The sequence below is a fragment of the Streptomyces mabaensis genome (assembly GCF_053763515.1).
Genome location: NZ_JBSOPZ010000006.1, coordinates 1 through 57,465 on the forward strand (window position 1 = coordinate 1; position 57,465 = coordinate 57,465).

Annotated in this window: 48 protein-coding genes (1 of these 48 only partly in view); 18 read left to right on the forward strand and 30 right to left on the reverse strand. The window is 71.6% G+C overall.

Features of this window, described 5'->3' with window-relative positions:
* Positions 1–663 precede the first annotated feature (663 nt).
* Positions 664–1,671, reverse strand: a complete 1,008-nt coding sequence (locus ACWV17_RS06945) for a stage II sporulation protein M (RefSeq protein ID WP_455359070.1) — start codon at positions 1,669–1,671, stop codon at positions 664–666.
* Between the two features lie 79 nt (positions 1,672–1,750).
* On the opposite strand from ACWV17_RS06945, the gene ACWV17_RS06950 reads away from it, so the two are divergent.
* The gene (locus ACWV17_RS06950) at positions 1,751–2,728 is read left to right on the forward strand and encodes an RDD family protein (RefSeq protein WP_455359071.1); all 978 of its coding nucleotides are present in this window, start codon (positions 1,751–1,753) and stop codon (positions 2,726–2,728) included.
* 6 nt (positions 2,729–2,734) lie between these two features.
* On the opposite strand, the gene ACWV17_RS06955 is transcribed toward ACWV17_RS06950, so the two are convergent.
* The 8 genes from ACWV17_RS06955 to ACWV17_RS06990 form a co-directional block, all read right to left on the reverse strand.
* A complete protein-coding gene (locus tag ACWV17_RS06955; RefSeq protein ID WP_455358918.1) occupies positions 2,735–3,355 on the reverse strand; it encodes a hypothetical protein in 621 nt (206 codons plus the stop codon).
* Positions 3,356–3,461: 106 nt separating this feature from the next.
* A complete protein-coding gene (ahcY, locus tag ACWV17_RS06960; protein WP_455351466.1) occupies positions 3,462–4,919 on the reverse strand; it encodes an adenosylhomocysteinase in 1,458 nt (485 codons plus the stop codon).
* 304 nt (positions 4,920–5,223) lie between these two features.
* Positions 5,224–6,180 (reverse strand): cation diffusion facilitator family transporter, encoded by a 957-nt coding sequence (locus ACWV17_RS06965; protein WP_455358919.1) that lies wholly within the window; start codon positions 6,178–6,180, stop codon positions 5,224–5,226.
* Positions 6,181–6,267: 87 nt separating this feature from the next.
* Positions 6,268–7,464: a mannose-6-phosphate isomerase, class I gene (manA, locus tag ACWV17_RS06970; protein WP_455358920.1), complete on the reverse strand. Its 1,197-nt coding sequence runs from the start codon at positions 7,462–7,464 to the stop codon at positions 6,268–6,270.
* Between the two features lie 54 nt (positions 7,465–7,518).
* On the reverse strand, positions 7,519–8,655 hold the full coding sequence (locus ACWV17_RS06975; protein ID WP_455351463.1) for an SIS domain-containing protein: 1,137 nt from the start codon (positions 8,653–8,655) through the stop codon (positions 7,519–7,521).
* A 72-nt stretch (positions 8,656–8,727) separates the two neighbouring features.
* A complete protein-coding gene (locus ACWV17_RS06980) occupies positions 8,728–8,910 on the reverse strand; it encodes a Trm112 family protein (RefSeq protein WP_455351462.1) in 183 nt (60 codons plus the stop codon).
* Between the two features lie 196 nt (positions 8,911–9,106).
* Positions 9,107–10,468: a phosphomannomutase/phosphoglucomutase gene (locus ACWV17_RS06985; protein WP_455358921.1), complete on the reverse strand. Its 1,362-nt coding sequence runs from the start codon at positions 10,466–10,468 to the stop codon at positions 9,107–9,109.
* Positions 10,469–10,561: 93 nt separating this feature from the next.
* The gene (locus tag ACWV17_RS06990; RefSeq protein WP_455351502.1) at positions 10,562–11,002 is read right to left on the reverse strand and encodes a DUF3499 domain-containing protein; all 441 of its coding nucleotides are present in this window, start codon (positions 11,000–11,002) and stop codon (positions 10,562–10,564) included.
* A gap of 272 nt (positions 11,003–11,274) precedes the next feature.
* Between ACWV17_RS06990 and ACWV17_RS06995 the strand changes: the two genes are divergently transcribed.
* The gene (locus ACWV17_RS06995; RefSeq protein WP_455351501.1) at positions 11,275–11,724 is read left to right on the forward strand and encodes a metallopeptidase family protein; all 450 of its coding nucleotides are present in this window, start codon (positions 11,275–11,277) and stop codon (positions 11,722–11,724) included.
* Between the two features lie 53 nt (positions 11,725–11,777).
* On the opposite strand, the gene ACWV17_RS07000 is transcribed toward ACWV17_RS06995, so the two are convergent.
* From ACWV17_RS07000 to ACWV17_RS07010, 3 genes are all read right to left on the reverse strand, one after another.
* A complete protein-coding gene (locus tag ACWV17_RS07000; RefSeq protein WP_455358922.1) occupies positions 11,778–13,346 on the reverse strand; it encodes a DUF5719 family protein in 1,569 nt (522 codons plus the stop codon).
* Positions 13,343–17,023, reverse strand: a complete 3,681-nt coding sequence (locus ACWV17_RS07005) for a glycosyltransferase (protein ID WP_455358923.1) — start codon at positions 17,021–17,023, stop codon at positions 13,343–13,345. The genes ACWV17_RS07000 and ACWV17_RS07005 overlap by 4 nt, the downstream gene beginning before the upstream one ends.
* A 237-nt stretch (positions 17,024–17,260) precedes the next feature.
* The gene (locus tag ACWV17_RS07010; protein WP_119102212.1) at positions 17,261–17,524 is read right to left on the reverse strand and encodes a WhiB family transcriptional regulator; all 264 of its coding nucleotides are present in this window, start codon (positions 17,522–17,524) and stop codon (positions 17,261–17,263) included.
* 550 nt (positions 17,525–18,074) lie between these two features.
* On the opposite strand from ACWV17_RS07010, the gene ACWV17_RS07015 reads away from it, so the two are divergent.
* The 3 genes from ACWV17_RS07015 to ACWV17_RS07025 are packed head-to-tail and all read left to right on the forward strand — an operon-like array spanning position 18,075 to position 20,885.
* Positions 18,075–18,575: a cysteine dioxygenase gene (locus tag ACWV17_RS07015; protein WP_455358924.1), complete on the forward strand. Its 501-nt coding sequence runs from the start codon at positions 18,075–18,077 to the stop codon at positions 18,573–18,575.
* A gap of 13 nt (positions 18,576–18,588) precedes the next feature.
* Positions 18,589–19,569, forward strand: a complete 981-nt coding sequence (cofD, locus tag ACWV17_RS07020; protein WP_455358925.1) for a 2-phospho-L-lactate transferase — start codon at positions 18,589–18,591, stop codon at positions 19,567–19,569.
* Entirely contained in the window at positions 19,566–20,885 is a 1,320-nt protein-coding gene (locus tag ACWV17_RS07025; protein ID WP_455358926.1) for a coenzyme F420-0:L-glutamate ligase, read from the forward strand. The genes cofD and ACWV17_RS07025 overlap by 4 nt, the downstream gene beginning before the upstream one ends.
* 114 nt (positions 20,886–20,999) lie before the next feature.
* Here the strand turns inward: ACWV17_RS07025 and ACWV17_RS07030 are convergent, their stop codons facing one another.
* From ACWV17_RS07030 to ACWV17_RS07040, 3 genes are all read right to left on the reverse strand, one after another.
* Positions 21,000–22,010 carry a DNA-3-methyladenine glycosylase family protein gene (locus ACWV17_RS07030; RefSeq protein WP_455358927.1) on the reverse strand — a complete coding sequence of 337 codons (1,011 nt, stop codon included), beginning with the start codon at positions 22,008–22,010 and terminating at the stop codon, positions 21,000–21,002.
* 10 nt (positions 22,011–22,020) lie between these two features.
* Positions 22,021–23,112, reverse strand: coding sequence for a sugar phosphate nucleotidyltransferase (locus ACWV17_RS07035; RefSeq protein WP_455358928.1), 1,092 nt, complete (start codon positions 23,110–23,112; stop codon positions 22,021–22,023).
* Positions 23,113–23,178: 66 nt separating this feature from the next.
* Entirely contained in the window at positions 23,179–24,540 is a 1,362-nt protein-coding gene (locus ACWV17_RS07040) for an N-acetylmuramoyl-L-alanine amidase (protein WP_455358929.1), read from the reverse strand.
* A gap of 127 nt (positions 24,541–24,667) precedes the next feature.
* Between ACWV17_RS07040 and ACWV17_RS07045 the strand changes: the two genes are divergently transcribed.
* From ACWV17_RS07045 to ACWV17_RS07060, 4 genes are all read left to right on the forward strand, one after another.
* A complete protein-coding gene (locus ACWV17_RS07045) occupies positions 24,668–25,420 on the forward strand; it encodes a TIGR03089 family protein (RefSeq protein ID WP_455358930.1) in 753 nt (250 codons plus the stop codon).
* Between the two features lie 157 nt (positions 25,421–25,577).
* Positions 25,578–26,813 (forward strand): LCP family glycopolymer transferase, encoded by a 1,236-nt coding sequence (locus ACWV17_RS07050; protein WP_455351451.1) that lies wholly within the window; start codon positions 25,578–25,580, stop codon positions 26,811–26,813.
* Between the two features lie 187 nt (positions 26,814–27,000).
* Entirely contained in the window at positions 27,001–28,746 is a 1,746-nt protein-coding gene (locus ACWV17_RS07055) for an LCP family protein (RefSeq protein WP_455358931.1), read from the forward strand.
* A 57-nt stretch (positions 28,747–28,803) separates the two neighbouring features.
* Entirely contained in the window at positions 28,804–30,459 is a 1,656-nt protein-coding gene (locus ACWV17_RS07060) for an LCP family protein (protein ID WP_455358932.1), read from the forward strand.
* 325 nt (positions 30,460–30,784) lie between these two features.
* Here the strand turns inward: ACWV17_RS07060 and ACWV17_RS07065 are convergent, their stop codons facing one another.
* The gene (locus ACWV17_RS07065) at positions 30,785–31,831 is read right to left on the reverse strand and encodes a glycosyltransferase family 2 protein (protein ID WP_455358933.1); all 1,047 of its coding nucleotides are present in this window, start codon (positions 31,829–31,831) and stop codon (positions 30,785–30,787) included.
* A gap of 193 nt (positions 31,832–32,024) precedes the next feature.
* Between ACWV17_RS07065 and ACWV17_RS07070 the strand changes: the two genes are divergently transcribed.
* Positions 32,025–33,491, forward strand: a complete 1,467-nt coding sequence (locus ACWV17_RS07070; protein WP_455358934.1) for an LCP family protein — start codon at positions 32,025–32,027, stop codon at positions 33,489–33,491.
* Positions 33,492–33,558: 67 nt separating this feature from the next.
* On the opposite strand, the gene ACWV17_RS07075 is transcribed toward ACWV17_RS07070, so the two are convergent.
* A complete protein-coding gene (locus tag ACWV17_RS07075; protein ID WP_455351446.1) occupies positions 33,559–34,083 on the reverse strand; it encodes an acyl-CoA thioesterase in 525 nt (174 codons plus the stop codon).
* A gap of 107 nt (positions 34,084–34,190) precedes the next feature.
* On the opposite strand from ACWV17_RS07075, the gene ACWV17_RS07080 reads away from it, so the two are divergent.
* Positions 34,191–35,450, forward strand: coding sequence for an LCP family protein (locus ACWV17_RS07080; protein WP_455358935.1), 1,260 nt, complete (start codon positions 34,191–34,193; stop codon positions 35,448–35,450).
* 139 nt (positions 35,451–35,589) lie between these two features.
* Positions 35,590–38,304 carry a SpoIIE family protein phosphatase gene (locus tag ACWV17_RS07085; protein WP_455358936.1) on the forward strand — a complete coding sequence of 905 codons (2,715 nt, stop codon included), beginning with the start codon at positions 35,590–35,592 and terminating at the stop codon, positions 38,302–38,304.
* Positions 38,305–38,377: 73 nt separating this feature from the next.
* Here the strand turns inward: ACWV17_RS07085 and ACWV17_RS07090 are convergent, their stop codons facing one another.
* Positions 38,378–39,535 (reverse strand): acyl-CoA dehydrogenase, encoded by a 1,158-nt coding sequence (locus ACWV17_RS07090; RefSeq protein WP_455358937.1) that lies wholly within the window; start codon positions 39,533–39,535, stop codon positions 38,378–38,380.
* A gap of 175 nt (positions 39,536–39,710) precedes the next feature.
* Between ACWV17_RS07090 and ACWV17_RS07095 the strand changes: the two genes are divergently transcribed.
* Positions 39,711–41,054 (forward strand): UDP-glucose dehydrogenase family protein, encoded by a 1,344-nt coding sequence (locus ACWV17_RS07095; RefSeq protein ID WP_455358938.1) that lies wholly within the window; start codon positions 39,711–39,713, stop codon positions 41,052–41,054.
* A gap of 638 nt (positions 41,055–41,692) precedes the next feature.
* Here ACWV17_RS07095 and ACWV17_RS07100 read toward each other — a convergent pair.
* The gene (locus ACWV17_RS07100; protein ID WP_455358939.1) at positions 41,693–42,196 is read right to left on the reverse strand and encodes a CGNR zinc finger domain-containing protein; all 504 of its coding nucleotides are present in this window, start codon (positions 42,194–42,196) and stop codon (positions 41,693–41,695) included.
* An 87-nt stretch (positions 42,197–42,283) separates the two neighbouring features.
* Between ACWV17_RS07100 and ACWV17_RS07105 the strand changes: the two genes are divergently transcribed.
* Positions 42,284–42,646 (forward strand): VOC family protein, encoded by a 363-nt coding sequence (locus ACWV17_RS07105; protein ID WP_455358940.1) that lies wholly within the window; start codon positions 42,284–42,286, stop codon positions 42,644–42,646.
* 34 nt (positions 42,647–42,680) lie between these two features.
* On the opposite strand, the gene ACWV17_RS07110 is transcribed toward ACWV17_RS07105, so the two are convergent.
* From ACWV17_RS07110 to ACWV17_RS07120, 3 genes are read right to left on the reverse strand one after another with little or no spacing between them, the layout of a single operon-like run.
* Complete coding sequence (locus ACWV17_RS07110) at positions 42,681–43,916, reverse strand: dipeptidase (RefSeq protein WP_455358941.1); 1,236 nt, start codon at positions 43,914–43,916, stop codon at positions 42,681–42,683.
* 8 nt (positions 43,917–43,924) lie between these two features.
* On the reverse strand, positions 43,925–44,470 hold the full coding sequence (gene purE / locus ACWV17_RS07115; RefSeq protein WP_455358942.1) for a 5-(carboxyamino)imidazole ribonucleotide mutase: 546 nt from the start codon (positions 44,468–44,470) through the stop codon (positions 43,925–43,927).
* Complete coding sequence (locus tag ACWV17_RS07120; RefSeq protein ID WP_455358943.1) at positions 44,467–45,681, reverse strand: 5-(carboxyamino)imidazole ribonucleotide synthase; 1,215 nt, start codon at positions 45,679–45,681, stop codon at positions 44,467–44,469. The genes purE and ACWV17_RS07120 overlap by 4 nt, the downstream gene beginning before the upstream one ends.
* Positions 45,682–45,791: 110 nt before the next feature.
* On the opposite strand from ACWV17_RS07120, the gene ACWV17_RS07125 reads away from it, so the two are divergent.
* Positions 45,792–46,316 (forward strand): GtrA family protein, encoded by a 525-nt coding sequence (locus ACWV17_RS07125; RefSeq protein ID WP_455358944.1) that lies wholly within the window; start codon positions 45,792–45,794, stop codon positions 46,314–46,316.
* 41 nt (positions 46,317–46,357) lie between these two features.
* On the opposite strand, the gene ACWV17_RS07130 is transcribed toward ACWV17_RS07125, so the two are convergent.
* Both ACWV17_RS07130 and ACWV17_RS07135 read right to left on the reverse strand, forming a co-directional pair.
* Positions 46,358–47,623, reverse strand: coding sequence for an ATP-binding protein (locus ACWV17_RS07130; protein ID WP_455358945.1), 1,266 nt, complete (start codon positions 47,621–47,623; stop codon positions 46,358–46,360).
* A 12-nt stretch (positions 47,624–47,635) separates the two neighbouring features.
* Positions 47,636–48,313, reverse strand: a complete 678-nt coding sequence (locus ACWV17_RS07135) for a response regulator transcription factor (protein ID WP_455351432.1) — start codon at positions 48,311–48,313, stop codon at positions 47,636–47,638.
* Between the two features lie 326 nt (positions 48,314–48,639).
* Between ACWV17_RS07135 and ACWV17_RS07140 the strand changes: the two genes are divergently transcribed.
* Positions 48,640–50,145, forward strand: a complete 1,506-nt coding sequence (locus ACWV17_RS07140) for a peptide MFS transporter (protein ID WP_455358946.1) — start codon at positions 48,640–48,642, stop codon at positions 50,143–50,145.
* Positions 50,146–50,370: 225 nt separating this feature from the next.
* Here the strand turns inward: ACWV17_RS07140 and ACWV17_RS07145 are convergent, their stop codons facing one another.
* The 6 genes from ACWV17_RS07145 to ACWV17_RS07170 form a co-directional block, all read right to left on the reverse strand.
* On the reverse strand, positions 50,371–51,711 hold the full coding sequence (locus tag ACWV17_RS07145; RefSeq protein ID WP_455359072.1) for a hypothetical protein: 1,341 nt from the start codon (positions 51,709–51,711) through the stop codon (positions 50,371–50,373).
* 14 nt (positions 51,712–51,725) lie between these two features.
* Positions 51,726–52,832, reverse strand: coding sequence for a hypothetical protein (locus ACWV17_RS07150; RefSeq protein ID WP_455358947.1), 1,107 nt, complete (start codon positions 52,830–52,832; stop codon positions 51,726–51,728).
* On the reverse strand, positions 52,829–53,746 hold the full coding sequence (locus tag ACWV17_RS07155; RefSeq protein WP_455358948.1) for a COG1470 family protein: 918 nt from the start codon (positions 53,744–53,746) through the stop codon (positions 52,829–52,831). The genes ACWV17_RS07150 and ACWV17_RS07155 overlap by 4 nt, the downstream gene beginning before the upstream one ends.
* A 6-nt stretch (positions 53,747–53,752) precedes the next feature.
* Positions 53,753–54,439, reverse strand: a complete 687-nt coding sequence (locus tag ACWV17_RS07160) for an LPXTG cell wall anchor domain-containing protein (RefSeq protein WP_455358949.1) — start codon at positions 54,437–54,439, stop codon at positions 53,753–53,755.
* 347 nt (positions 54,440–54,786) lie between these two features.
* A complete protein-coding gene (locus ACWV17_RS07165) occupies positions 54,787–55,272 on the reverse strand; it encodes an ATP-binding protein (RefSeq protein ID WP_455358950.1) in 486 nt (161 codons plus the stop codon).
* A gap of 91 nt (positions 55,273–55,363) precedes the next feature.
* Positions 55,364–55,732 carry an STAS domain-containing protein gene (locus ACWV17_RS07170; RefSeq protein WP_455358951.1) on the reverse strand — a complete coding sequence of 123 codons (369 nt, stop codon included), beginning with the start codon at positions 55,730–55,732 and terminating at the stop codon, positions 55,364–55,366.
* A gap of 264 nt (positions 55,733–55,996) precedes the next feature.
* Between ACWV17_RS07170 and ACWV17_RS07175 the strand changes: the two genes are divergently transcribed.
* Together ACWV17_RS07175 and ACWV17_RS07180 are read left to right on the forward strand one after the other, a co-directional pair.
* Positions 55,997–56,875, forward strand: coding sequence for an RNA polymerase sigma factor SigF (locus tag ACWV17_RS07175; protein ID WP_455358952.1), 879 nt, complete (start codon positions 55,997–55,999; stop codon positions 56,873–56,875).
* A gap of 152 nt (positions 56,876–57,027) precedes the next feature.
* On the forward strand, positions 57,028–57,465 hold the 5' end (the start) of the coding sequence (locus ACWV17_RS07180) for a DegT/DnrJ/EryC1/StrS family aminotransferase (RefSeq protein ID WP_455358953.1). It continues 762 nt past the right edge of the window; 438 of the gene's 1,200 nt are visible here — the first part of the coding sequence; the start codon lies at positions 57,028–57,030; the stop codon falls past the right edge of the window.

Sequence of the window (57,465 nt, forward strand, 5' to 3'; positions counted from 1 at the left end):
CATGTGTTAAGCACGCCGCCAGCGTTCGTCCTGAGCCAGGATCAAACTCTCCGTGAATGTTTACCCGTAATCGGGTGTCCACTCGCGTTGAGCGGAACAGTCGGTCGGAATAGGACCGACTGTCCACAGCGTCCTCGCTGTGTGGTTGCCTTCCGCAAGCGGAAGGACTTTCAAAGGAACCTCATCCACCGAGGTGGACGGGGTATCAACATATCTGGCGTTGACTTTTGGCACGCTGTTGAGTTCTCAAGGAACGGACGCTTCCTTTGTACTCACCCGCAGAACATTCTCTGGGGCTTTCCTCCGGGCGCTTCCCTTCGGTCTTGCGTTTCCGACTCTATCAGACTCTTTCGCGTCCGATTCCCAGTCGAAGTGGGATTCCGCTCGCCTTCCAGATATCCGCTTTCGCGTTTCCCTTTCCGGCGGTTCCGACATTATCAGATGCATTTCAGCCGAGCTAATCGGCTTCGAGATCCGGATAAGAAGTCGGAGCGCTCCCCGGGAAATTCGTTTCCGAGGGGGAGGCGTCATAGATTCTAGCACCGTCGCGGTCGAATGTGTCCATCCGAGGCAACCGTTCAAATCTACCTCCACGCACCACCCGTGTCAACAGGTCTTGCGAGGCGAGGAGGAGACTAACAGCTCAGATGCGCTCGACGCACATCAGGCCGCCGTGGGCAGCACCGCGCTGCGGTCCGGGGCCTCCACGTCGCCCGTCTCGCCGGCTCGCGCCGCCCTGCCGCCGACCACGTACACGTACGCAAGGAACGCCAGTTCAGCGACGACGCCGATGGCGATGCGCCCCCAGGTGGGCAGGCCCGACGGGGTGACGAAGCCTTCGATCACACCCGACACGAACAGAACCAGGGCCAGCCCGATCGCCATACCGATGGCCGCTCGGCCCTGCTCCGCCAGGGCTACGCGGCGCGAGCGCGGGCCCGGGTCGATGACCGTCCAGCCGAGGCGCAGACCCGTACCCGCCGCGACGAAGACGGCCGTCAGTTCCAGCAGGCCGTGCGGGAGGACCAGGCCGAGGAAGGTGTCGAGGCGGCCGGCGGACGACATCAGGCCGATGCCGATGCCGAGGTTGAGCATGTTCTGGAAGAGGATCCAGATCACCGGCAGGCAGAGGAAGGCGCCGAAGACGAGGCACATGGCGGCGGCCTGGGCGTTGTTCGTCCAGACCTGGGCCGCGAAGGAGGCGGCCGGGTGGCTCGAGTAGTACGTCTCGTACTGGCCGCCGGGGCGGGTGAGCTCGCGCAGTTCGGCCGGGGCCGCGATGGCGCCCTGGACTTCCGGGTGGGTGGCGATCCACCAGCCGATCAGGGCGGCGACCGCCGTGGAGAGGAGGGCGGTGGGCACCCACCAGTGCCGGCTGCGGTAGACCGCGGCCGGGAAGCCGTGGGTGAAGAAGTGGGCGGCGTCGCGCCAGGTCGAGCGGCGGGTGCCGGTGACGGTGGAGCGGGCTCGCGCGACGAGCTGGGTGAGGCGGCCCGTGAGCATGGGGTCGGGGGCGCTGGACTGGATCAGGGAGAGGTGGGTCGCCGTGCGCTGGTAGAGGGCGACGAGTTCGTCGGCCTCGGCTCCGGTGAGCCGGCGGCCCCGGCGCAGGAGATGGTCCAGGCGGTCCCACTCCGCGCGGTGGGCGGTCACGAAGACGTCGAGATCCATCCGGCTGCTGCTCCGCTCCAGGGTGCTGGTGACGTACCAACCGTACTGAGGCACGATTCCGGTCAGCTTGGCAGACTGGATGTTCCAGGGGCAGGGCAGGGAAGGGTGGGCTTCGGTGAATGAGCTGGTAACGGGGGACGCGGTCGTTCTGGGGCTGCGGCCGGCGAAGTTGCCGAGCCGGGCGCTGGCGCTCGTGATCGACCTCGCGCTCGTGTGGGCGGTCTACCTGATCGTGTCGGTCGGGCTGCTGGCTGCGACCGCGTCGTTGGACGAGGCGGCGGCAATGGCGGTGTCGATCGCGAGCTTCCTGCTGGTGCTGGTCGGCGCGCCGATCGCCGTCGAGACGCTCACGCACGGGCGGTCGCTGGGGAAGCTGGCCTGCGGACTGCGGGTGGTCCGGGACGACGGGGGACCGATCCGGTTCCGGCACGCTCTGGTGCGTGGGGCGATCGGCTTCGTCGAGATTCTGCTGACGTTCGGCGTGATCGCCTGTATCGCCTCCCTGGTGTCGGCGCGGGGGCGGCGGATCGGCGACGTGTTCGCGGGGACTCTGGTGGTACGGGAACGGGTGCCGGCCGCGCGGTCGGCGACGGTACCGCCTCCGCCGCCGTGGCTCGTGGGGCGGTTCTCGGCGCTGGACCTTTCCGGCGTGCCGGAGGGGCTCTGGCTTGCGATACGTCAGTACCTGACGCGGATGGGTCAGCTCGACGCACAGGTGAGCTGGTCGATGGCAGAACGGCTGGCCGGAGATCTTGCGGCCGCCACGGGGGCGCCGGCTCCGGAGGGGGTGCCGCCGGCGGCGTACCTGGCCGCGGTGGTGAACGAGCGGCAGGCGCGGGACGCGCGGCGGGCGTTCGGGGCGCCGGGTGGTCGTCCCGTACGCATGAGTCCCGGGAGCCTCGTGAGCCCTGCGGGCCATGCGGGTGCGGCTCCTGCCCATGTGCCGGCTCCTGCCCATGTGCCGGCGCCGGCACATGGTGCGGCTCCGGATCCTGCTCCGGTTCCGGCTGCCGGCCCCGCCGGACCGCCGGCCACCGGATTCGCGCCGCCCGCGTAACTCAGCTCACCCGGCGGGGAAGGCCGACGGCGGGCTTTCTAGGTCTTCGAGCTCGATCCCGGGCGCGGACAGGACCACGTCCCCCGCAATGTGGATCATGCTCTGCTCCCCGGTGTCCAGGGCGTTGACCTGGTATTCGTCCACCATCAGCACCCCACTGTCAGTGCCATGCGGTTCACTCCTCATCAACGCCCACGACTGATCCACCGTCCGCGGCGCCAGGACCGGATCAGTGAAGGCCACGAGACGGACTCGGGTCGCGGGGGAAGCGGGGGTGAGGCGCAACAGACGCGAGGTCGCGACGAGGAACGCGGGGGAGGTACCGGTGAAGGCATGGGCGGGGGCGTTGCCTTCGGTGGCATGGGCGCCGGTCGGGTCGGTGCGTACCCAGGTGACGCCGTCCAGGGCGGCGCCGCGCACCTGCCAGCTCGCGGCATGCAGTTCGAGACGGATGGGACGGCCGAGTTCGTCGATGGCCAGATCGATGGAACCCGCGTGATCACCGGAGGGGGTGGTGGTCTGGGCGACGTAACGCCAGCCGGACGGGCCGGGGGCGCAGTGGAAGTGCTCTTCACCGAGGGGGGTGTGATCGTGCGGGTCATGGAGCGAATAGCGACCGCGGGGCATCGTGCTGTGGGTCCTTCACGATCCGGAAACGGGGCAGGCCCCCGGCACGGGGGTGCGGGGGCCTGCCTTTACCTGGTTTCAGCGTGTCAGCGGTGACCGGCGACCGTCAGTAGCGGTAGTGGTCCGGCTTGTACGGGCCTTCGACCTCGACGCCGATGTACGCGGCCTGCTCCGGGCGGAGCGTGGTGAGCTTGACGCCCAGCGCGTCGAGGTGGAGCCGGGCGACCTTCTCGTCCAGGTGCTTGGGGAGCACGTAGACGTCGGTCGGGTACTCCTCGGGCTTGGTGAACAGCTCGATCTGGGCCAGCGTCTGGTCCGCGAAGGAGTTGGACATCACGAACGAGGGGTGACCGGTGGCGTTGCCCAGGTTGAGCAGGCGGCCCTCGGACAGCACGATGAGCACCTTGCCGTCGGGGAAGGTCCAGGTGTGGACCTGCGGCTTGACCTCGTCCTTGACGATGCCCGGGACCTGGGCCAGGCCGGCCATGTCGATCTCGTTGTCGAAGTGGCCGATGTTCCCGACGATCGCCTGGTGCTTCATCTTGGCCATGTCCGCGGCCATGATGATGTCCTTGTTGCCCGTGGTGGTGATGAAGATGTCCGCGCTCTCGACCACGTCGTCGAGGGTGGCCACCTGGTAGCCGTCCATCGCCGCCTGCAGGGCGCAGATCGGGTCGATCTCGGTGATGATCACGCGGGCGCCCTGGCCGCGCAGTGACTCCGCGCAGCCCTTGCCGACGTCGCCGTAGCCGAAGACGACCGCGACCTTGCCGCCGATCAGTACGTCCGTGGCGCGGTTGATGCCGTCGATCAGCGAGTGGCGGCAGCCGTACTTGTTGTCGAACTTCGACTTGGTCACCGCGTCGTTCACGTTGATCGCGGGGAAGAGGAGGACGCCGTCCCGCTGCATTTCGTACAGGCGGTGGACACCGGTGGTGGTCTCCTCCGTGACGCCGCGGATCTCGGACGACAACTGCGTCCACTTCTGCGGGGACTCGGTGAGCGTGCGGTTCAGCAGGCGCAGGATGTGGCCGTACTCCTCGCTGTCCGCGGTGGACGGGTCCGGGGCGGCACCGGCCTTCTCGAACTCGACGCCCTTGTGGACCAGGAGGGTGGCGTCACCGCCGTCGTCCAGGATCATGTTCGGGCCGCCGGTGGACGCGTTGGGCCAGGTCAGCGCCTGCTCCGTGCACCACCAGTACTCCTCCAGCGTCTCGCCCTTCCAGGCGAAGACGGGAACACCCTGGGGGTTGTCCGGCGTGCCGTTCGGGCCGACGGCGATGGCGGCGGCCGCGTGGTCCTGGGTGGAGAAGATGTTGCAGGAGGCCCAGCGGACCTCCGCGCCGAGAGCGACCAGGGTCTCGATCAGGACGGCGGTCTGCACGGTCATGTGCAGCGAGCCGGTGATCCGGGCGCCGGCCAGCGGCTGCGTGGCCGCGTATTCCTTACGGATCGACATCAGGCCGGGCATCTCGTGCTCGGCGAGAGTGATCTCCTTGCGGCCGAAGGCGGCGAGGGAAAGGTCGGCGACCTTGAAGTCCTGGCCGGTGGCGACAGTCGACATGCGAGCTGCTCCTCGTGGGTGGGTCGAGGGTGGGTACGGCTGGCTCTGCGGGCGACACTCGGGCACACGAATGCCCGGGACGACTCGCGGCGCAGTCCGTCGGAGGCCCTCTCTCCCTCGGCCGGCCCGCGCTGCGGACCGCCCGACCGCCATCAGCAGCGACGTCTGACACTGGTGACGAATCTACACCGATCGGCAGAGCGGGCCCCAGGCCGCCCGGGAATTGGCCCGTCTTCTTCGACGAAGGCCCCCGGCCGAGCGGCTGGGGGCCTTCGTTGTACGGAGATGCGTACGCGCGTACGGGTCAGTGCGCGGCGTCGGGGGCCGAGGAGCGGCCGGCCGCCGCCACCTTCTCGTCGTAGATGTCCGGCTCCAGGTAGATGACGCGGGCGATCGGGACGGCGGCCCGGATGCGCTCCTCCGCCGCGTTGATCGCGCGGGCGACCTCCGCCGCCGTCTCGTCGCTGCGCACGGCGATCTTCGCCGCGACCAGCAGTTCCTCGGGGCCGAGGTGGAGCGTGCGCATGTGGATGATGCGCGTGACCGAGGTGCCGTCCACCAGGGCCGTCTGGATCTTCTCGACGTCCTCGGTGCCCGCCGCCTCACCGAGCAGCAGCGACTTGGTCTCGGCCGCGAGCACGATCGCGATCACGATGAGCAGCACACCGATGCAGAGGGTGCCGATGCCGTCCCAGACGCCGTCGCCCGTGACCAGGGCGAGGCTGACGCCGGCGAGCGCGAGGATCAGACCCACCAGTGCGCCGAGGTCTTCGAGGAGGACGACCGGCAGCTCGGGGGCCTTGGCGCGGCGGACGAACTGCGTCCAGGACAGCGTGCCCCGGACCTCGTTCGACTCCTTGATCGCCGTACGGAAGGAGAAGCACTCCGCGATGATCGCGAAGACGAGGACTCCGACCGGCCAGTACCAGGCCTCGATCTCGTGCGGGTGCTTGATCTTCTCGTAGCCCTCGTAGATCGCGAACATGCCGCCGACCGAGAAGAGCACGATGGAGACGAGGAAGGCGTAGATGTAGCGCTCGCGCCCGTAGCCGAAGGGGTGCTGCGGTGTCGCCTCGCGCTTGGCCTTCTTTCCGCCGAGCAGCAGCAGCCCCTGGTTGCCGGAGTCGGCGACCGAGTGCACGCTCTCGGCGAGCATCGACGACGATCCGCTGAAGAGGAATGCCACGAACTTGGCTACAGCGATGGCGAGATTGGCGACGAGCGCCGCCACGATCGCCTTGGTTCCACCTGACGCGCTCATGGGTGCAGGGTGTCCCTTCCTTGGTGCTGCGGCCCTGGCGCCGCGCTACGGCGGCACATTGTTGCAGGAGCCGGCGCGGACCCCGCGTCAGGCCACCACAGTCGCCCGGAAGACCGTGCCCGCGCCGGACAGGGTGACGGACTCGCCCGCTGGGACGAACACCGACTGGCCCGGGGTCAGGGTGACGGGGGGTCCGGGGGTCCTCCCCCGGGACGACACCGTGCCGGCCAGGGGCGCGCCGGCCGTGCAGAGCAGGATCTGCGGGGTGGCGCCGGGGAGTTGGCGCGGTGCGGCGCCTTCGGCCAGTACGTGACGGGACAGCCGGAACTCGTCGACGGGCGTCTCGTAGAGCTCCTCGCCGTCCGGTGTGGCCTCGGGGCGCAGGATGCCCGGCTCGGCCGGCTCGAAGCGCACGACGCGCAGCAGCTCGGGGATGTCGACGTGCTTGGGTGTCAGGCCGCAGCGCAGCACGTTGTCCGAGTTGGCCATGATCTCGACGCCGAGACCGCTCAGGTACGCGTGCGGGATGCCGGAGCCGAGGAACAGCGCTTCGCCGGGCTGGAGTTGGATGTGGTTCAGCAGCATGGCGGCGATGACGCCCGGGTCGCCAGGGTGGTGGTGCGCGAGGGAGGCGTACGGCTTGTACGGGCCGCCGAGGCGTTCGGCGGCGGCCGTGGCCTCGGCGACGGTGTGCGCCATCTCCTCGGGATCCGCGCCCAGTACGGCGGTCAGGACCTCGCGGAGGGCGGCCTCCTCGGGGTGCGCGCGCAGCAGGTCCGCGTACGGCTTGAGGGAGTCGACGTCGAGGCCGGAGAGGAGTCCGGCGGCCTCGGCCGGCGGCCGGAAACCGCACAGTCCGTCGAACGGGGTGAGCGCGCAGAGCAGTTCGGGCTTGTGGTTGGGGTCCTTGTAGTTGCGGTGCGGCGCGTCGAGCGGGATGCCGCGCCGCTCCTCGTCCGCGTATCCCTCCCGGGCCTGCGCGAGGTCCGGGTGCACCTGGAGGGAGAGGGGCGCGCCGGCCGCGAGGATCTTGAACAGGAAGGGCAGCCGCGGCCCGAACTTCGCCACCGCCGCCGTGCCCAGCTCGCCCTCGGGGTCGGCGTCGATGAGGGCGGACAGCGTGGTCCCGCCCGCCCCCCGGTCGACCCGGGACGGCGCACCGGGATGGGCGCCCATCCACAGCTCGGCCTGGGGCTCGCCGGTCGGTTCGACGCCGAGGAGTTCCGGGATGGCGGTCGTCGAGCCCCAGGCGTAGGGGCGGACGGTGTTGGAGAGGCGGTCCATTGCGTCTCTTCCTGGCTGCGTGCTGGCTTCGTGCGGGATACGTCGACCCCTGGGTCAAGCGTGCCCCGCAGAGGCGAGCGACAGGTAGACAGCAGCGAAATCCGTGACGGCGAGGAGTTCGGCGAGGGTTTCGAGTTCGCTGCCCTCCTCCGGTTCGAGCTCGCTGATGGAGGTGTCATGGCTCAGGGCGAGCTCGCGGGCGGCCGGGGCGGCGGTGAGTCCGCTCGTCGGCCGGTCGCGGAGCAGGACGACGCGGGCATGCAGCGCCTGCGACTCCTCCACCCGGTCGCGGAAGAAGTCGTCGGGGTCGGCGCCGGCGGCGTACGGGCCCGCGAGCAGTACCCCGTGCGCGGGCAGGGCCTGGGGCAGTTCGGCAGCGAGCGCGGGCCGCCCGGCGAGTTCGGCGAGTACGGCGGCGAACCGGCGTCCGGCGGGGCCCGCGCCCGCGCCCTCCGTCCAGATGAGCGGCAGCGAGTCGGCCAGCTCGGCGGCGAGGGTCTTGGCCGGGTTCCCGTACGTGGCGATGGCCGGGCCGCAGCGCTCGGCGGTGCGGTCGAGACGGTCGGCGACCCGCTGGAGGGCCTCGGGGGGTGCGGTGAGCAGGCCCACGCGGTCCAGGAGCAGCAGCAGGGGGGTGAGCAGGGCCCAGAGCGCGCCGGGGCCGGCGGACGCGGCGGTCTCGTCGTACTCCTCGAACGGCGCGGTCGCCATCGGTACGACCAGGCCGTGTACGCCGCCCACGGCCTCGCTCAGCGGTGAGCGCTGCGGGGCGACGGCGACGACGGTGCAGCCGCGCCGGTACGCCTGCTCGGCGAGCACGGCGAGGCCCGGCTCCGAACCGTCCGTCGTGGCGATGAGCAGCAGGTCCACCGAGCCCGCCCAGCCGGGCAGCGCCCAGCGCAGGGCGCCGGCGGCGGCCGCGACTCCGGTGGGGTGCAGGCGGCTGACCGGGCAGGAGGCGCCGGCCAGCGCGGCGATCAGGTCGGCGACACCGTTGGCCGCGGTCCCGGGTCCGGCGATCAGCACCGCTCGGGGCCGTCCGTCCGGCGTGATGTTGCCGAGGCCGGCCTCGGTGGCGTGCCGGGCGGCGGTGCGTACCCGTGCCCCGGCCTCCGCGGCCCCGCGCAGCAGACCGCGGCGGTCGGCGCGGGCCAGGGCCTCGGGGGCATCGAGCAGCGACTCGTCGAGCATGGTGGTGGAGCCTCCGATCGCCGTTTTTCTCCGTCGTGCGGGGTCGTACCGGTGCTGCTGCTCCGTACGGGTCTACGCGGGGCGGCGGGCCTCGTCGACGAGGAGCACGGGGATGCCGTCGCGGACGGGGTAGGCCAGGCCGCAGTCCTTGCCGGTGCAGATCAGCTCGGGGCTGTCGGAGGCCGACCGGTCGCTGAGCGGCGCGTGGCAGGCGGGGCAGGCGAGGATCTCCAGAAGGCCGGCTTCGAGCGGCATGGGGCGGGTCCCTTCGAGCATGCGGTTGGGGCCACGTCAGCCTACCGCCGGGCAGGCGCCCGCGCGGCCCGGCACACGCCACCCGCTCGCCCGCGCGGCCCGGCACATGCCGCCGCTCCCCCGGCGGGGGCCGGGGCGGGGCGGCCACCTGCGCCGCCCCGGCCCCGGCCCGTCCGGCAACGGATCAGGACCTGGGTCAGGCCCGGATCAGGGACAGGACCTCGTCCCGGATCCTGGCGGTCGTCGCCTCGTCCCTCGCCTCCACGTTCAGGCGCAGCAGCGGTTCCGTGTTGGAGGCGCGGAGGTTGAACCACCAGTCCCCGGTGGTCACCGTCAGGCCGTCGAGTTCGTCGATGGTGACGTCCTCCCGGTCCGCGTACGCGGCCTTCACCGCGGCCGTGCGGCCCGCCTGGTCGGCCACGGTCGAGTTGATCTCGCCGGAGCCGCGGTAGCGGTCGTACTGGGCCACCAGCTCGGACAGCGTGCCCTGCTGGCCGCCGAGGGCCGCCAGTACGTGCAGCGCGGCGAGCATGCCCGTGTCGGCGTTCCAGAAGTCCTTGAAGTAGTAGTGCGCCGAGTGCTCGCCGCCGAAGATCGCGCCGGTGCGGGCCATCTCCTCCTTGATGAAGGAGTGCCCCACCCGGGTGCGGACCGGGGTGCCGCCGTGCTCGCGGACGACCTCGGGCACCGACCACGACGTGATCAGGTTGTGGATCACCGTGCCGCCGCCGTGCTTGGCCAGCTCCCGGGCCGCGACCAGCGCGGTAATCGCGGACGGCGAGATGCCCTCGCCCCGCTCGTCCACGACGAAGCAGCGGTCGGCGTCCCCGTCGAAGGCCAGGCCGATGTCCGCGCTTTCGGCGAGGACCCGCGCCTGGAGGTCGGTGATGTTCTTCGGGTCGAGGGGGTTGGCCTCGTGGTTGGGGAAAGTTCCGTCCAGCTCGAAGTACATCGGGACCAGGTCGAGGGGCAGGCCCTCGAAGACGGTGGGCACGGTGTGGCCGCCCATGCCGTTGCCCGCGTCCACCACGACCTTCAGCGGGCGGATCGAGGTCAGGTCCACGAGGGAGCGCAGATGGGCGGCGTAGTCGCTCAGGGTGTCCTGCTGAGCGAGGGTGCCGGTCCGCGAGGCCGGCGCCGGCGCACCGGTGGCCGACCACTCCTCGACCAGCGCCCGGATCTCGGAGAGGCCGGTGTCCTGGCCCACCGGGGCGGCGCCCGCGCGGCACATCTTGATGCCGTTGTACTGGGCCGGGTTGTGCGAGGCGGTGAACATGGCGCCGGGCAGGCCCAGTTGCCCGGAGGCGAAGTACAACTGGTCGGTCGAGCACAGGCCGATCTCGGTCACATCGACACCACGCGCCGCAGCGCCCCGCGCGAACGCCCGCGACAGCCCGGGTGACGAGGGCCGCATGTCATGCCCGGTCACGATCGCTTCGGCGCCGGTGACCTGTACGAAGGCGGCGCCGAAGAGTTCGGCCAGTGGCTCGTCCCACTGGTCCGGGACCACTCCGCGCACGTCGTACGCCTTCACGATCTGCGACAGATCAACAGCCACGGCCATCCTCCTGAGTTCCCCTGGGGTCAGCTCAACCTACCCGCAAGAACTGAACGTCAGCTGTGCGGTGGAAGGCCGATCGGGATTGGCCGGTCAGGATTCGGGCGAACGCAGTACGCGCAGATGGCCGCGGCGGGTCTCCCCGCCGTAGCCGGCCGAGTGGTCGGAACCACGCGCGCCGTGGCCGCCGGCCTCCGCCGCGCGGTCGTGCGGCCGGGCGGCTTCCCGTACGGCGTTGGCGAGCGCTTCGAGATCGTCGCCGCTGGGGCGCGAGGGGGCGGAGCCGTCGGAGAGCCGGACGACCTCCCAGCCGCGCGGAGCGGTCAGGCGCTCGGAGTGCTCGGCGCACAGGTCGTAGCAGTGGGGCTCGGCGTAGGTGGCGAGCGGGCCGAGGACTGCGGTCGAGTCGGCGTAGACGTACGTCAGTGTGGCGACGGCAGGGCGGCCGCACGCGGTGCGCGAACAGCGACGTACAGGGCTCACGACGTTGGACGGTACCGCACTCTTGAGCGGGCCGCGACGACTCTCCCTCAGGTCACTCCACCGTGTCGTGGCGCGATCCCAACCCCACGGGCCCCAGGGGCAACTGGGTTGACCTGCGGGGAAATGAGGGCACTCCCGCCCTGTCGGCGATGATTGCCGTCACCACTCGGCCCAAAAGCCTTCAATCGAAGCGAGATCGCCGGTCACGGAAAGATCCGGAATCGAACCAAAGCTTGGCCGGAATGCTCAATGAGCGACATGCCGTATCTCGTCCGGCGGAGGCCGGCCGGCCCGGTCGGCCGGGGAGCTACGCTGCGTAAGTGATGGACTCCTCCGTACCGCCCGGCCCCACCGAGCCCCGACCGCGCCGCCGCGACCGCCACGGGCGCGGGATGCGCGGGCCCGTCGCCCCGCCGCAGGTGCCGCTGTCGGCCAGCCGCGCGGAGGTGTTCGGGGACCTCGTCCAGGATTCGGTGGAGCGCCTGGAACGGCGCTGGCCGCAGCTGGCGGAGGTCGAGTTCCTGGTGCTGGACGTGCCCGCGCCCGGCGGTCCGGACAGCGGGTGGAACGACGAGGCGGTTCCGCTGGGCGGGCTGATCACCGCCCGCGAGGGCCGGCCCGCGCGGATCGTCGTCTACCGCCGGCCGGTGGAGATCCGTACCAAAAACCGTGACGAGCGCGCGATGCTCGTGCACGAGATCGTCGTCGAGCAGGTCGCCGAACTGCTGGGCCTGGCACCGGAATCGGTCGATCCGCGGTACGGGCAGGACTGACCGGGGGCGGGGACCGCCGGCCGGTCGCCCGGGTCCTCGCGGCCCGCGCCCGCTCAGTCGTCCAGTACCGACAGGTCCTGCACGGCGTGCGGCACCGCGACCATGCCCCGGTCGTCCGACAGCGTCTGGACCGTGAACATCGGGATGCCGTCCTCCGGGAGCTCCAGCGTGCGCGCCGCGTGCAGCGGGCCGCCCGACTCCGTCTCGACCGTCAGGGCGTACGAGCCCTTGAGCCCGGCCGGGACCGGCGGCTGGACAGCGAGCGTGGTGCCGCCCTTGACCGTGTACGTCTTGACCGTCTGCGCACCGGCCTCGGTGCCCGCCGACGCGGTCACCTTCACCTTCACGGTCGCGTCGGGGGCCACCAGGGACAGCACCGAGCCCTTGGCGCGGTTGTCGGCGACGGTCGCCCGCTCCCCCACCGGCCCGGCCGCCGGGATGAACGCGACTTCCTGCTTGTCGCCCGTGCCGCGCGTGACGCGCAGGGCCGCCACGACCGGGGTCGCTCGGCGGCCGTCGGCCGGCGTCAGCAGGAGGGAGCCGGCTTCGCCCTTGGTGACGTCCTTGAGGTCCAGCGACGCGGTCATACCGGACTTGACGTGCAGGTTCTCCGCACCGGCCGGGGTGATCGACCCGGTCGGGCCCGCCAGGCGCACCTTCAGGTCGGCGTCGTCCTGACCGGGCGCGAAGGCCACCAGCCGGGCCGAGGTGGCGTCCGCCGGGATGCCGGGGAGCACCAGGCCGGCCGCGGGGTCGGCGGCGGCCGGCAGCCAGTCGGATCCGGCCGTGTCGTCCATGGCCTGGACGGAGGCCCCGACGCGGCCGGTGCGGGTGCTGACGTGGACCGTCACATCGGGTGAGGCGGTGCCGGTGAGGGTGGAGAGCAGGACGGGGACGGAGGACTTGGCGGGCACCGGGATGCCTTCGCCGGCCTCGGCCTTGAGGGCGCCCTCGGGGCCGTACAGCTCGATGTCGACGACAGCGGCGGTGTCGTCGGGGTTGGTGAGGTGGACGTAGTCCTGGCGCTCCTTCGCGGTGCTCGCGGCGGGGAACCAGAAGTCGGTGTCGGGGGCGGTGCAGCCGGCACCGAGCACGCCGCGGGCTCCGCCGACGGTGACCGTGGTGGTCTGCTGGGCGGTCCAGCCGGGGGCGAGCCGGCCCTCGGCGGCGCCGATGAGGGCGGGGGCCTCGGCGCCGGAGGCGGTGCCTGCGGCGGGCTTGCCGGGCGTCTTGACGGAGACGACGGGCTTGTCGGCGGCCGGCTTCCCGGTCGCGTTGTCGTCCTTCTCGCCGTTCTCGTCGTTCTCTGTGTCCTTCTCGTCCTTGTCCTTGTCGGCGTCCGGAGCGGCCAACGAGCTGACGGACGGAACCAGTTGCGCGGTGCCCGCCTTGGCAGAACCGTCCGCCGCGCCGGCCGCGGGCGTGAAGGACGTGTACGTCGTCTCGGCGAGGTCCGACGTGCTGGGCGCGGGGCACAGCAACGAGGAACGCTCGACCGGCAGCCGCGCGGCCGCCTTGGCGGCCGGGGCGTCCGGGTCGCCGGGCGCGGTGAGCGCGGCGAAGCCGGTGACGGCGGCGAGGGCCGCGGCGGCCGCGACGAGGGAGAGGGCGGGGCGGTTCACTGGTTGTTGCTCCCGTCGGGGCGCGGCTGTTGTCCGTAGCCGTAGGGGTCGTACGAGCCGGGCGGGTAGGGCTGGGCGGGGTACTGCCCGCCATCGCCGTCGTACTCGGGTTGCGGGTACTGGCTTTCGCCGTACTGACCTTCGCCGTACTGCCCTTCGCCGTACTGCCCTTCGCCGTACTGCTCGTTGCCGTACTGCTCGTTGCCGTACTGGCCGCCTGCGTACTGGCCGTAGCCGTCGTCCGGCTCGTACGACTGCGTGGCCCATTCCCCCTGCTGCTGCTGAGGTACCGCCGCGTACGGGTCCTCGTACCCCGGGGCCTGCGCCGGGATCACGGCCGGCTCCTCCCGCCCGTCCCCGCCGGCCGGCGGCGCGGCCTCCGCCTCGGCCGCCGCCCGCAGCCGGCGGGCCCGGCGGCCCTCGCCCTCCACGGCCTGCGCGGGTACGGCGACGAGCTCCTCGGGCAGGTCGTCGTCGATCTGCCGGCGCCGCCCCGGCAGGGCCAGCACCAACAGCACGACCGCGAGCGCGCCTTGGGCCCAGATCCACGCCGAGTGGGCGACGGAGTCCTCGTAGGTCAGGTCCAACCGGCCGCCCTGCGCGGGCAGTTCGAAGCCCTGCGCCCAGCCGTCCACGGTCTTCTTCTCCAGCACCCGGCCGTCGAGCGTGGCCTGCCACCCCGGCGCCGCCTCGTCCGCGATGCGCAGCACGCGCCCGTCCGGGCCGGCCGGAATCTCGGTGTGCGCCTCCACCGGCTGGGAGGCGACCGGCAGCGGATCGTCGCCGGGCTTGCCGGAGACGATCACGGCCCGCGCGACCTGGCGGTCGACGCGCCAGAGCGCGCTGCCGTCCAGCTGGCTCAGCCGGCTCAGGCCCGGCGTGGCGTCGAGCACGCGGCTCATCTGGCGCGGGGCGCCGTCCCGTACCAGTACGTAGCGGACCGCGAAGCCGCTGAGCTGGCTGGTCTGGTCGGCGCCGGAGCCCGCGACCAGATTGGAGACGATCTTGTCGAGCCGGGCGTTGCTGCCGCCCGCCTCCGCCAGCTCCGCGTCACCGAGCCGGCCGCCGGACCCGCGGACCAGCGTGTACGAGACCTCGGCCGGCGACGTGCCGCCGAGCACCAGCGTGCGCGCCTGGTCGCGGGTGCCGCTCTCCTCCGCGACGAACGCCGGCACCTGTACGGGGTCCCGCCGTGTCAGCGGCCCGTCGGCGCCGCCGAGCATCCAGCCGGCTGCGGCCAGCAGCGGTCCCGCCGCGGCGGCCAGCGCGATCAGCGCGGCGACCGGCTGCCGCCAGCCGAAGCTCAGCGCGGTGACCCGCTCCCGTGCCCCTTCGGCGCCGAGCACGGCCGCGCTCAGCAGGGCGATGCCGTACACGAGGGTCGCCGGGCCCGCCCAGCCGGTCCGGTTGGCGAGGGCGGCGAACAGCAGCGCGACGAGCGCCACGGCCCAGGCCGTACGGATCGCGAACTGCCGCTCCCCGCGCAGCAGCGCCGCGAGCGCCGCCAGTACGACACCGATGAGCACCAGGCCGCCCGCGGCGCCCGGGCCGCCGGGACTGGTGCCGAGCAGGTCGAGGGCGGAGGCGGAGCCGGTGCCGAAGGCAAGGCCGGCCTCGCGGAAGAAGGCGGAGGGCCCGGTCAGCAGCGACAGCGACCAGGGTGCGAGGACGAGCACGGGGGTGGCGAGGGTGGCCAGGAAGCGCAGCCCGTACGCCGTGATGTCGTCCCGCTTCAGCGCCAGGCCGGCGATGCCGAGCACGAGGGCGATGAGCCACACGACCGGTGTGAACGCCATGGCGAGCGTCAGCAGGAGCGTGTACGTCCAGACCGCGCGCCAGCTGCCGCGCGCGCCCCCTTCCGCGCTCCCCTCCGCGCCGCGTGCGCTCCCGTCGCGCACCCCGTGCGCCGCGATGCCCGCCCGTGCGATGAGCGGCAGCAGGACCGCCAGTACGGCCGTACCGAGCCGGCCGCCCGCGAGCGCGCCGGTCGCCGCGGGCAGGAAGGCGTACGCGACGCTGCCCCAGGCCCGCAGCAGCCGCGACTCGACGAGCGGCCGCGAGGCGAAGTAGGCGGTGAGCCCCGCCAGCGGCACGGAGCAGACCAGCAGCACGGTCAGCGCGAGGCCGGTGGAGCCGAACAGCAGGCTGGACAGCGCGGCGATGACCGCGAGGTACGGCGGGGCCGCCTGGGTGCCGCCGGTGCCGACCGGGTGCCAGCCGTCGAGGTAACGGGACCACAGTCCGAACGGCTCGGCGGGCGCGGGCAGCAAGGCCCCGCCGGCAAGCGCGCCGCCGCCCAGCAGGGCGCGGCAGGCGACCAGCGAGACCAGCAGCAGTACGGCGAACAGGACGGGGGCCGGTTTGCGCGCGATCCGCTTCAGCCGCGCGAACTGCTCGATCTCCAGGTAGTCGGCGTCGTCGCCGCCGGGGCCGGACTCGACGGCCCCGTGCCGCCCCGCGGAGGCGGAGTCGGGGTCGGCCCGGCCGCCGAAGTTCCCGGCGACCTGCTCGACGGTGGCCCGGACGGTCGCGCCGGGCGGCGGGAACAGCGGCCGCAGCTCGCTCGCCTCGACGGCTCCGCGGCCGCGTCTGCGCCGCGCGGCCAGGATCTTGCCGGGCCGCAGCAGGGTGCCGATCAGACCGGTGACCTCGTCGACGGCCTGACCCGGCACCTTGCCGACCAGATAGGCGAGGGTGCGCAGCAGGGTGCCGAGCACCAGGCGCAGCAGTACATAGGGGAGCGCCGCGCCGCGCGCGTTGACGAGCAACGTGTAGACGGCGCCCGCCTTGTCGACGCGGTGCGGGTTGGCCACCGAGCGGCCGGCGCAGTCGATCGGCCGCCGTTCCCTGGCGGCCGCCTCCGCGTGCCGCAGTACCGCGTCGGGGGCGACCTTGACCTGGTGGCCGGCCGCGTGGGCGCGCCAGCACAGGTCGACGTCGTCGCGCATCAGCGGCAGCCGCCGGTCGAAGCCCCCGAGCTGCTCCCAGACATCGCGCCGGATGAGCATGCCCGCGGTGGAGACGGACAGGACGGGGCGCACGCTGTCGTGCTGGCCCTGGTCCTGCTCGCGCCGGTCGAGTCCGGTCCAGCGGCGGCCGCTGTTGGCGATCGAGACGCCGACCTCCAGCAGCTGCTTGCGGTCGTACCAGCCGCGGAGTTTGGGGCCGACGACGGCGGTGGACGGGCTGCCGTCGGCGACGCGCAACAGCTCGGCGAGGGCGTCGGGCTCCGGCGCGCAGTCGTCGTGCAGGAGCCACAGCCACTGCACGGGCTCGCCGTGCGGCAGTTCGGGCATGTCGTAGGCGTCGTCGCGCCAGCTGCGGCTGACCGGGTCCCAGCCGCTGGGCCGCTTCAGGTACGGCAGGTCGTCGGGCGTGAGCACGCCGGCGGTCCGGACCGCCTCGTCGACGGCCGTACCGAATCCGCTGCGGCGCGCGAGGTGCAGGACGCGCTCGGCGCCCAGCGCTTCGGTGAGCAGCCGGGCCGAGTCGTCGGCGCTGCCGGTGTCGGCGGCGATGACGTTCTGTACGGGACGCTCCTGGCCGAGCAGCCCGGCGAGCGCCTCGGGCAGCCAGCGCGCTCCGTCGTGCGAGACGACGACGGCGGTGACGACATGCCGCGGAAACTCTGGGGCTGCGGCCGCGTAGGGGGCCGCCGAGTGGCTGTGCACGGACATCGCGGTACGGGCCCTCCGGCCGGGGTCCGGGGGTCGCGCCCCCGAAAGGCTGCTGTGTGACTGCGGTTCGCGTCCCGCGCCCGTGGGGGGCGTTGGTGCGTCTCGGACGGGGCCCCACCCTAACGGTCCACAACAGCGACGGTCCGCCGCCTGCGGGGAAGGTGCAGGGGACGGACCGTTCGTTACGTACGGCTTGTGCTGTTTGGTCACACAGCGATCCGCCGGCGCCGGAAAGCGTCAGACGGCGGCCTTCTTCAGTCTCCGGCGCTCACGCTCGGAGAGCCCGCCCCAGATGCCGAATCGCTCGTCGTTGGCGAGGGCGTACTCGAGGCATTCGGAGCGGACCTCGCAGGCGAGGCAGACCTTCTTGGCCTCGCGGGTCGATCCGCCCTTCTCGGGAAAGAAGGACTCGGGGTCGGTCTGGGCGCACAGTGCGCGCTCCTGCCATCCGAGCTCTTCGTCCGCCTCGTCGACCAGCAGTTCCTGAAACAGCTCGGTCATGTGCGCCCCTCGTCTGTCTTTGCGTCCCCGTGATGTTGCCGTTACCGAATCCGGCTGAACGACACGAGTGAAATTACAAGTGTGTGGATCCGGGCCAGTCAAGCCGAGATCTGCTATTGGGCCCCTTATTCACTCTGCGGAACCAAGGCTATGCGGAAAGTGTTCATATCGCCAAAAACCATGACACATGCCAATGGCCCATCCGCGTCACCCTCACCCGCACAAGATCACGAGACCGCAACGACGTTTACGGGTGCGGTTGCTGCGCACCTCTCCTGGTCACCGTGTGCACAAACCTTTCTCCCGGAGGAGCAACCGGATGAGGTGAAAGTTTTCCCCCCAATCGGACATTGGGTTGACAACGGCAGAAGGAGTCCGGTCTCCTTGTCTGCATGTCAGCGACCGCAGCGCACTCCCGGACCCCCCAGCGTGGGTTCCGCAGCGCTGTCCAGGCGCGCTGTTGCTGTTCCAGCTGTTGATGCCACCGCGCTCCAGCTCATCTCTTCATCTCTGCGACACCCCTGCACTCATGCCGAGGAACCCCCGCACCATGAACAGCGACAGTGACCTTCAGATCGCCGGCGACATCCTCGCCGTACAGCACCTTCTCCAGCCCGCTGCCGAGCACCCGGCCACCGTGGCCGAGTTCGCCGGACTGGCCCGCTCCATCGCCGCCGACCGGGCGCAGTGGGAGCACCTCGTCGAGTACGACGCCACCTCCCGCTGGTACCACCGGCTGCGGACCGGCCCCGGTTACGAGGTCTGGCTGCTGAGCTGGGTCCCCGGCCAGGGCAGCGGCATGCACGACCACGGCCGCTCCTCCGGCGTACTCACCGTCCTCGACGGCGAGCTGACCGAGCACACCGCGCGCGGTGCGCGGTCCCACGGCGCCGGCGCGCAGCGGGTCTTCGCGCCCGGTTACGTCCACGAGGTCGTCAACGACTCCCTCGAACCGGCGGTCAGCCTGCACGTCTACTACCCGGGCCTGACGGAGATGCCGATGCACTCCCCCCAGTGCTCCCCGGCGGCCCAGGACGCCTTCGTCGCCTGACAGACTGCTGCGTATGCGCATTGTGGTTCTGGCTGGCGGCATCGGCGGCGCCCGTTTTCTTCGCGGTCTGAAGTCGGCCGCCCCCGAAGCGGACATCACCGTCATCGGCAACACCGGAGACGACATCCATCTGTTCGGGCTGAAGGTCTGTCCCGACCTCGACACCGTGATGTACACGCTCGGCGGCGGCATCAACGAGGAGCAGGGCTGGGGGCGTGCCGACGAGAGCTTCCGGGTCAAGGAGGAACTCGCGGCGTACGGCGTCGGACCCGAGTGGTTCGGGCTCGGCGACCGCGACTTCGCCACCCACATCGTCCGTACCCAGATGCTCGGCGCGGGCTACCCGCTGAGCGCGGTCACCGAGGCGCTCTGCGCCCGCTGGAAGCCCGGCGTACGGCTGCTTCCCATGTCCGACGACCGGATCGAGACGCACGTGGCCGTCACTGTGCCCGACAGCGGCTCCGCCGCGGGGTCCGGCGAGCGCAGGGCGATCCACTTCCAGGAGTACTGGGTGCGGCTGCGGGCCTCCGTCGAGGCGCACGCGGTCGTCCCGGTCGGCGCGGATCAGGCCAAGCCGGCGCCCGGCGTGCTGGAGGCCATCGCGGAGGCGGACGTGATCCTCTTCCCGCCGTCCAACCCCGTCGTCAGCGTGGGCACCATCCTCGCCGTACCGGGCATCCGCGAGGCCATCGCCGAGGCCGGGGTACCGGTCGTCGGCCTCTCCCCCATCGTCGGTGACGCGCCCGTGCGCGGGATGGCCGACAAGGTGCTGGCGGCGGTCGGCGTCGAGGCGACGGCCGCGGCGGTCGCGCAGCACTACGGCTCCGGGCTGCTCGACGGCTGGCTCGTCGACACGGTGGACGCCGGTGCGGTGGACGCGGTCGAGTCGGCCGGTATCCGCTGCCGTGCCGTACCGCTGATGATGACCGACCTCGATGCCACGGCCGCCATGGCCCGCGAGGCGCTGGCGCTGGCCGAGGAGGTACGGGCGTGAGCTCGCCGTCCTTCCGGGTGTGGGCGCTGCCGGGGATCCCGGAGGTCCGGGCGGGCGACGACCTGGCCAAGCTGATCGCCGCCACGGAGCCCGGCCTGGCCGACGGCGACGTCCTGCTGGTCACCTCGAAGGTCGTGTCGAAGGCCGAGGGCCGGATCGTCGAGGCGTCCGACCGCGAGGCCGCCATCGACGCCGAGACGGTACGGGTGGTCGCGCGGCGCGGCACCCTGCGCATCGTCGAGAACCGGCTCGGCCTGGTCATGGCCGCGGCCGGCGTCGACGCGTCCAACACCCCTGCGGGCACTGTGCTGTTGCTGCCGCTGGACCCGGACGCCTCGGCCCGCGCGATCCGGGACGGGCTGCGGGACACGCTCGGCGTGAATGTCGGCGTCCTCGTCACGGACACCTTCGGCCGGCCCTGGCGCAACGGCCTGACCGATGTCGCCATCGGCGCCGCGGGCGTCCAGGTCCTCGACGACCTGCGCGGCGGCACCGACACGTACGGCAATCCGCTGAGCGCGACCGTCGTCGCGACCGCCGACGAACTCGCCGCCGCCGGCGACCTGGTCAAGGGCAAGGCCGGCGGACTGCCGGTCGCGGTGGTCCGCGGTCTGCCCCATCTCGTGGCGGACACCCCCGATCTCGTGACGGACACACTGGCGGGTGCCCGGGCCATGGTCCGGCCGGCCGCGGACGACATGTTCCGCGCCGGTACGTCCGAGGCGGTACGCGAAGCGGTGGCCCTGCGGCGCACGGTGCGGGAGTTCACCGACGAGCCGGTGGACCCGGGCGCGGTGCGCCGCGCTGTCGCGGCGGCGCTCACGGCGCCCGCGCCGCACCACACCACGCCGTGGCGGTTCGTACTCCTGGAGTCGGCGGAGTCCCGTACCCGGCTGCTCGACGCGATGCGGGACGCGTGGATCGCGGACCTGCGCGGCGACGGCTTCACCGAGGAGTCGGTCGCGAAGCGGGTGCGCCGCGGCGAAGTGCTGCGCCGGGCGCCCTACTTGGCCGTCCCGTGCCTGGTCATGGACGGCTCGCACACCTACCGCGACGACCGGCGCAACGCGGCCGAGCGCGAGATGTTCGTGGTCGCGGCGGGAGCGGGCGTCCAGAACTTCCTGGTGGCGCTGGCCGGCGAGCGGCTCGGCTCGGCGTGGGTCTCGTCCACGATGTTCTGCCGCGATGTCGTACGGGACGTCCTGGACCTCCCGGCCGGCTGGGACCCGATGGGAGCGGTGGCCGTGGGCCACCCGGCGGCCCCGCCGAAGGACCGGCCGGGCCGGGAGCCGGGGGACTTCATCGCAGTGCGGTAGGCGTGCCGCCCGCCCACCGAGGAGTTCTCAGGCGGGCCAGGAGCCGGGCTCGGCCAGCCGGGCCGCCAGCACGTCGTGAAGTGGCATGGCGCGCAGGCTGGTCGCCGCCGACCTTCAGAGCTTCGCGATGTCCCAGCGGGGCATCTTCGGCTTCCGGCGCGCCGGGGTGCGGCCGCTCAGCAAGATCAGGCGGGCCGCGCGGTGACGCTGGCCCGCGTAGGGGGCGAGCAGTTCCAGCATCCTGTCGTCGTCCGCGTCCCGTTCGCCCGCCAGGGCATGGCCGACGATGCCGGGGAGGTGGACGTCGCCGACCGTGACGGCGTCGGGGGCGCCGTTGGAGCGCTGGACCGTCTCGGCCGAGGTCCAGGGCCCGATGCCGGGGATCAGCTCCAGCCGGGCCGCCGCCGCCTCGGGGGCCATGGCCGCGGCCTCCTCCAGTCGCCGGGCGACCCGGACCGCGCGCATGACCGTCGCCGAGCGCTTGTGGTCCACGCCCGCGCGGTGCCACTCCCACGAGGGGATCATCGCCCAGGTGCGGGCGTCCGGCATGGCGTACATCCGCTCGGGCGCCGGGCCGGGAGCCGGGTCGCCGTACGAACGGACCAGCAGGCGCCAGGCACGGTACGCCTCGTCCGTGGTGACCTTCTGCTCAAGGATCGAGGGGATCAGCGACTCCAGCACCAGGCCGGTGCGGCACAGCCGCAGGCCCGGCCGGCGGCGGTGCGACTCGGCGACCAGGAGGTGCCGGGGGGCGAACGCCGACGGATCGTCGGACTCGCCCAGCAGCGCGGGCAGACCGTCCAGCAGCCACTGCGCCCCGGGGCCCCAGGCCTCGGCGGCCACGGCCCCGTCCCGCGCCGCGACCCGGAGCGTGCCCGGGCCGGCGGGGGTACGGCTCGCCCGCCAGACCGAGCCGTCCGGAGTCGTACGGAACGTGGGGTCGCCCGGTCCCCGCCGCAGCGGGCCGAGGACCAGCCCGAGGTCGAGGGGGCCCGGCGGGGTCCAGCGCCGGGACAGGGCGGCGGCCGGCCGCGCGGGCGCCGGAACCCCGGCGCGGACGGCGACGTGCCCGCCCCGTACACCGGTGCGGGTCACGCGCTGCTGAGGTACGAAGCGTCCTGCCACCCTGAAGAGGCTACTGGTCGGAGGAGAACCGCACCGCACCCGCGGGGAGAACGGCGTCGCACCAGACGCGGACGCCGTCGCGGAACTCGTTGTCGGCCCCCACCACCGCGCCGTCGCCGATGACCGCGCCGGACAGGACCGTACGGGCTCCGATACGGGCGCCCGCGCCGATCAGCGAGCCGGACACCTCCGCCCCGGGCTCGACGACCGCGCCGGCCAGGACCGTACTGCCGTCGATCCGGGCACCCGCGCCGATCTCCGCGCCGGCGCCGATGACCGTACCGCCGGTGAGCTTGGCGTCCGGTGCGACGCTCGCGCCGCCCAGGACGAGCCGGTCGCCGCACCGGCCGGGGACGGCCGGCGACGGGGCGCGGCCCATGACGAGGTCGGCGGAGCCACGGACGAAGGCCTGCGGGGTGCCCAGGTCCAGCCAGTAGGTGGAGTCGACCATGCCCTGGAGATGGGCGCCGGAGTCGAGAAGGCCGGGAAACGTCTCGCGCTCGACGGAGACGGGCCGGCCGGCCGGGATGGCGTCGATGACGGAGCGGCGGAAGACGTACGCGCCCGCGTTGATCTGGTCGGTGACGATCTCCTCGGGAGTCTGCGGCTTCTCCAGGAACGCCGTGACCCGGCCGGTGGAGTCGGTCGGCACCAGGCCGAAGGCGCGAGGGTCCTCGACCCGGGTCAGGTGGAGGGAGACATCGGCGCCGGAGGACTGGTGGGTGGAGACGAGTCCGCGGATGTCGAGGCCCGTGAGGATGTCGCCGTTGAAGATGAGGACCGGGTCGTCGGGTCCGGAGTGCAGCCGGGAGGCGACGTTGCGGATGGCGCCCCCGGTGCCGAGCGGCTCGTCCTCGGTGACGTACTCCAGGTGCAGCCCGAGTGAGGACCCGTCACCGAAGTGCGGCTCGAAGACCTCCGCCAGATAGGAGGTGGCGAGCACGATGTGCTCGACGCCCGCCGCCCGTGCGCGAGCCAGTTGGTGGGTGAGGAAGGGCACACCGGCCGCCGGGACCATCGGTTTGGGGGTGTTCACCGTGAGCGGGCGCAGCCGTGTGCCTTTGCCGCCTACCAGGAGGATCGCTTCTGGCGCTTGAGTCACCTTGTCATCTCTGCTTCCTGCTGGGGCCGGCCCGGGTGGGCGGCCAGTGTATGCAAAGCGTCCCGGTCATCTGCCCTGGTACTCGGCAGACGCGGTCCGGGCCTTGCCGAGCTTCTTGTAGAGGCGGGTTCCGGGGCATTCGGTGACGAATCCGTCCCGGTGCCCGGAGATGACGTTGAGTCTGACTTTCCGGCCCTTCTTGTAGAGGTTCCCGCCGCCCGACGTGAGGGTCGTCTTGCCGAGCGGGTTGGCCGCGTGCAGGCCGAGCTTCCAGGCGGTCAGGCGGGCCACGGCGTCCACGGCCGCCTTGGGCGGGGCCGTGTCGCCGAAGCTGCCGAGGACGGCGATGCCCATGCTGTTGCTGTTGAAACCGAGAGTGTGTGCTCCGAGGACCGGCTTGGCCACGCCTCCCGCCCTCCCTTCGTAGATGTTTCCGCACTTGTCGACGGCGAAGTTGTAGCCGATGTCGCGCCAGCCACTGCTCTTGACGTGGTAGCGGTAGATACTGCGAAGGACCGAGGAAGCCTGCGAGCACGGGTAGTTGTTGCCCGACGCGCTGTGGTGCACGAAGGCCGCCTTCACCTTCTTGGTGTAGACGAAGTCCCGCTGCCTGAGCTTCTCGTCGGCGCCCCAGCCCTTGCGCGTGACGATGCGCGGACGGGGTCCGATGTACGGGCGGGCCGCCGCGGCTGCGGCGTCGCCCGCGAGGTGCACGTCGGCCTGCGACTCCGCCTTGCCGCGCGCCGGGATCTCGTCGGCGCCGATGGGGGCGAGCGAGGCGTTGGCGGCGGAGCTGGCGGCGGCCTCCGCGGTGAGGCCCGGGTAGCCCGGGACGTCGGCCTGAGCACCACTCAGCGGCTCGGTGTCGCCCGGGTCGACGAGCTCGACCCTCATCCCCGGGGGGAGGGGCGCGGGTGCGGCGCTACGGTCCGACCCGGCCCCCGCGACGGCGGCGTCCGCCCGGACGCGTACCTCGATGCCGTCGGAGCGGCCGACCCACAGCGGGGCCGTGCTGCCCCGCACCCGGTCCGAGGTGCCTTCGCCCGTCCGGGGGTCGGCCGCGTGGTCGTGGTTGTGCGTCTCCAGGTGCTGCCAGCCGGACCAGACGGTGGTGCCGGTGGCCCGGGTGCGTACCTGCACACTGCCGCGCAGTTCCGCGCTCGCGTCGTCCCAGACGACCCCGACCAGTGAGAACGTCCGTACGGCACGCGCCGGCAGACCCTGCCTCGCGGCACCGGAGCCACCCCCGGTCCGGTCGGCCGCGGGGCCGAGTGGTGCCAGGGGCAGGGACTGGGTGGAGCCGGGCACCGCCGCTTCGGCGGCGGCCGCGGGGACCGCGGCCAGGGGGTCTAAGGGCTGGGGGGCGAGCGGGAGTGCCAGTGCGGCGGAACACGCGACGCCGATCGAGGAAGCAAGGAATCCACGCATGTATCCGATGCTGTACATAATCAGACAAACCTGTCCATTGGAGAGTTGACGGTCCATCGGCCCGGGCCGCCTCGCCGCTCCCCCGTACGGCCGACCGCGCGCGGCCCGCCCGCGTACCCTTGCGCGGGTGAACGCCACTGATCGCACCCCCGCCGACCTGCTGCGATCCGCGCTCGCCGCGGATCCCGCCCGCCCGCTCGTCACCTTCTACGACGACGCGACGGGCGAGCGCGTCGAACTGTCCGTGGCCACCTTCTCCAATTGGGTGGCCAAGACCGCCAACCTGCTCCAGGGAGACCTCGGCGCCGAGCCGGGCGACCGGCTGGCGCTGCTGCTGCCCGCGCACTGGCAGACCGCCGTCTGGCTGCTCGCCTGCTCCTCGGTGGGCGTGGTCGCCGACGTGGGCGGTTTCCCCGCGCAGGCCGATCTGGTCGTCAGCGGCCCCGACGCCCTGGAGGAGGCGCGCGCCTGCGGCGGTGAGCGCGTGGCGCTCGCCCTGCGCCCCCTGGGCGGCCGCTTCCCGCAGCCACCGGCCGGTTTCATGGACTACGCGGTCGAGGTACCGGCGCAGGGCGACCGCTTCGCGCCGTACGCGTCGGTCGACCCGGACGCGGTGGCGCTGTCCGTCCAGGGGGAGCAACTCACCGGCGCACAGGTGGTCGAGACCGCCCGCGCCGACGCGGCGGCGCAGGGCCTCGGCCCCGGCTCCCGGCTGCTGTCGGGCCTGGCGTACGACAGCTGGGAGGGGCTCTCGGCGGGGCTGTTCGCGCCGCTGGCGGCCGGCGGGTCGGTGGTGCTGTGCCGCAATCTCGGCCAACTTCCGGAGGGCGGGCTCGAGAAGCGCGTCGAGAGCGAGCGGGTCACCGGCACGGTGCTCTAGGGGTGTCGAAGTCCACCCTTCTGGGCGCACCGGCTGCCGAGCGTGCGGGCCTGAGCGGCGATACCCGTACATGATCGACGGTAGGCACAACCAACCGCGACTTCCGGCTGTCCACCCCTGCGAACAGGCGGCCGGTGCGCCGCCGACTCCTTGAGGGATGGACGCAGACGTGACCGACAGCGCTGGCACGCCCCCCGAACGGGACCACCCGGCCGGTCCCGGGGACGAGCCGCCCGACGCGGTCACTTCCGCCCAGGCCAACCGCAGGCGTTACCTGCTGCGTTGGGCCGCCCTCGCCACCGCCCTCGTCGTCCTCGCCGGGGCCGGAGTCGCCTGGTGGCTGTACCGCGAGCTCGACGACAACATCAGGACCGACACCGACGCCGCCGCGGAGTTGGAGAGGTACGAGAAGGAGCGCCCCGCGCTCGCCGTGCGCGGGGCGCAGAACATCCTGCTCATCGGCTCCGACACCCGCGCCGGCAAGGGCAACGCCAAGTACGGCCGCGACATCGGCACCCAGCACTCGGACACCACGATCCTGCTGCACCTGGCCTCGAACCGGCAGAGCGCGACGGCCGTCTCGATCCCGCGCGACCTGATGGTGGAGATCCCCAGCTGCCGGCAGCCGGACGGGACCCGCTCCCGGGAGCGGTTCGCCCAGTTCAACTGGTCGTTCGAGTACGGCGGTGCGGCCTGCACCATCCGTACGGTCGAACGGCTCACCGGCATCCGCGTCGACCACCACATGGTGATCGACTTCCGCGGCTTCAAGAAGATGGTCGACGCGGTCGACGGCGTCGAGATCTGCCTCCGGAAACCGATCAACGACAAGGACGCGCACCTCAGGCTGGCCGCCGGCCGGCACACCCTGCGCGGCGAGCAGGCCCTGGGGTTCGTCCGCGCCCGCAAGAGCCTCGGTGACGGCAGCGACACCGAACGGATGGACCGCCAGCAGCAGTTCCTCGGCTCGCTCGTCAAGAAGGTTCAGAGCAACGGCGTGCTGCTCAATCCGACCAAGCTCTATCCGGTCCTGGACGCCGCGACCTCGTCGATCACGACCGACCCCGGCCTGGACAGCCTGCGCGATCTGTACGGGCTCGTACGCGGCATGCGCGACATCCCCACCGAAAAGGTGCAGTTCCTTACGGTCCCTCGCCAGTCGTACCGTAACGATCCGAACCGGGACGAACTCAAGGAACCGGCGGCGACGCGCCTCTTCAAGCATCTGCGCCTGGACCATCCGCTGAACGTGGCCCCGTCCGGCACCGACGAGGAGGAAGAGGCAGAGGGCAACGGGGATTTCACCGAGGAACCGAGCGGCGAGGCCACTCGTTCAGCGAGTCCGGCGCCCACTTTCAGGGGCACCACGGCGGCGGCCGGTACCTGCCGGTAGCGGATTGGGCGGATTGCCCGGTTGTAGGGGAGTGGAATTTGTCACCAGCATGGCTGGACGCTGAACTGGGCGGATAGTGTGAGCGATCCGGCGAACCCGGCCCTGAGGCCGTGCACTGCCGGACCGTAAGACCGAGCGCCTGGGGGGAGGCGTTTCGCGTGGCACCCGACGGAGGACTCAAACAACCGTGGATGCGCAAGGCCGTGGGCGGGCGGACGAAATCGACCCCGCAGACCAGTGGGTGCTCAACCCCGACACCGGCAATTACGAACTGCGACCGGACCGCTCCGCAGGGCAGCCGTCCGTCGCGCGGCCTCGCAGAGCACCCTCCGCCCCCGCCGCCCCCTCCGGCAGAACCACCTCGGGCTCGGGCTCCGGAGAGGCGGTCCCGCGCGGCAGGACCACGACGCCGCCGCGGCGCACGGTGCCGGGGCCCCGCCGTGGTGACGGGCCGCCGCCGGGAAGCCGGCCGAGCCGCAGGCGCAGGCAGGAGAAGTCGCGCAAGAAGAAAGCGCTGCTGATCACCGGTGGCGCCATGGCGTTCGTACTGGTGGGCAGCTCCCTGGGGCTGTACCTCTACTACAAGCACCTCGACGGCAACATCAACACGATCGGTATCGGCAACGCGGGCAGCGGCGGCTACAAGAAGGACGAGGCCGTCAACATCCTGCTCATCGGCACCGACAAGCGGACCGGCAGCGGCAATGACGGCTACGGCGACAAGAACAGCCCCGGCCACGCCGACACCACGATCCTCTTCCACGTCTCCAAGGACCGGACGAACGCGACCGCGCTCTCCATCCCCCGCGACCTGATCACCGACATCCCGGACTGCCCGACCCGGCAGGAGGACGGCAGCGAGAAGGTCGTCCCCGGCGAGCGCGGCGTGCGCTTCAACACCAGCCTCGGTCAGTCGGGCCGCGACCCGGGCTGCACCATGCGGACGGTCAAGGAACTCACCGGACTCACGGTCGACAACTTCATGATGGCCGACTTCAACGCCATCAAGACGCTGACCACCGCGGTCGGCGGGGTCGAGGTCTGTGTCGCCAAGGACGTCAACGACCCGGACTCCAAGCTGAAGCTGACCAAGGGCACGCACACCATCGCGGGCGAGCAGGCCCTCGCCTTCGTACGCACCCGGCACAGCTTCGGCAACGAGAGCGACCTCGACCGGATCCAGACCCAGCAGCAGTTCCTGAGCTCGCTCATCCGCAAGATGAAGTCGGAGGACACCCTCACCAGCCCCGGGAAGCTGATGGACCTGGCGGAGGCCGGCACCAAGGCGCTGACGGTCGACGACACCATAGGGGGCATCAAGGAGCTCGCCGGGCTGGCCCAGGAACTCGCCAAGGTCGACCCCAAGAACGTCACCTTCACCACACTGCCGGTGATCGACAACCCGGCCGAGACGGTCAAGGCGACGGTCGTCGTCAACAAGAGCAAGGCCGAACCGCTGCTCGCGATGATGCGCTCCGACACCTCGCTGACCGAGGTGAAGAAGAAGGAGAAGGCGGCCAAGAGCAAGCAGGACGCGCTGCTCAAGGGGGATCGCGCCGAACCCGCCGACGTACGGGTCGACGTGTACAACGGCGGCGGCCCGCCCTTCTCCGCGCAGACCACGCTCACCTGGCTGCAGAACGAACAGGGCGTACTCAAGTCCAGCAACCTGGGCAACGCCCCCGCGAAGCTGAAGAAGACCACGCTGGAGTACGCACCGAACCAGGCCGACCAGGCGCGCGCCCTCGCCGACATGATGGGCCTGGCCGGCTCTGCGCTGAAGCCCGGCAGCACGGAAGTCGCCTCGACCACGCCCATGACACTCACGCTGGGCGAGGACTTCGAGGGCGCGGGCATCCCGATCAGCGGCCCGTCGAAGGCGCCCAAGGACATTCAGCAGGTCCAGGCCGACAAGGCGGTGTGCTCCAAGTGACGCCGGCCCGGCGGACCCAGCACAACTGACACAAAGCTTGATATCAGGGGGAAACAAGTGACGCAGAGCAGCGTGCAGAGGGAGGGGGCGCCCCCGCGCGGGGAGCAGGCCCACGACGCCGGCCGGGACGAAGGCATCCGCGAGGGCGGAGACCCGGAAAGAGCCTCCGCGGCCGCGGGGGGCGGCCGGAGGCAGCAGGTCGCGCGGCGGCGGCGTCGCGGCAGATCGCGCATACTTCGCTGGGCCGCGGCCGTACTCTCGCTGCTCATACTCGGGACGGCCGCCGCCGGATACCTGTACTACCGCCATCTCAACAACAGCATCCAGACGGATGACCTGAACCTCGGCGACAAGGACATGGGCAGGTCCAGGCCCAACGCCTTCGGCCAGACTCCGCTGAACATCCTGCTCATCGGCTCCGACGCCCGTGACACCAAGGCGAACCAGGACCTGGGCGGCGCCCGGGAGACCTTCGGCGGCCCTCCGCTCGCGGACGTCCAGATGCTGCTGCACGTCTCCGCGGACCGCAGCAACATCTCCGTGATCAGCATGCCGCGCGACACCCTGATCAAGATGCCCAAGTGCACCGACCGGAAGACCGGCAAGGTCTACCCGGCCACCGTTGGCCGGCGGATCACCAACGAGTCTCTCGGCCGGGGCGGGCCCGGCTGCACGGTGGCCGCCTGGCACGAGCTGACCGGAATTCCGATCGACCACTTCATGATGATCGACTTCGCCGGTGTGGTCTCGATGGCCGACGCCATAGGCGGCGTTCCCGTCTGCGTCACCGACAACATCCACTCCCGTGACAGCCAGGGGCGCGGCTCCGGGCTGAAGCTGAAGGCGGGCACCACCAACATCCAGGGCGAGCAGGCACTGCAGTGGCTGCGGACCCGGTACGGCTTCGAGGACGGCACCGACCTCGCCCGTACCCACGGGCAGCACATGTACATGAACTCGATGGCCCGTCAGTTCCGCGAGAACGCCAAGCTCAGCAACCCCACCAAGCTGAACAGCCTCGCCCAGGCGGCGATCAGGGCGATGGTCGTCGACGAAGGCCTCAACAAGATCGACAAGCTGTTCGACCTGAGCATGGAGCTCAAGAAGGTCCCCACGGAACGCATCACCATGACCACCATGCCCTGGATCCCGTCCCCGTCGGACCGCAACCGGGTCGAACCCAAGCCGGGCGACGCGGAAAAGCTGTTCCAGATGGTCCGCGACGACATCCCGCTGGACGGCAAGGCCCCCGCCAAGAAGAAGCCCGCCGCACCCGCGTCCAAGGACCCGGCCGCCCCCGTGGGCGAGATCGCCGTACTCGTACGCAACGGCACCAGCGGTACGGACGGCACTCAGGCCCGCCAGAAGGGCCGGGCGGGCGCGGTGAAGGACGTGCTCACCGGTAAGGGCTTCACCGCGGCCAAGGCCGACACCCAGTACGCGGCCGAGGACAAGACCGTGATCCGCTTCCCCAGCAGTGACCTGGAGGGCGACGCCCAGGCGGTCGCCAAGGTCCTCGGGCTGCCGCTCACCGCGGTGCAGCGGTCGACCGACGTGTCGGGCGTCACGCTGACCGTGGGCGCGGACTGGCGTACGGGGAACACGTTCCCCAAGCCGTCGGCCACCGACGACGGCAAGGCACCCGCGACGGCCCGCGCGCTCAACGGTGAGGACAAGAAGTGCATGCAGGTCGACAAGAACTTCAGCTGGTAGCGAGCACGAGCAGCACGACATGACGTACGGCTAGGGCCTGTCCGGCGGATCAGGGCCGGATAGGACGCGGCGTCTGGTGCACTGCGCTTCGCTCCGTCTCCGCTCTTTTCCCGGCCCTTCGATGCGGAGCTGCATCGCAAGGCGCCGGAGTGCCCTAATAGCGGAGCTATTCGGGCATTTCGGCAACGCGGCGAGGTGCCGTGCCTGGGGGCACCTCCCAGCGGTAGCTGGGGGAGCGTCGTGGCCCCGGCCAAGATCCGCCGGACAGGCCCTAAGGGGCCCCGCACGCGGGGCCCCTTAGGGCGTGCTGCGGGTACGTGCGGCGCTACGTCGTCGTCGAGCCGGCAGCGGCCGGCCGGACCGCCGGGCGGCGGCTCGCGATGACCTTCCGCGCCAGCGCGCGGGGGCTGGTCAGGAAGCCGTACCCCCACGACATGTGCATGGTGGCCAGGGCCACCGGGATCCGCGCCCGCGCCTTCAGCGGCAGGCCCTTGCCCGCCGGGACCGACCCGGCCACGATCGCGGCGAGGTAGCCGGCCGGGACGACGAAGCCCCACGGAGTGACGGTCGCACCCAGCAGCGCGCCTGCGGCGATCGCGCAGACCGCCGTCGGCGGCGCGAGGTAACGCAGGTTGATCGAGCCGGAGTGGTAACGGGCGACGACATGGCGCCAACGGCCGTAGTCCTTGTACTGCTTCGCGAGCGCCCTGACGCTCGGGCGCGGCCGGTACTGGACCTTCAGCTCCGGCGAGAACCAGATCAGCCCGCCGGCCTCGCGGATGCGGAAGTTCAGCTCCCAGTCCTGGGCGCGGATGAACTCCTCGTTGTACCCGCCCTGCTGCTCCAGCGCCTCGCGGCGGAAGACACCCAGATACACGGTGTCCGCGGGACCGGCCTGGCCGCCCGTGTGGAAGGCCGCGTTGCCGACGCCGATCTTCGAGGTCATCGCGGCGGCGACCGCGTGCTCCCAGTCGTTCTCGCCCTCGGCGTGCATGATGCCGCCGACGTTCTGCGCGCCGGTCTCCTCCAGCAGCCTCACGGCGGTCGCGATGTAGTCCGGCGAGAGCATGCCGTGCCCGTCGACCCGCACCACGACCGGGTGCCGGGACGCCTTGATGGCGGCGTTGAGCGCGGCCGGGGTACGGCCGGTCGGGTTCGGGACGGTGTGGACGCGGGCCCGCCCGTGGGCGGCCGTCTCGCGCACCAGCTCGGCGGCGATCTCGTCGGTGCGGTCCGTGGACGGCCCGAGCGCGATCACCACCTCCATCTCGCCCTCGTACTCCTGCTCCAGGATGTGCTGGACGGAGCTCCTCAGGTGGCGTTCCTCGTTGAGCACCGGCATGATCACCGAAACTGCGGGGTGCTGGGGCATGTGGTCCTTCGGGGGTCCGGGGGCCCGCGGCGTGAGCCGCTGATGTCACAGCCCCGGGAGACAGCGGTAGCGGGTTCACGTTACCGCGAACGGGGGACACGGTCGCGCGCCGACCGGGCGCCACCCGCTGTCGCAGATCGTATGGGCCTACCGTGCTCACGGTCCCCCCTTGCCGCCAGCGGAGGTGTCCCACGTGCCCCAGCCGCACCGCTCCCCCGGCTCCCGGCAGCCCCACCCGCACCGGAACGCTCCACGGCGGGGGCCACGCAGGCGCCGCGAGGGGCCGCGGTGGGGCATGCGGATGGCGACGACACTCTCCGTCGTGGTGCTGGGATCCGGGGCGATCGGGCACGCGGTGATGACCGGGCTGGACACGGGAATCGAGCGGGTCGACCCCTTCAAGGACATGAAGAACCGGCCCGAGGCCGGCCACGGCATGAACGTACTGCTCGTGGGGACCGACGCCCGGGACAAGATCACGGAAGCGGAGAAGAAGCAGTACCGGCTCGGGGGCGCGCCCTGCCACTGCACCGACACCGTCATGCTGGTGCACATCTCGGAGGACCGGGAGCGCGCGAGCATCGTGAGCCTGCCCCGGGACAGCTACGCGGAGGTGCCCGCGCACACCGATCTGACCAGCGGCAAGCAGCACGAGGCCCATCCGGTGCGGCTCAACGCCGCGTACGCGGAGGGCGGGCCCACGCTGACGGTGCGCACGGTCGAGCACATGACCAAGGTGAAGATCGACCACTATCTGGAGATCGACTTCACCAGCTTCATGAAGACCGTCGACGCGGTCGGCGGGGTGGAGATCTGCACGGTCCGGCCGATGAAGGACGCGTACACCGGGCTGAGCCTGCCCGCCGGCAACCACCAGCTGACCGGCGGCCAGGCTCTGCAGTACGTCCGCTCCCGGCACATCGACGGCGCCGCCGACCTCGGCCGCATGCAGCGCCAGCAGCGCTTCCTCGCCGCGCTCATCTCCCGCGTGACCAGCACCGGAGTCCTGTTCAACCCGGTGAAGTTCCGGCAGGTCTCCGCCACCGTGCTCGGCTCGGTCCGCGCCGACGAGGACTTCGGCATGCAGCAGATGCTCGCCCTGGGGCAGGCGATGCGCGGCTTCAGTCCGTCGTCGTCGGAGTTCACGTCCGTACCGGTCGGTGATGCCTCGTATCCGGTCAAGGGCATCGGCTCGACCATCAAATGGGACGAGGAGAAGGCGACGCGACTCTTCAGCGCGCTGCGCGACGACCGGCCGCTCGCCCCGCACCGGCCGCAGCGGCAGCCGGCGGCACCCGTCGACGTCCCGCCGCGGCAGATCCGTGTACACATCGAGAACGGCACGGCCGTCGACGGCCTCGGCGGCCGCATCGACCGGGCCCTGAAGGCCACCGGCTTCAACACCACCGGCACGCCCGGCAACGCCGCGCGCCAGGATGTGCGGCGCACGGTCGTGTCGTATGACCCGCGCTGGAACCGCTCGGCGCGGTCGCTGGCCGTCGCGCTGCCGGGGGCGCAGCTGCGCCCGGTGAAGGGGCTGGGGCCGACGCTGCGGGTGACGGCCGGAACGGATTTCACGAAGGTCACGCCGGTGCGGGCCGACGATGCGTACGAGGGCGAGTTCGGGGTCGTCACGGGCGACCAGGTCATCTGCCCGTAGGGCGTCGGGGCGCGGGGCCGCCGTCAGGGCAGCTCAAACGCCGGGGCTGCCCAACCGCAGGGGCCGCTCAGTCGTCGAAGCCCTCGGCGGACCGCTTCTCCCGCAGCTCCTTGATCGCCCGCCGCCGGGCGAGCCGGTGCGTACGCCGGATCTGCGCCTCCTGGTAGCGCCGCTCGTCGCGCTCGGTCTCCGGGACCACCGGCGGTACGGTCCGTGGCTTGCCGTCCGCGTCGACCGCGGCGAACACCAGGTACGCGGTGCCGACCTGTGTGGCCGGCGTGGACTCGTTCCAGCGCTCCGCCAGGACCCGGACGCCGACCTCCATCGAGGACCGGCCGGTCCAGTTGACCTGCGCCTTCACATGAACCAGGTCACCGACCCTGACCGGCTCCAGAAACACCATCTCGTCCATGGACGCGGTGACCGCGGGGCCACCGGAATGCCGCCCGGCCACCGCGCCCGCGGCGTCGTCCACCAGCTTCATGATCACGCCGCCGTGCACCGTACCGAGGAGGTTGGTGTCACTGCCGGTCATGATGTGCGACAGGGTGGTACGTGAAGCTGAGGTGGGCTTACCGGGAAGATCTGTCATGGTCACCACCTTAAGTCCGCCCGGATTGCATCATCTCTGCAACAGCCCGGCCCCTAATTCCCACCCGCCCTGTCAGAGGGCACGGCGCGGCATGCATCCTTGTCCGCATGAATGACTGGCCCGACGGATGGACCGACAACCGCAGCGACGGGTACGGCCGCGGCAGCGCGAGCGCGCGGCCGGAGGGCGCCCGGTCCATGCGGCACGTTCAGCGCAGGCCCGCGCCCGGGCCGTCCGCCGCACCGCCGGTGCCGGGCGTCCCGCCGCAGCAGTCGCAGGGGTACGACGACTACTACGACGGCGACGGCGGCGGCTACAGCCAGGGCCAGGTTTACGGCGGCGGCAACCGCGCCGGCGGCGGCCGCCCGCCGCGCACCGCCCAGGCCGCGCCCGACTGGCGCCGCCGCATCAAGGTGGGCGCGACGACGCTGCTCGTCGTGCTGCTCGCGGTCTCCGTCGGTACGTACTTCTGGGCCGACTCCAAGCTCAAGCGTGAGGTGGATCTCTCCAAGGTCATCGAGCGGCCGGGCGAGGGCGACGGCACGAACTACCTGATCGTGGGGTCCGACAGCCGCGAGGGCATGTCCGACGAGGACAAGAAGAGACTCCGGACGGGCTCCGCCGAGGGCAAGCGCACCGACTCGATGATGATCCTCCACGACGGCAGCAACGGGCCGACCCTGATATCGCTGCCGCGTGACTCGAACGTGGAAATACCGTCCTTCCGCGGCTCGGACTCCGGGAAGCTGTTCCCCGCGCAGGGCCGGCAGGTCAAGCTGAACGCGGCGTACTCGGAGGACGGCCCCGAGCTCCTCGTCCGTACCGTCGAGCACAACACCGGCCTGCGCATCGACCACTACGTCGAGATCGGGTTCGCCGGCTTCGCCAACATCGTGGACGCGATGGGCGGCGTGGAGATGGACATCCCCAAGGCGTTCAAGGACAAGAACTCCGGCGCCGACTTCCAGGCCGGCAGGCAGACCCTCGACGGCGAGCAGTCCCTGGCCTTCGTCCGGACCCGCTACGCGTTCGAGGGCAGCGACCTGGACCGCACGAAGAACCAGCAGAAGTTCCTGGCCGCCCTGGCGAGCCAGACGGCGACGCCGGGCACGATCCTGAACCCCTTCAAGCTCTACCCGACCATGGGCGCCGGCCTGGACACGCTCATCGTCGACAAGGACATGAGCCTGTTCGACCTGGGCCAGATGTTCTTCGCGATGAAGGGCGTCACGGGCGGCGACGGCAAGTCCATGAACATGCCGGTCTCGGGCACCAGGAACGGCAACCTGGTCTGGGACAAGGCCAAGGTGCAGCAGCTGGTGCAGCAGCTCAAGAACGACGAGAAGGTCACCGTCGAGTCGCAGTGACGAGGAGCTGCTGCCCGGGCCGCCAGGAAACCACCACCCCTGTGAGAGGCAGGGTCCGAACGTATCCTTGTGGCAGCATTCGTCCTCTTTTTTCGTCCTTGCGGACGTCCCGGGAGTCAGGAAGAGCGCCGCTAGGCAGGTGATCCAAGTGGTCGACGGCGGGGATGGCGGCAGGTTCATCGTGGGCCTCCGGGAGCGGTTCCTGGCGGGCGAGCAGGTCACGGGTGGTGTGCGAAGTCCGGTTCTCGCCTCGTGGCAGCGCTGCCGGGCCCTGGGCCTCGCACCTGATCACCTGGAGCCCCCCTACCAGGCGGATCTCGACCACGCCGATGCCCTCCTGCGTGCGGCCGATCCCGTGCTCGACAGGCTGCAGGGCCGCATCGCCGGCACGTGGGCGAGCGTGGCGCTCACCGACGCGCAGGGCTTTGTACTGCGCCGCGAGGCCGGTCATCCGCAGTTGGCTCGCTCCATCGAAGCCCAACGGCGCGGTCCTGGTTTCACTCTCGCCGAGCGGTTCGCCGGCACGAACGGCGTCGGCGTCGCGCTGGCGGGAAGGCGTCCCGCCCATGTCCGCGGCCATGAGCACTTCGCCGAGCTCCTGAATGGGCTGAGCTGCATCTCCGTTCCGATACGCCACCCGCTCAGCGGGAGCATCGTCGGAGTCCTCGACCTCTCCTGTCCTTCCACGGATTTCAGCCTGGCTGCGGACGCGGTCATGCGCACCGCGGCCCTCGCTGTCGAACGACGGCTGCTGGAGCAGAGCGCGGAGCGTGAGCGCGCGCTGCTGGAGGCGTACGTGCGCGTGGACCGTGAGGGGAGGCCCGCCGTACCCGTCACGGGCTCGTACCTCGGCGCCACTCCCCCGCCGGACAGCCACTTTGCCCGCTGTGACCATCTCCTCCTCCAGGAGATGGCCGCCCCCCTGATCGCCTCGGGCCGCAAAGCGGCCATCGAGGTCGCCCTCTCCCACGGCCGGGTGGTCACACTCGTGGCCCGCCCGGTGGGCGATCCGTTCGAGGGAGTCGTCGTCGAAGCGCTCCTCCCGGGTGGCCCGCCGCAGGAGCACCTGGCCGTCGGCCCGCAGGGGCCTCCGGCGGCTGCGGCGCCCGCGGGTGCGGGCGCGGGCGCGGGTGCCGCGGCTCCCGCGTACCGCTGGCCGCTGGCCGTCGGCGAGCCGGCCGTGGGCAGGTACGCCGTCGTGGCGCGGCAGCGCCTGGAGCTGCTGAGCGAGGCAGGCGTCCGCATCGGAACCACCCTGGACGTGACCCGTACCGCCGGAGAACTGGCCGAGGTGACCGTCCCGCGCTTCGCCGACCACGTGAGCGTGGACCTGTACGACTCCGTGCTCGAGGGAGGCGAGCCCGCCGCGGCCGGCGCGCCGCTGCGTCGTACGGCCTCCCACGGCATCGGGGAGGACCGCGGATTCTTCCCCGTGGGTGAGCGGATCACGCCGGCCGCCACCACGCCCCAGGCCAACTGCCTGGCCCCCGGGGCGAGCGCGGTACTGGTGGCGGACCTGACCACCGCGTCCGGGTGGTCGGCGCAGGAGTCCGTGCGCGCGGACACGTTCACCGAGCGGGGCGTCCGGTCCCTGATCGCCGCGCCCGTGGTGGCCCGTGGAGCCGTCCTGGGCGTGGCGAGCTTCTACCGCGCCGGAACCTCGGCCGCCTTCGAGGACGACGACGTGTTCCTGGCCGAGGAGCTCGCCGGCCGCGCCGCGGTGAGTATCGACAACGCGCGCCGCTACACCCGTGAGCGCACCATGGCCCTGACACTGCAGCGCAGTCTGCTGCCCCGCGGCCTTCCCGGACAGAACGCCCTCGATGTCGCCCATCGCTATCTGCCCGCGCAGGCCGGAGCGGGCGGGGACTGGTTCGACGTCATCCCGCTGTCGGGGGCCCGCGTCGCCCTCGTCGTCGGCGACGTCGTCGGTCGCGGCGTTCATGCGGCGGCCACCATGGGCCGCCTGCGCACAGCGGTGCACAACTTCGCGGCTTTCGACCTGGAGCCGGACGAGCTGCTGGCGCACCTGGACGCCCTGGTCGACCGAATCGACCGGGAAGAGGGCGGCGAATGGGGTGACGGCGTCATCGGGGCCACCTGCCTGTACGCCGTCTACGACCCGACGTCCGGCCGCTGCACGCTCGCCCGGGCCGGGCACCCTCCGCCCGCGCTCATCGACCCCGGCGGCGCCGTCAGCTGCCCCGAGCTGCCGGCGGGGCCACCGCTCGGGCTGGGTGGCTTCCCCTTCGAGAGCGCCGAACTCGTCCTGCCGGAGAACAGCCGGCTCATCCTCTACACCGACGGCCTCATCAGCGACCGGAAACGCGGCATGGGTACCGGACTGCAGAACCTGCACGGCGTCCTCGCCCGGTCCGGACGCGGCTCACTCGAGCACACCTGCCAGGCCGTGACCGACGCCCTGGTGCCGGACGGGCCCGGCGATGACGACGTGACCCTGCTCGCCGTCCGCACCCGCACCATGGACCCCCGCTCCATCGCCCGCTGGGACGATCTCCCCTCCGATCCGGCCGTCGTCTCCCGCCTGCGCGCCGAGGCCGTCCGGAAGCTGGCCGACTGGGGCATGGAGGAGGCCGCCTTCACCACAGAACTGATCCTCAGCGAGCTGCTCACCAATGCCATCCGCTACGGCAAGGAGCCGGTCGGGGTGCGGCTGCTGCGCGACCGGACGCTCATCTGCGAGGTCTCCGACGGCAGCAGCACCTCCCCCCACCTCCGTCAGGCGGACGCCACCGACGAAGGCGGACGCGGCCTGTTCCTCGTCGCCCAGATGGCCCGGCGGTGGGGAACCCGCTACACGTCGCGCGGCAAGGTCATCTGGGCCGAGCAGTAGCAGCGTACGAACGGCCCCCGGCAGCGCTTGCCTGCCGGGGGCCGTACGGTTCGAGCGAGGCGGGGAGGTCCTGCTACGGCAGGTTCCTGGCCATCACGATGCGCTGGACCTGGTTCGTGCCCTCGTAAATCTGCGTGATTTTCGCGTCGCGCATCATGCGCTCCACCGGGTAGTCGCGCGTGTAGCCGTAGCCGCCCAGGAGCTGGACCGCGTCCGTGGTGATCTCCATCGCCGCGTCCGAGGCGTAGCACTTCGCGGCCGCGCCGAAGAACGTCAGGTCCGCGTCCCCGCGCTCCGACTTGGCCGCCGCCGCGTAGGTGAGCTGGCGGGCCGCCTCCAGCTTCATCGCCATGTCCGCGAGCATGAACTGCACGCCCTGGAAGTCGGCGATCGGCTTGCCGAACTGCTTGCGCTCCTGGACGTAGCCCTTGGCGTAGTCCAGCGCGCCCTGGGCGATGCCGAGGGCCTGGGCCGCGATGGTGATGCGGGTGTGGTCCAGGGTCTTCATCGCCGTGGCGAAGCCGGTGCCCTCCTCGCCGATCATGCGGTCGGCGGGGATCCGGACGTTGTCGAGGTAGACCTCGCGGGTCGGGGAGCCCTTGATGCCGAGCTTCCGCTCCGGGGCGCCGAAGGAGACGCCCTCGTCGGACTTCTCGACCACGAACGCGCTGATGCCCTTGGAGCGCTTGGTGGGGTCGGTGACGGCCATCACCGTGTAGTACTCGCTGACACCCGCGTTGGTGATCCAGCGCTTCACGCCGTTGAGGACGTAAGTGTCGCCGTCCCGGACCGCCTTGGTCCTCATGCCCGCCGCGTCCGAGCCGGCGTCCGGCTCGGAGAGGCAGTACGAGAACATCGCGTCGCCCGCCGCGAGCGGGGCCAGGTACCTCTTCTGGAGGTCCTCGGAGCCGGAGAGGATCACCGGCAGCGAGCCCAGCTTGTTGACGGCCGGGATCAGGGAGGAGGACGCACAGACGCGGGCCACCTCCTCGATGACGATCACGGTCGCGAGGGCGTCGGCGCCCGCGCCGCCAAAGGACTCCGGTACGTGCACCGCGTGCAGGTCGGAGGAGACGAGGGCGTCCAGCGCCTCCTGCGGGAAGCGGCCCTGTTCGTCGACCTCCGCGGCGAACGGTGCGATCTTCGCCTCGGCGAGGGAGCGGACGGTTTCGCGGAGCATGTCGTGCTCTTCGGCCGGGCGGTACAGGTCGAAGTCTTCCGAACCCGCCAAGGTTTCTCACTCCCCAGAATGCTAACTACCGTTAAGTAACCCAATTTTAGACGGACCGGCGGCCGTCGCCTACGTGAGTTTGGCGACAGCGACGGAAGTCACGGGGAGAGATCCCCGGAAAATGCCCGACTATGCTCGGGCGCGCACGCCTGACCGCATCCCACTGGAGCACCACATGGCCCTCAAGATCACCGTGATCGGCACCGGCTACCTCGGCGCCACGCACGCCGCGGCGATGGCCGAGCTGGGCTTCGAGGTGCTCGGGCTGGACGTCGTCCCCGAGAAGATCGAGATGCTCGCCGCCGGCCGGGTCCCGATGTACGAGCCGGGGCTCGAGGAGCTGCTGCGCAAGCACGTCGAGGGGTTCGAGGGATCGAGCGGGCGGCTGCGCTTCACGACGTCGTGGGAGGAGGTCGGCGAGTTCGGCGACGTGCACTTCGTGTGCGTGAACACCCCGCAGAAGCAGGGGGAGTACGCGTGCGACATGAGTTACGTCGACGCCGCCTTCGAGTCGCTGGCGCCGCAGCTGCGGCGGGCGGCGCTGGTCGTGGGCAAGTCGACCGTGCCGGTCGGCAGCGCGGCCCGGCTCGCGGCGCGGCTGGCCGAGCTGGCTCCGGCGGGCGCGGGGGCCGAGCTGGCGTGGAACCCGGAGTTCCTGCGCGAGGGCTTCGCCGTACAGGACACGCTGCACCCGGACCGGATCGTGGTGGGCGTCGAGAGCGAGCGGGCCGAGAAGCTGCTGCGCGAGGTGTACGCGTCTCCGGTCGGGGAGGGTTCGCCGTTCGTGGTGACGGACTTCCCCACGGCAGAGCTGGTGAAGACCTCTGCGAACTCGTTCCTGGCCACCAAGATCTCGTTCATCAACGCCATGGCCGAGGTGTGCGAGGCGGCGGACGGTGACGTGGCGAAGCTGGCCGAGGCGATCGGGTACGACGAGCGCATCGGCTCGAAGTTCCTGCGGGCCGGGATCGGCTTCGGAGGCGGCTGCCTGCCGAAGGACATCCGCGCGTTCATGGCACGCGCGGGTGAGCTGGGCGCGGACCAGGCGCTGACGTTCCTGCGCGAGGTCGACTCGATCAACATGCGCCGGCGCGGGCACATGGTCGAGCTCGCCCGCGACGCGCTCGGCGGCGGCGGCTTCCTGGGCAAGCGGGTGGCGGTGCTGGGCGCGACGTTCAAGCCCGACTCGGACGACGTACGGGACTCGCCGGCGCTGAACGTCGCCGGGCAGATCCATCTCCAGGGCGGCCAGGTGATGGTGTACGACCCGAAGGGCATGGACAACGCGCGGCGCCTCTTCCCCACGCTGGGGTACGCGGACACGGCGCTGGAGGCGGCCAAGGGCGCGGATGTGGTGCTGCACCTGACGGAGTGGCGCGAGTTCCGCGAGCTGGACCCGGCGGAGCTGGGCGAGGTGGTCGCGGAGCGGCTGATCCTGGACGGCCGCAACGCGCTGGACGCGGTGCGCTGGCGCGAGGCGGGCTGGACGTACCGGGCGATGGGCCGCCCGAAGGCGTAGCCGCACTTGGCCCGGCGCGGGCACAGCCGCACGGCCGAAGGCGTCCCCCGCCGAACGCGGGCGCAGCCGTACGGCCTGCTGAAGGCGTCCCCCGCCGAACGCGGGCGCAGTCCGGCCGCAGGCGCACCCCGCCCGGCGCGGCACAGCCGTACCCCGCCGGGCGCGGGCGTAGCAGTACGGCCGAAGGCGCACCCGCCGAACGCGGGCGCAGCCGTACGGCCGAAGGCGCACCCGCCGAACGCGGGCGCAGTGCGCCCGAAGGCACCCGCCCGGCGCTGGCGCAGCCGCATAGCCGACGGCACTCTCCGCCGGACCGGGGCGTAGCCGCAAGGCCGAAGGCGCACCCGCCAGACGCGCGCGCAGCCGTACAGCCGAAGGCGTCCCCCACCGCGGCCGCGGGCAGCCGTACGGCCTGCTGAAGGCCCCCCGCCGGACGCGGGCATAGCCATGCGGCCGAAGGCGCGCTCCGCCGGGCGACCGTCCCGGCCGGGCGCCGTCCGCGTGCCGCTGGGCCCTTGGGGAGGGCCCGCGGCGAGCCCGGGGCACGCCCGCGCGTCGTTCGCTCCGGCGCGCTCACGCGCGGGGTGGTCCGGTCGCCGCTTACTGGCGTGGGCGAGCAGCAGGGCGTCGTCCCGTGGTTACGGGGGCGCTGCGCGCTTCGCGCGGTACTTGCGCATCTTGGCCCGGCTTCCGCAGACCGACATCGTGCACCAGCGGCTGCGGCCCGCCGGGCTGCGGTCGTAGTAGGCCCAGCGGCAGTCCTCCGCCTCGCACGCCTTCAGCCGTGCCCAGGTGCCGTCCGCGACGGCCGTCGCGATGGCCGCCGCGACACGGGCGGTCAGGTCTGACGGATCGGCCGCCGGGGCCAGGGCCGCCGCGCCCTCCTCGTCCACCGTGACGACGAGCGGAGCCTGCGACAGCAGCCGGGTCAGGGTCCCGGCCGCCGCCGGCGGCATGTCCTGGCCGGCGTGCGCGAGGCAGGCCGCCCGTAGCGCCTCCCGCAGCTCCGCGGCCCGCGCGAGATCCTCCCCGGAGAGCGCGAACGTCTCGGCGAGGCGGTCCTCGCCCGTGTCGACGCTCAGCGTGTTCACCAGCGCTTCCACGAGCGCGAGGCCTCCCGGCGCGGGCGCTCTCTCATTCATGGTTGCGACGTTACCTGCAATGCGGCAGCATGAGGTAACGGTTACCGGTTACACCGGAGTACCGGTAACTCTCCGAGGAGGTAAACCATGGCCGTCGCCAAGCTGGGCACCGTCGTCCTGGACTGTCCCGACCCGCACTCCCTCGCCGCCTTCTACGCCGAACTGCTCGGCGGCAAGGCCGAGACCGCGGACGAGGGGTGGGTGGAGCTGAAGGGGTACGAAGGGACGCCGCTCGCCTTCCAGGAGGCACCGGGGTACGTCGCGCCGCGCTGGCCCGCGCCGGACGCCTCGCAGCAGTTCCACCTCGACCTCACCGTCGAGGACCTCGACGCGGCCGAGGCGCGGGTACTCGCGCTCGGCGCGCAGGCGCTGGACACGGCCGACCGGACGCGTACCTGGCGGGTGTACGCCGACCCGGCCGGGCACCCGTTCTGCCTCTGCGCCTGCTGACCCGCCGTACGGCCTGGGCGTCCGGCGTCCGGCGTCAGGAAAGCTGCGCGTTCGAGGGGCCGCGGCGGGACTGGATGTCCCGGGCCACGTCCTCAGCCGCGCGCAGTACCCGTACCGCGTTCTGCCAGGTCAGCTTCGCCAGGTCCGCCGAGGACCAGCCGCGGCGCAGCAGCTCGGCGATCAGGTTCGGGTAGCCGGACACGTCGTTCAGGCCGTCCGGGGTGAACGCCGTGCCGTCGAAGTCGCCGCCGATGCCGATGTGGTCGATGCCGGCCGCCTCGCGCATGTGGTCGAGGTGGTCGGCGACGGTGGACACGGTGGCGACCGGACGCGGGTGCGCGGCCTCGAAGGCGCGGTGGACCTGCATCGCCTGCGGCGTGGTGTCGAGGTGGTGGAGGCCGTGGGCCTTCATGTTCTCGTCCGCCGCCCGGGTCCAGTCGACCGCCGCCGGGAGGATGAACTTCGGGACGAACGTGGCCATCGCGACTCCGCCGTTGGCGTGCAGCCGGCCCAGCACGTCGTCCGGGACGTTGCGCGGGTGGTCGCAGATCGCGCGGGCGGACGAGTGGGAGAAGATCACCGGCGCGGTGGAGGTGGCGATGGCGTCGCGCATCGTCGTCTCGGCCACGTGCGAGAGGTCGACGAGCATGCCGCAGCGGTTCATCTCCCGTACGACCTCGTGGCCGAAGTGGGTCAGACCGCCGGCCTTCGGGACGTCCGTCGCGGAGTCCGCCCAGTCGATGTTGTCGTTGTGCGTGAGGGTCATGTACCGGACGCCGAGCGCGTACAGCGCGCGCAGCGTGGCCAGCGAGTTGTTGATGGAGTGGCCGCCCTCGGCGCCCATCAGGGAGGCGATCCGGCCGTCCCGGCGCGCCTGCTCCATGTCGTCCGCGGTCAGCGCCCGGCTCAGGTCCGCGGGGTAGCGGGCGAGCAGCTGGGCGACGCCGTCGATCTGTTCGAGGGTCGCGCTGACCGCTTCGTCGCCCGCCATGTCGGAGCGTACGTACACGGACCAGAACTGCGCGCCGACGCCGCCGGCCCGCAGCCTCGGAATGTCGGTGTGCAGGTGTGCCGACTGGTCGGCGGCGAGGTCCCGCTGCGCGAGGTCGTAGCGGACCTGCTGGCGCAGGGCCCAGGGGAGGTCGTTGTGACCGTCGGCCACGGGGTGCTCGGCCAGCAGTTCGCGGGCCCGGGCGAGGTGGTCCGTGCGGTCCGGCCGGCCCGCCTGCTCCGACTCGGCCGCCTGCTCCTGGTGCTCCGGGAGGTCCATGGCCGGACTCACTTCCCGAAGCCGAAGGACGCCGCGCTCTCGACCTTGGAGCGCAGGCGCCGGCCCTTCTCGGTCGCCTGCTCATTCAGCTCCTGCTGGAACTCGCGCATCCGGGCGAGCAGGTCCTCGTCCTGGGTCGCGAGGATGCGGGCCGCCAGCAGACCCGCGTTGCGCGCGCCGGCCACGGAGACCGTGGCCACCGGGACGCCCGCCGGCATCTGCACGATGGACAGCAGCGAGTCCATACCGTCGAGGTACTTCAGCGGTACGGGTACGCCGATCACCGGGAGCGGGGTGACGGAGGCGAGCATGCCCGGCAGGTGGGCCGCGCCGCCGGCGCCCGCGATGATCGCCTTCAGACCGCGGTCGGCGGCCTCCTCGCCGTACGCGATCATCTCGCGCGGCATGCGGTGGGCGGAGACGACGTCGACCTCGTACGGGATCTCGAACTCGCCGAGCGCCTGGGCCGCGGCTTCCATCACGGGCCAGTCGGAGTCCGAGCCCATGACGATGCCGACGAGGGGCGATGCGGGCGACGCAGGAGGGGTGCTCATTCTGTGATCGTTCCTCTGAGGTAGCCGGCTGCGTGACGGGCGCGCTCCAGCACGTCGTCCAGGTCGTCGCCGTAGGTGTTGACGTGGCCGACCTTGCGGCCGTGCTTCACGTCCTTGCCGTACATGTGGATCTTGAGCTGCGGGTCGCGGGCCATGCAGTGCAGGTACGCCGCGTACATGTCGGGGTAGTCGCCGCCGAGGACGTTCGCCATGACCGTCCACGTCGCGCGCGGACGCGGGTCGCCGAGCGGCAGGTCGAGGATGGCCCGGACATGGTTGGCGAACTGCGAGGTGACCGCGCCGTCCTGGGTCCAGTGCCCGGAGTTGTGCGGGCGCATGGCCAGCTCGTTGACGAGTATCCGGCCGTCGGTCGTCTCGAACAGCTCGACCGCGAGGTGGCCGACCACGCCCAGCTCCTGGGCGATCCTGAGGGCGAGCTGCTGGGCCCGGCCCGCCAGCTCGTCGGAGAGGCCGGGCGCGGGGGCGATCACGGTGTCGCAGACGCCGTCGACCTGGACGGACTCGACGACGGGGTACGCGACGGCCTGGCCGTGCGGCGAGCGGACGATATTCGCCGCGAGCTCGCGGCGGAAGTCGACCTTCTCCTCGGCGAGGACCGGGACACCGGCCCGGAAGGGGGCCTCGGCCTCTTCCTCGCTGCGTACGAACCAGACGCCCTTGCCGTCGTAGCCGCCCCGCACGGTCTTCAGGATGACGGGGAAGCCGTCGCCCTCCGCCGCGAACGCCGCCACGTCGGCGGGGTCCGCCACGATGCGGTGGCGGGGGCAGGGAGCGCCGATGTCGTCGAGCTTGGCGCGCATCACCCCCTTGTCCTGGGCGTGCACCAACGCGTCGGGCCCAGGCCGGACGGGAATGCCGTCCGCCTCCAGGGCCCGCAGATGCTCGGTGGGTACATGCTCGTGATCGAACGTGATCACGTCGCAGCCGCGCGCGAAGGCACGCAGCGTGTCCAGGTCGCGATAGTCGCCGATGACGACCTCGCTCACCACCTGGGCCGCCGAGTCCTGTGGGGTGTCACTGAGGAGCTTGAATCTGATGCCGAGGGGGATGCCCGCCTCGTGGGTCATACGGGCGAGCTGACCGCCACCGACCATGCCGACTACCGGGAACGTCACGCCACCAGGGTATCCGGCGCCGCGGACCACCCCGCTCCGCCCGGTGCCATGGCCCTCGTGGCGGCCTCCCCGCACCGTTCGCCACACCGTTCGCCATGCCCGTCCGGGCCCGCAGGCGTACCCGGCGCCCGGCGATTAGAGTGGCTGGGTTGACGCAATCGACCGACAGGGGCTGAGCGATCACCATGAGCGCTGTGTCGTACAAGCGGGCAGCACTCTCCGCGCGGCTGCGGCAGCTCGCCCGCGAGGTCGCCAAGTTCGGTGCCGTCGGCGGCCTGGGCCTGCTGGTCAACATGGGTGTGTTCAACCTGCTGCGCTACTCCGCCGAGCTCCAGGTGGTCCGGGCGAGCGTGCTGGCGACCGTGGTCGCCATCATCTTCAACTACGTGGGGTTCCGATACTTCACGTACCGCGACCGCGACAAGAGCGGCCGCACCCGGGAACTCACGCTGTTCCTGCTGTTCAGCGTGGTCGGCCTGGTCATCGAGAACGGCGTGCTCTACACCGCGACGTACGGGTTCGGCTGGGACACCCCGCTGCAGAGCAACATCTTCAAGTTCCTGGGCATCGGCGTCGCGACCCTGTTCCGCTTCTGGTCCTACCGCACGTGGGTGTTCCGGGCGCTGCCGGGGCGCGAGGCCGTACAGGCCGCCGAGGCCCTGCTGGAGACCCCGAGGCCGCGCGCCGGGGCGGGCCGCGGCCGGCACTGACACCGGCGCTGTCACCTACCGGCACCTGCGCTGCCACCCGGTTATCGGACGGTCTTCTCCGGTTCCTCCGGGTCCCGCGTCATCCGGCTGAGGAACAGCGCGAACACCGGCGGATGCGCCTGAAGCAGCTCCAGCCGGCCGCCGTCCGCCTCCGCGAGGTCGCGGGCCACGGCCAGCCCGATCCCGGTGGAGTTCCGGCCGCTGATGGTCCGCTCGAAGATCCGCGCGCCCAGGTCGGACGGTACGCCCGGCCCCTCGTCGGTGACCTCGACCACCGCCTGGTTGCCGGTGACCCGGGTCCGCAGGGCCACCGTGCCGCCGCCGTGCATCAGCGAGTTCTCGATCAGCGCGGCGAGTACCTGCGCCACCGCCCCCGGCGTACCGACCGCCCGCATGCCCTGCTTCCCCGAGCGGACGATGGCGCGGCCCGCGCTGCGGTAGGCCGGGCGCCACTCCTCCACCTGCTGCTTGACCACCTCGTCGAGGTCGAAGGCGACGGCCGAGCCGGTCCGCGGATCGCGCGAGTTGGTCAGCAGCCGCTGCACCACGTCCGTCAGCCGCTCGACCTGGGCGAGCGCGATGGACGCCTCCTCCCGCGCGGTGTCCAGGTCCTCGGTGACCGTGATCTCCTCCAGCCGCATGGAGAGCGCGGTCAGCGGCGTACGGAGCTGGTGCGAGGCGTCGGCGGCGAGCCGGCGTTCGGCGGTGAGCATCCGCCCGATCCGCTCGGCGCTGGCGTCGAGGACGTCGGCGACGCGGTCCAGCTCGGGCACGCCGTACCGCCGGTGGCGCGGCCGGGGGTCTCCGGAGCCGAGCCGTTCCGCGGTCTCGGCGAGGTCGGTGAGCGGGGAGGCCAGCCGGTTGGCCTGGCGTACGGCGAGGAGGACCGCGGCGATCACGGCCAGCAGAGCCACCGCACCGATGATCAGCAGTGTGCGGCCGAGCTCGTCCGTGACGGTGTCACGGGACTCCTCGACGGTGACCGTCTCCCCCTGCTCGCCCATCACGGTGGCGCGGATGACGCTGCCGGTGGGGCGCGTGCCGATCTCCAGGGGCGCGCGGCCGGGGATCACGATGCGGGCGTACCGGCCGGTGCCGATCTGTTCCGCCAGGACGTCCGGCTCCAGCGGTGCGTCCGCGAGCTCACTGGACCCGACGACGCTGATCAGGCGCAGCGCTTCGGAGTCGACGCTTTCCTGGGCGCTGTTGGTGATCGTGCGGGTCTCGACGATGACGAGGGAGACGCCGAAGACGGCGATCACGACGAGCACCACGGCGAGGGTGGAGTTGATCAGGCGGCGGCGCATGAGGCTTGGGTATCAGCTCTTCTCGAAGCGGAAGCCGACGCCGCGCACGGTGGCGATGTAACGGGGGTTCGCCGCGTCGTCGCCAAGCTTCTTGCGCAGCCAGGAGATGTGCATGTCGAGGGTCTTGGTGGACGACCACCACGTGGTGTCCCAGACCTCGCGCATCAGCTGGTCGCGGGTCACGACCCGGCCGGCGTCGCGGACCAGGACCCGGAGCAGGTCGAACTCCTTCGCCGTCAGCTGGAGCTCCTCCTCCCCCATCCATGCGCGGTGCGACTCGACGTCGATCCTGACCCCGTGGGTGGCCGGCGGCTGTGCGTGCTCGGCGGCGCCGCGCCGCAGCAGGGCCCGTACGCGGGCGAGCAGTTCGGCGAGCCGGAACGGCTTGGTGACGTAGTCGTCGGCCCCGGCGTCCAGGCCGACCACCGTGTCGACCTCGTCGGCGCGGGCGGTCAGGACCAGGATCGGAAAGCTGTGTCCCTCCGCGCGCAGCCGCCGGGCGACTTCGAGCCCGTCCATCCCGGGCAGACCCAGATCCAGTACGACGAGGTCGACCCCGCCCTGGAGTCCGGCGTCGAGCGCGGTCGGCCCGTCCTGGCGGACCTCGACCTCGTACCCCTCGCGGCGCAGGGCGCGGGCCAGCGGCTCCGAGATGGATGCGTCGTCCTCGGCGAGCAGTACACGGGTCATGTGGGTGATGGTAGTCCGCGCGGGGCAGGGGTCGTGGGCGATCGGCGACCCCTGCGGGTCTGTGGAGGAAAGAAGTTGGTTACCTTCGAATGTGGGTAGTTGGCCCCACAGACACCTGTGATCCATGTCTCAAGTCCTTCCATATGCCGCACTGTCGTGACGTATGGTGGCCAGACGCCTGATGAAGTAATCAGGGACCTTTGTGCCGTATCGCGCGCCAAAGGTCTCTTTTCTGTGCGGGGCCGGCCGGCCGGCCCCGATGACACCCCCCACCGGGCGCGGACCCGCTCACGAGGCGGAGCGTCCCGAGCAAGCAAGGATCGACCATGGCGTCCAGCCTGACGAAGGACACCGCCGGGCCCCCCTCCGGCGAGAAGACCTTCTTCGGCCACCCCCGCGGTATGGCCACGCTCTTCATGACGGAGATGTGGGAGCGTTTTTCCTGGTACGGAATGCGCGGCATTCTCGTTCTCTACTTGATCGCGGGCGTTCTCGACGGACCTCTCGAGGGCCGCGAGGCCCTGGCCGCGTCGATCTACGGTGTCTACAACGCCGTCGTCTACATGGCCGCCATGCCCGGTGGCTGGGTCGCGGACCGTCTCTGGGGTGCGCGCAAGGCAGTGCTTGTCGGTGGCATCGTCATCGCGCTGGGGCACTTCACTCTCGCCATCCCGACCGACATCGCATTCTTCGGCGGTCTCGGGCTGATCGCGGTCGGTACCGGCCTGCTGAAGCCGAACATCTCCGCGATAGTCGGTGGCCTGTACGAGGGCCAGTCCAGCGCCCGCCGGGACGCCGGTTTCACGCTGTTCTACATGGCGATCAACATCGGCGGTATGGCCGCTCCGCTGGTCGTCGGCTACCTCGGTGAGAACGTCAACTGGCACCTCGGCTTCGCCGTGGCCGGTATCGGTATGTCCCTCGCCGTCATCCAGTACGTCCTGGGCGGCCGTCACCTCGGTGACGTCGGCAAGGAGCCGGCCACGCCGGCCACGCCCGAGGAGAAGCGCAGCGTCCTGCGCAAGGTGGCGCTGTGGGGCGGCCTCGCCGTCGCCGCGCTGCTCGCCGACCTGGCCCTGGGTACGTACGACATCGAGCACATCGTCAACGTGCTGGCAGTCCTCGGCATCGTCGTTCCGATCGTGTACTTCGTCGCGATCTTCAAGAACCCGGCACTCAAGAGCGAGGACCGGCCGAAGATCCAGGCGTATGTCTGGTTCTTCGCGACCGCCGTGCTCTTCTGGATGATCTACGACCAGTCCGGCTCGCTGCTGACGATCTTCGCGGACAACAAGACCGACCGCATGATCGGTGGCTGGGAGTTCCCGGCGTCCTGGTACCAGTCCGTCAACCCGATGATGGTCATCATCCTGGCCCCGCTCTTCGCCGCCCTGTGGGTCAAGCTCGCCAAGCGGAACCGCGAGCCCAGCACCCCCATGAAGTTCGCACTGGCGATGCTCCTCATCGGTGGCTCCTTCGGCATCATGGGCCTCGCCGGTGCCGCCGCCGCCAACAGCGAGACCGGCAAGGTCACCGTCTTCTGGCTGCTGAGCGTCTACCTGGTGCAGACCCTCGGCGAGATGTGCCTGTCGCCGGTCGGCCTTTCCCTGTCGACCAAGCTGGCCCCGAAGCAGTTCGTCGGCCAGATCATGGGTCTGTGGTTCCTGGCCACGGCGACGGGCAACGCCCTGAACGGCTGGACCACCAAGCTCAACGCGCCGCTGGGCGACGCTGTCTACTACACGCTGTGGGCGGTCATCGCGGTGGCCGCGGGCCTCGCCTTCATGACGGCGGGCAAGAAGATCCGCGCGCTCATGGGCGACGTGAAGTAGACGTGACGTAGGCCGAGTTCGAGTAACGACAGAGCCGGGGGGGGGGGGGGGGGGATTCGTCTTTCGCCCGGTTTTTTTTTTTTTCTCCTTTTTTTTTTTCGGTGTTCCTAGGTGGGCACGCTCTTCTTTGCCCGCTTATTCCCCCCTCCCCCCCCCCCCCTCCCCCACCCCCCCCCTCCCCCCCCCCCCCCCCCCCCCCCCCCCCCCCCCCCCCCCTCTGCGCTGTCAGCGCGTTTCGCGCAGGCGGTGCCACGGGGTGAACGTGAAGACCGCGCCGCCCAGCAGGATCACCGTGCCCGCCACCAGGCCGAGGGCGCGCAGGCCGCCGTCGGCGGTCGCGCCGGTTTCGGCGAGGCCGCCGCCACTGGACGACGTGCCGCCCGCCGAGCCACCGCCCGCGGCCGCGCCGCCTGCCGCGCCGCCCTGCTGGGCCGTGGTGTCGAGCTCCAGCGACACCGCCGCCGCGCCCCTGACCTTGCAGGGGATGTTCATCTTCGAGCTGCCCAGCGTGACGTCGATGGTCAGGGTGCCGGGGCTCAGTGTCGACTTTCCGGTCGCGCCCGGCTTGTACGTCCCGGTCAGATCGCCGATCGAGACCGGCTTGCCCGCCTCGATCGGGTCCTCGTTGGGCTTGCCGACCACGTTCACCGCGCCCTTGTCCGCGCCGCCGAGCACGATCTGCATGGATGCCTTGAGCGCGCCCGCGGGCAGCGGGGCCGGGCTGTCCATGACGGAGTCGCCGGTCTTGACCGTCAGGTCGAAGTCGCCGCCGCTCTTCTTCGCGTTGACGGTGATGGGCGACTTGATGCCCTGCGGGCCCGGCGACTGGCAGTCGTACGTGACCGTGACCTGCTTGCCGGGGAAGTCGGTCCCGCCGCCGCCACCGCCGGTGGTGGTGCCGCCGGCTGTCGTACCGCCGGCCGTCGTGCCACCCGCGGTGGTCCCGCCGGACGTGGTCCCGCCCGACGTGGTCCCGCCGGACGTCGTCCCACCCGAAGTGGTACCACCCGACGTCGTGCCGCCCGACGTGCCGCCGCCGGCCTCCGACACCTTGATCGTCGCCGCGACGGCCACCGTCTCCTTGGGCGTGCACTTGGTGTCGGTGGACATCGGCTTACTGACGTTGATGGTGTACGCGTCCGGCGTCAGCGTGATCTCGCCGGCCTTCTCCAGCTTCAGCTTGCCCTTCATGTCGGGCAGCACCATCGGGCTGTTCTTCGGGATCGGCGGGTTCTGCCGCGGCCCCTCCATGCGCAGGTCACCGGTCGCCGCCCCGCCGACCTTGATGGTGCCGGTCGGCTTCACGGTGTCCTTCTCCAGATCGATGATGTCGGGGTTCTTGGAAGCGGCCTCGACCGTCTTCCACACCACCTCGATCTCGTCGCCGACCTTGGCCTCGGCGGGCGCGGTGATCGCCACCTTCGTGGTGCCCTGGACGGGCGGCAGGCCGGAGATCGCCGGGGGGATGCACTCCGTCTTGTACGAGACTTCGGCGGCGTGGGCGGGGTGTGCTGCCAGCAGGATTCCCGCACCGCCGAGCATCAGCGCGACGCCCGCCGCGCTCATCCTCCGTTGCGTGGTCACGACTGTCCCTTCGTTGTCGGATGGTTCTCTGACGGTGCGGAGTCCGGGGTGAACCACGGCAGCGCGGCCGTGGGGGCCGTCGCGGCGGTGGGGGCTTGTGTGGGGGCCTTCGGCGGTTTCGCGGCGGTCCTGCGCAGCCGGACGGTCCGGTGGCGGCCGGCGCCGCCCGCCGTACCGCCGCTGCGCGGCCGTACCCGGTCGACGACGGCCATGCCGATCCGGAAGACCGCCGCCGGCACGACCAGGCAGAGCAGGATCCAGAAGAGGGTGACGCCCCAGGGACGCCCCACGCCCCAGGGCTGCGCCGCCAGCACCTTCCCGCCGTACTTCATCGACACGAGGTAGTCGCCGTGCGCGCCCGACGCCAGCTGTACGTTCAGCTCGACCCGCGCCTTCTGCCCGGGCGGGATCGTGCCCCGCCACTGCTGCTCCTGCCAGCTGGGGGCGAAGACGCCGTGCGAGGTGCCGACCTGGAAGACCGGGTCCTTGACCGGGGCCGGGCCGAGATTGCCGACCGTGACGACGAGCTTGCGCGAGGCGGGCGCGCCGAACCACACGAGGATCCCGTCGTCGCCCTCCAGCCGGGCGGCGGCGAGCACCGAGAGCCGGGCGGCGCTCGCCTGCGAGGGCAGCGGGGCAACGGGATGTCCCGCGACCGTGAACTCGGCGTCGACGGCTGCCTGTTCGCCGGTGACGGTGGCGACGTGCACCACGCACGGGCACGGCTCGGGCGGTTCCGCGACCGGCAGCCGCTTGCTGAAGCGGCCGGTGGCGTCGGTGGTGACGGCCCGGCCGTCGGCGTTCGCACAGCTGTTGGTGCCGCCGATCACGCCCCTGCCGGGCGCGGACCGGCCACAGATCAGCAGCATCAGCAGGGCGCTCGGCCGCCAGCCGGAGCCGGTCACGGTGATCTCGCCGCCCTTGCCGGCCTCCTCCTTGGAGAGCGTGACCACCGGCTTGCCGTCCGCGGCGGCCACCGGGGCGGGCAGGAGTACGAGCACGAGTACGGCGGCCAGGGCTACCAGCGCCACCGCGCTCCGCGCGGTCCGGAGCGCCTTCTCGGACGTGGGCCTCTTGTCTGTGCCGCCGTTGCCGCCGTTCACGATCCCACTCCCGCCCTCGCCAAGTGCCGTTCCGTACCGGTCGCTTCGTCTGTGGCGGGCTCGTCCGGCGGGCCGGTTCGCCGTCCGCGTACGGCTCGCAGCGCCGGGGCCGCCGCGCCGAGGAGCAGCGCGCCCAGGGCGGCCCCCCACACCTGCGGCCACGGCACGAAGCGCGCCGAGGCCGTCGCCTCGCCGTGCGCGCCGCCGCCCGCCGTCACCGTGAGCCGGACGTCGACCGCGTCGAGGGCGGGCGCGTCCGGCCAGCGTTCGGTGAGCTCCAGCCGCTGACCCGGCAGCAGCCGCACCCGCAGGGGGCGGGCCTCGCGGCGCAGTACGTCACCGAGGACGCCGTCCGCGCGGACCGCGAGGTCCGGCGTGAGCGCGGTGTTCCCTCGGTTCACCACCGCGTACCGGATGACGGTGGCGCCGCCCCGCCCCGTGACCGCGACATCCTCGACCGTGAGCGCGGACAGCGCCGGCCCGCCGACCCGCAGATGCACCCGCACCCGCGCTTCCCGGCCGTCCGCCGCGGCCACGACCGCGCCGGGGTGGTCGCCCGGTACCGCGCCGGGCGGGACGGTGACGGTGAAGGGGACGTCCGCGCGGGTGCGCGGCGGAACGCGTACCTCGTCCGCGGCGAAGGCGATCCACGCGCTCCACACGCCCGCACCCCGCAGCCGTACCGTGCGCGCCCGGTCCGAGGGGTTCGAGAGGGCGAGCTCGTCCTCCAGGACCGCGCCCGGAGCGCCCTCCAGATAGAAGTACGGTCTGGCGTCACCGCCCGGCCGGGCGCCCGCTCCCGCCGCGGGCCGCGCCGTCCAGCCCGGCTCGCCGCGCGCCGCGAACGCCGTCCCGGGCACGGACACGCCCAGCAGTACGGCCGCGGCGACCGCGGCACGCACCGCGACCCGCACGGCCCCTCAGCCCGCGGCCCGCTGACCGCGCCGGGTCAGCCACAGCACGCCGGCCGCCCCGGCCAGCAGGACCGTGCCGCCGAGCGTGCCGAGCGCGACCGCCGAGTCCATCGGGCCGGTCTGCGGCAACTGCTCACCGCCGCCGGAGGAGGACGCGCCGCCCGACGACGAGCCGCCGCTGCCGGTGACGGTCAGTTCGAGGGACGGCTTGGGGTTGTTGCCCGGGGTGCAGGTGGTCGTCGTCCCCAGCGCCTTGATGGTGAGGACCGAGGCGGTGAAGGTGACCTTGCCGCTCGCCCTGGGGGTGTACGTACCCGACAAGTCATTGATCTTGATCGGGGTGTTGGCGGGGATGGCCGCGGCGTTCGCCGGCCCGGTGACGGCGACGGTGCCGCTCTCCGCGCCGCCGAGCTTGATGACGGCACCGGGGTTCATCGCACCCTTGCCCAGCTCGACCGGGGAGGACGAGACGCCCTTCTGGAAGGACATGGTGAGCTTGTAGGAGCTGCCGCTCTTGACGGCCTTGATGTCGATGGGCGAGACGGCCGACTTGGGACCGATCGGCGTCTTGCAGTTGTAGTTGACGTCCACGACATCCGCGTGGGCGGCCGGGGCGGCGATCAGCACCGCCGAGCCCGCCACTGCCACCGCCGCGGTCAGCGCGAGCGCGGCTGAGCGTTTCTGGTACGACACCTCGGGATCCCCTCACGCCGGAAGTTACTGACGACACATCAGATCGGGCGCTCAAGGTACGCCCGGGACCTGATGGAGGGAAGACAAAGAACACGCCCGATCCGGGCGTGCGAAGAGAGGTTCGAACCGGCGGTAACCCCGGCCGGGGCCCGCCCTGCGTCAGGACGGCGCCCCATCCCGCGCCAGGGCCTGTCCGGCGGATCTTGGCCGGGGCCACGACGCCTGGCACGGCACCTCGCCGCGTTGCCGAAATGCCCGAATAGCTCCGCTATTAGGGCACTCCGGCGCCTTGCGATGCACCGCACCAGACGCCGCGTCCTATCCGGCCCTGATCCGCCGGACAGGCCCTAGGCCGGCGCCGCGAGCTCCGCCCACACGGTCTTGCCGATCGCGTCGGCGCGGCGGCGGACACCCCAGTCCAGGCACAGCCGCTCGACGATGAACATGCCGTGCCCGCCGGGCCGCCCGGCCCGGTGCGGCAGTCGCGGCGCCGGCTTGCCCGCGCCGCGGTCGGTGACCTCCAGGCGCAGTACCTTGCCGTCGCTGGAGACCTGCAGCTCCTCCGGCCCCTCGGCGTGCAGGCACGCGTTGGTCACCAGCTCGGAGACGACCAGCAGGACGTCCTCGGCCGCCGCCCGCCGGTCGGCGGTGGGGGCGGGCAGCCAGCCCCAGTCGTACAGGGCCTGGCGGGTGAAATCACGAGCGAGCGGGACGATGCCGCTCGCGCCGTCCAGGGCGAGCCGCCGTAGGCGGCCGTCGCCGTCGGGTACGGCGGAGGGGGCGTCCGGCTCAGGTCCCCGGTCGCCCGGCGGGTAGGACCGGGTGGTGCTCATCAGCGCTTCACCTCACCGATTCACATCTGATTCAGAAGTCTTCTGCCCGACCGAACCGTGAGAACACCCACTCATTCGACAGGCGCCGCGGTTACTCGGCCAGCGCCGCATCGAGCGACTCGTGCACGGTGAAGACGGAGTCCGCTCCGGTGATCTCGAACACACGGGCCACGACGGGCTGCATTCCGGCGAGGTGGACCGCACCCCCGGCGGCCTCCGCCTTGAGGCGGGCACCGAGCAGCACGTTGAGTCCGGTGGAGTCGCAGAACTCCAGCTGGGAGCAGTCCACGACGAGGCGGGTGGTGCCCTCCTCCAGACATGCGTCCAGCGGCTCCCGCAGCAGCTCGGCCGTGTGGTGATCGAGCTCACCCGCAGGGGTGACGATGGCACTGCGGCCCTGGCTGCGGACGTCGACTCTCAGTCGGCCCCGATTCGCACTCCCGACCGTCCCGCGGTCCATGCACGTCCCTCTTCCGGCCGTCGAATGGCTGCACTGATAGCTGCACTGATGCCGTTGCACCTTAGCCCGTCCGCCCGCCTCGCGGTAGCCGAACATCATCCCAAATATGTGTGATTCGGACAAAAAGCACTTGCAGCGGGCCACCAGAAGCGGGTAGGGGTAGTAGGGACACAACCAACACGGCCGGCTTTGGAGGCGCCGCACTCAGCCCAGTGCAGACGTAGAGGCATCGGCAGCCATATGCCGAGAACGATGGAGGAGACCATGTCACCCCGGCTCGACGACGAAACGCGTACCCAGTCCGCGCCGCAGCATGCGACGCAGCAGCACGCGCCGTCGCCAACCCCGCTCCCGGCGATTCCGCCGTACGACGAGGTGGGGCCGCTGGATGCCAGGGCCCTGTCCAAGACCCTGTTCACGCGGCTCGAGGTGCTGGAGGAAGGCACCCACGAGTACGCGTACGTACGCAACACCCTGGTCGAACTCAACCTGGCCCTGGTGAAGTTCGCCGCCTCCCGGTTCCGTTCCCGCAGCGAACCGATGGAAGACATCATCCAGGTCGGCACGATCGGCCTGATCAAGGCGATCGACCGCTTCGAGCTCAGCCGCGGCGTCGAGTTCCCGACCTTCGCCATGCCGACCATCATGGGCGAGATCAAGCGCTTCTTCCGCGACACCAGCTGGTCGGTGCGCGTCCCGCGACGCCTCCAGGAACTGCGCCTCGACCTCGCCAAGGCGGGCGACGAACTCGCCCAGCAGCTCGACCGCGCCCCCACCGTCGGGGAACTCGCCGAGCGCCTCGACATCAGCAAGGACGAGGTCGTCGAGGGCATGGCGGCGAGCAACGCGTACTCCGCGAGCTCGCTCGACGCCCAGCATGAGGACGACGACTCCGAGGGCGCGCTCGCCGACCGTATCGGCTACGAGGACCACGGGATCGAGGGCATCGAGTACGTCGAGTCCCTGAAGCCGCTGATCGCCGGGCTCAGCCCGCGCGACCGCCAGATCCTGTCGCTGCGCTTCGTGGCCAACATGACGCAGTCGGAGATCGGTGAGGAGCTCGGCATCTCGCAGATGCACGTCTCCCGGCTGCTGACGCGCACCCTCGTCCGGCTCCGCAAGGGGCTCACGCTCGAGGAGTAGCCGCAAGCGCCGCCGGCCCGGCCGAGCGCCGCCGCGCACGTGGACAAAGGGCCCGTTCCCCCCGGGGGACGGGCCCTTCGGCGTGATCCGACGCGTTGTTGACGAAGTGGTACGGACTGGGCCACATTGAACGGGGGTTCTGGGGGGAACACATGGTTCTAGGGGTCAACGGGCCGTCCACGCGCACCGCGCACACCGCGCTGGAACAGCTGATGCGCGCCCGCCTCGGCAGGGAATGCCTGTACGTGCCGTCGTGCCGCCTCGGCCTCTATGTGGCCCTGCGCCACTGGTGCCCGCCCGGCGGCCGGGTCCTCATGTCGCCGGTCAACGACGACGTCATCTTCTTCGTGGTGCTCGCCGCGGGCCTGCGCCCCGTCCAGGCACCGCTCTCGGCGCGGGACGGCTCCATCGACGCCGCCGCCGTGCCCGACGAGGTGTGGGGCGGCCTCTGCGCCGTACTCACCACGAATCTGTACGGGAATCCCGACCCGGCGCCCGAACTGCGCGCGCACTGCGACCGGTTGGGCATCCCGCTGCTGGAGGACGCCGCGCACGCCATCGGCAGCGAGGTGGCGGGCCGGCCGGTCGGC

What these genes read in the sequence shown, in the direction of transcription:
- ACWV17_RS06945 (WP_455359070.1), bottom strand. Translation starts at nt 1,671, where the DNA reads ATGGATCTCGACGTCTTCGTGACCGCCCACCGCGCGGAGTGGGACCGC.
- ACWV17_RS06950 (WP_455359071.1), top strand. Translation starts at nt 1,751, where the DNA reads ATGTTCCAGGGGCAGGGCAGGGAAGGGTGGGCTTCGGTGAATGAGCTG.
- ACWV17_RS06955 (WP_455358918.1), bottom strand. Translation starts at nt 3,355, where the DNA reads ATGCCCCGCGGTCGCTATTCGCTCCATGACCCGCACGATCACACCCCC.
- ahcY (WP_455351466.1), bottom strand. Translation starts at nt 4,919, where the DNA reads ATGTCGACTGTCGCCACCGGCCAGGACTTCAAGGTCGCCGACCTTTCC.
- ACWV17_RS06965 (WP_455358919.1), bottom strand. Translation starts at nt 6,180, where the DNA reads ATGAGCGCGTCAGGTGGAACCAAGGCGATCGTGGCGGCGCTCGTCGCC.
- manA (WP_455358920.1), bottom strand. Translation starts at nt 7,464, where the DNA reads ATGGACCGCCTCTCCAACACCGTCCGCCCCTACGCCTGGGGCTCGACG.
- ACWV17_RS06975 (WP_455351463.1), bottom strand. Translation starts at nt 8,655, where the DNA reads ATGCTCGACGAGTCGCTGCTCGATGCCCCCGAGGCCCTGGCCCGCGCC.
- ACWV17_RS06980 (WP_455351462.1), bottom strand. Translation starts at nt 8,910, where the DNA reads ATGCCGCTCGAAGCCGGCCTTCTGGAGATCCTCGCCTGCCCCGCCTGC.
- ACWV17_RS06995 (WP_455351501.1), top strand. Translation starts at nt 11,275, where the DNA reads ATGGACTCCTCCGTACCGCCCGGCCCCACCGAGCCCCGACCGCGCCGC.
- ACWV17_RS07005 (WP_455358923.1), bottom strand. Translation starts at nt 17,023, where the DNA reads ATGTCCGTGCACAGCCACTCGGCGGCCCCCTACGCGGCCGCAGCCCCA.
- ACWV17_RS07010 (WP_119102212.1), bottom strand. Translation starts at nt 17,524, where the DNA reads ATGACCGAGCTGTTTCAGGAACTGCTGGTCGACGAGGCGGACGAAGAG.
- ACWV17_RS07015 (WP_455358924.1), top strand. Translation starts at nt 18,075, where the DNA reads ATGAACAGCGACAGTGACCTTCAGATCGCCGGCGACATCCTCGCCGTA.
- cofD (WP_455358925.1), top strand. Translation starts at nt 18,589, where the DNA reads ATGCGCATTGTGGTTCTGGCTGGCGGCATCGGCGGCGCCCGTTTTCTT.
- ACWV17_RS07040 (WP_455358929.1), bottom strand. Translation starts at nt 24,540, where the DNA reads ATGCGTGGATTCCTTGCTTCCTCGATCGGCGTCGCGTGTTCCGCCGCA.
- ACWV17_RS07050 (WP_455351451.1), top strand. Translation starts at nt 25,578, where the DNA reads ATGGACGCAGACGTGACCGACAGCGCTGGCACGCCCCCCGAACGGGAC.
- ACWV17_RS07065 (WP_455358933.1), bottom strand. Translation starts at nt 31,831, where the DNA reads ATGCCCCAGCACCCCGCAGTTTCGGTGATCATGCCGGTGCTCAACGAG.
- ACWV17_RS07075 (WP_455351446.1), bottom strand. Translation starts at nt 34,083, where the DNA reads ATGACAGATCTTCCCGGTAAGCCCACCTCAGCTTCACGTACCACCCTG.
- ACWV17_RS07080 (WP_455358935.1), top strand. Translation starts at nt 34,191, where the DNA reads ATGAATGACTGGCCCGACGGATGGACCGACAACCGCAGCGACGGGTAC.
- ACWV17_RS07095 (WP_455358938.1), top strand. Translation starts at nt 39,711, where the DNA reads ATGGCCCTCAAGATCACCGTGATCGGCACCGGCTACCTCGGCGCCACG.
- ACWV17_RS07100 (WP_455358939.1), bottom strand. Translation starts at nt 42,196, where the DNA reads ATGAATGAGAGAGCGCCCGCGCCGGGAGGCCTCGCGCTCGTGGAAGCG.
- ACWV17_RS07105 (WP_455358940.1), top strand. Translation starts at nt 42,284, where the DNA reads ATGGCCGTCGCCAAGCTGGGCACCGTCGTCCTGGACTGTCCCGACCCG.
- ACWV17_RS07110 (WP_455358941.1), bottom strand. Translation starts at nt 43,916, where the DNA reads ATGGACCTCCCGGAGCACCAGGAGCAGGCGGCCGAGTCGGAGCAGGCG.
- purE (WP_455358942.1), bottom strand. Translation starts at nt 44,470, where the DNA reads ATGAGCACCCCTCCTGCGTCGCCCGCATCGCCCCTCGTCGGCATCGTC.
- ACWV17_RS07125 (WP_455358944.1), top strand. Translation starts at nt 45,792, where the DNA reads ATGAGCGCTGTGTCGTACAAGCGGGCAGCACTCTCCGCGCGGCTGCGG.
- ACWV17_RS07130 (WP_455358945.1), bottom strand. Translation starts at nt 47,623, where the DNA reads ATGCGCCGCCGCCTGATCAACTCCACCCTCGCCGTGGTGCTCGTCGTG.
- ACWV17_RS07135 (WP_455351432.1), bottom strand. Translation starts at nt 48,313, where the DNA reads ATGACCCGTGTACTGCTCGCCGAGGACGACGCATCCATCTCGGAGCCG.
- ACWV17_RS07140 (WP_455358946.1), top strand. Translation starts at nt 48,640, where the DNA reads ATGGCGTCCAGCCTGACGAAGGACACCGCCGGGCCCCCCTCCGGCGAG.
- ACWV17_RS07145 (WP_455359072.1), bottom strand. Translation starts at nt 51,711, where the DNA reads ATGAGCGCGGCGGGCGTCGCGCTGATGCTCGGCGGTGCGGGAATCCTG.
- ACWV17_RS07165 (WP_455358950.1), bottom strand. Translation starts at nt 55,272, where the DNA reads ATGAGCACCACCCGGTCCTACCCGCCGGGCGACCGGGGACCTGAGCCG.
- ACWV17_RS07170 (WP_455358951.1), bottom strand. Translation starts at nt 55,732, where the DNA reads ATGGACCGCGGGACGGTCGGGAGTGCGAATCGGGGCCGACTGAGAGTC.
- ACWV17_RS07175 (WP_455358952.1), top strand. Translation starts at nt 55,997, where the DNA reads ATGTCACCCCGGCTCGACGACGAAACGCGTACCCAGTCCGCGCCGCAG.